This window comes from Aliiroseovarius crassostreae, from assembly GCF_001307765.1.
In the GTDB taxonomy this organism is placed as follows: Bacteria; Pseudomonadota; Alphaproteobacteria; order Rhodobacterales; family Rhodobacteraceae; genus Aliiroseovarius; species Aliiroseovarius crassostreae.
On record NZ_LKBA01000001.1, the window covers coordinates 278479 to 333988 of the forward strand.

A 55510-nucleotide genomic window follows, 5' to 3' on the forward strand; every position below is an offset into this window, starting at 1 on the left:
GCTCGGTGCCGCGCAGCACGATATTCGCACCATACACCCCTTCATGTATGAATGGGTAGGAGCCAATCGACAAATCGGAAAATTTCGCAGCGACCTCGGCAAGTGGTCCCGCCAGATCGCCTTCGCCGCGATTGATACGAAGGGTTTGCGATATAAGCGGCGCCCCGCCGGTGAGTTGTGGCAGCACGCTCGCCACCATCGCTTTGAAGACGCTGGGCACGCCCGCTAGGACATGCACATTTTCAAGCGTGAACCCCGGGGCGATGGATACCGGGTTGTCGATCAGCGTGGCGCGATCGGGGATCCGCGCCATGCGCTGGCGCGCGGCGTTGAATTCACGTCCCTCGCGCGCGTAATAGGCTGCCAGAAGATCATGGGCATCGGCGCGAATGTCGATATGGTCGTCAAATGCTTCGGCAATGCAATCGGCGGTGATGTCATCATGGGTCGGGCCGATCCCACCGGATGTGAACACATGGTCATAGGTGCTGGACAAAGCCCGCACCGCGCCAATGATGGTCGGCGCCTCGTCCGGCACCACCCGCACTTCCTTGAGGTCAATGCCGCGTTGGGTCAATTCACTTGCCAGATAATGCATGTTTGCATCGCGGGTGCGTCCCGACAGGATTTCATCGCCAATGACTAGCATGGCGGCGGTGGGATTTGCCATCACTTGCTCCTTTTCTGTCTTCGGTATAGGCCGGGGATATGCAATTTCCCACCCCCCTGATCCCCGCCCGCCTGGTCAAACGCTACAAACGCTTTCTGGCGGATGCAGTGCTTGAGGATGGAAGCGAGGTGACCGCGCATTGCGCAAATCCCGGTTCGATGATGGGGCTGGCGGTGCCCGGCAGCCGGATCTGGCTGGAGCCCAATGAGGACCCCAAGAAAAAGCTCAAATTCGGCTGGCGCCTGGTGGAGCACGAGAACGGGCATTTCACGGGGGTAGACACCTCTGTTCCAAACCGTGCGCTGAAAGCGGCGCTTGAGGCCCGCGCCTTTCCTGAACTGGGGGCGTATGATCAGGTGCGACCTGAGGTGAAATATGGCGAGAAGAGCCGGATAGATTTCCTGCTGCAAGGCGCTGCGCTGACATATGTCGAAGTGAAATCCGTCACCCTTTCGCGCGAGGCGGGGCTGGCCGAATTTCCCGACAGTGTGACCGCCCGCGGGGCCAAGCATCTGGCTGAACTGGAAAAAATGGTGGGGGAAGGGCATCGGGCGGTGATGTTCTATCTGGTTCAGCGCACGGATTGCGATCGTTTCGACCTTGCCCGGGATATCGACCCGACCTATGCCGCAGCTTTTGATCAGGCCCGTGCGGCAGGGGTTGAGGTGATCTGTTATGATACGGTGATCAGTCCGGAAGGTGTCGATATTGGCAAGCCTCTGGCGATTCTCGCCTGACTGGCCTATTTAAGGCGCAAAGGGGCCATGCGGCCCGGGATACGTTGAAGGATGACGTCGATGGATGACAAGATGCGCGTGACCAGGGAAGGGATCCGCCTCTATAACCCCGAGGATTTTGAAGGCATGCAGGCGGCGGGCCAACTGGCTGCTGAGATCCTCGACCGGATTGCACCGATGGTGGCGCCGGGGGTGACCACGGCTGAGCTTGATAAGGCGATCGAGGATATGGTGGACGAAGCGGGCGCCGTGTCCGCCACGATCGGTTACAAAGGGTATAAACACGCCTCGTGCATCTCGCTCAATCACGTGGTGTGTCACGGTATCCCCGGCTCGAAAGTGCCGAAAGGCAAGAACGAGAAATCTGCGCGCAAACATGATGAACTGATCGACGGTGATATTCTGAATGTCGACGTGACCGTGATTGTTGACGGCTGGTATGGCGACACGTCACGTATGTATAAAGTCGACAATATCAAACCCTTCGCGGACCGCCTGATCAATGTCACCCATCAGGCTCTGATGGAAGGGATTGCAGCGGTCAAGCCGGGCAACACCTTTGGTGACATCGGGCACGCGATCCAGAAATACGTGGAAGCGCAGAAAATGTCCGTGGTGCGTGACTTCTGCGGGCATGGTCTGGGACGGGTGTTCCACGCCCCCCCCAACGTGCTGCATTACGGTCGGCCAGGCTCCGGTCCGGTCCTGGAGGAAGGGATGTTTTTCACCATTGAACCGATGGTCAATCTGGGTCGCCCTGACACAAGGATCCTGGGTGATGACTGGACCGCGATCACCCGCGACAAATCCCTGTCAGCTCAGTTTGAGCACTCGGTTGGCGTGACCGCAGAAGGGTGTGAAATCTTCACCCTCTCCCCCGCAGGAAAGTTCCACCCAACCTGGGAGTGATACCGGAAGGCGGCGGTTTATTGCGCCGGCTCGCAGATCGAAATCACCGTGTCGCCATAGCGGCGGCTGTCCAGTAGCCGGATGCCCTCTGGCAGGGTGATCTCGGTGTTTTCTTCCCAGACGATCACCGCATCCGGCGCGATCCAGCCCCCGGCGATGGCTGAGGTCAGTGCCTTTTCTCCCAGACCTTTGCCATAAGGTGGGTCAAGGAAGATCAGGTTATGCGCCGTGCCTTCCGGCAGTCGGGTGGCATCCCGTTTGACCACTGTCACCTCGTCCTGACAGCGGCATTTGGCGATGTTTTCCCGGATGAGAGAAAGAGCCTTTCGCCCATCATCCACCAGCGTGACATGGGCGGCCCCGCGTGAAAGCGCCTCGAGCCCCAGCGCGCCGGTCCCCGCAAACAGGTCCAGCACGCGGGCCTCATTGATCGGGTCGCCAAACCGACCACCTGTCAGCATGGAAAAAAGGCTCTCGCGCACCCGGTCGGTGGTGGGGCGCAGATGGGCCCCCGCATCCCCTTTGCCAACGCTTGCCAGTGCGAGCCCGCGAAATCTGCCAGAAATAATCCGCATTACATCAACGACTTCAGTTCAATACCTGGGTCCGCTACGGCCTTCGGGGCTGGTGACTTTCCGGCTTCGATAAGCCGTTTTCCAATCATATAGGCGCGTGGATCATTGGCAGCATCCACCGCCAAAAGCGTGTCGCCCTGATAATACCAAAAGCTGACTGCGCCCTCTTTGTCGCCGGAGCGCGTGATCACCTGATCATATCCTGTGTTCAGACCCGCGATCTGGAGTTTTACGTCATATTGGTCGGACCAGAACCAGGGCCTGGCCAGATACTCCACGTCCTCCCCCATCATGTTGCGCGCGACCACTTCCGCCTGATCAATTGCGTTTGGCACACTTTCCAGCCGGATCCGCTCGCCCCGATACGGGAAGGAAGCACAGTCCCCGGCCGCCCAGATGTCGGGGGCTGATGTGCGCCCCTTTGCATCGGTCTTGATCCCGTTTTCGATCTCAATCCCGGCTGCTTCAGCGAGGGTGGTGTTTGCAGTGATCCCGACGCCAACAATGACAAAATCCACCTCAAGCGCGGTCCCATCGGAAAGCCGCGCGCCCGAGATGCGCCCCTCTCCGGTCAGGGTTTCCAGGCCGGCCCCCTCCAGGATCCTGACCCCATGGGTCGTGTGCAGTGTGCGGAAATAATCGGAGGTTTCCGGTGCCGCAACCCGTTGCAGGATCCGGTCTGCCATTTCCACCAGCGTGACCTGAAGCCCCTTTTTGGCGGCAACCGCTGCGGCCTCCAGCCCGATATAACCACCGCCGACAATCAACACCCGGCGCCCTTCGGAAAACTCGGGTTCCATCCTGTCGACGTCACCGAGCGTGCGGACCACATGCACGCCTGCCAAATCGCCGCCAATCGCGGCGGGCAGGTGACGCGGGGCGGACCCGGTGGTCAAAGCCAGCTGGTCATAGGCAAGGCGTTCATCACCGATCACCACCTGTTTTGCGGCAACGTCAATCGCGTCCACGCGGGTGCCGAGCCGCAACGTGATGTCCTGCTCTGCATAAAAACTTTCGGGCCGCAGGTAGAGCCGTTCAAGCGCCATGTCCCCCAAGAGATAGGCTTTGGACAGGGGCGGGCGTTGATAAGGGGGGGCACTCTCTTCACCAATCAGGGTCACTTGCCCGTCAAAGCCGGAATTGCGCAGCTTCGCCACAAGGGATGCGCCCGCCTGACCTGCACCGATCACAATGATATGGCTCATGTTCTTCTCCTGATCCGGGCCTTCTGGACCCGCCCTGTGTCTATCCCGAAATGCTTTAACGATTTCAGCAGAAAATCCTAGCCCGCAAGCGCATCAAGCTTTTGTGCAAGCTTCACATCGCGCAGGCTGAGCCCACCGACGTCGTGGGATGTAAGCGTTACATCCACAATATTGTAGATATTGGACCACTCCGGGTGGTGGTTCCATTTTTCGGCAAAAAACGCGGCGCGGGTCATGAAGCCAAATGCATCGACAAAGTCGGAGAACCGGAATGCCTTGTGGATGGCGTCACGATCATCGGTGATACGCCACCCATTGTTCAGAAGCGGCGGCAAGTGCGTGTTGCGTTCTTCCTCAGTCAGCTGTGTCATCTTTCGTCCTCTGCGGGTTTGCGAAACGGGCTCAGCTCCTGCAAGGCCTCCATGTCCTCACGAAGAAACGCGGCCTCCTCGCGCAGGAAACGGTCAATTGCCGCGCGCAAACCTTCATCGGCAATCCAGTGCAATGAATGGGTGCACGTGGGGATATAGCCGCGTGCGTGTTTGTGTTCGCCCTGTGCCCCGGCTTCGACCCGAGAAAGCCCGTGGCGCAGGGCGTATTCGATGGCCTGATAATAGCACAGTTCGAAATGCAGGCAGGGGTGATGCTCGGTTGCCCCCCAATAACGACCAAAAAGCGTGTCTCGACCGATGAAGTTCAACGCGCCCGCGACCGGTGCCCCATTTCGCTGGGCCAGAAGCAGCAACACATCATCGCGCATCTCTTCCTGGACAAGATCAAAGAACGCTCGGGTCAGGTAGGGGCTGCCCCATTTGCGCGCCCCGGTGTCTTGATAAAAGGACCAGAAGGCATCCCAGTGTTCCGGGCGCAGCTCCGCTCCGGTCAGGGATACAATCTCGCCGCCAAAACCCTGCGCGACCCTCCGTTCCTTACGGATCGCTTTGCGTTTGCGAGAGGTCAGGCTGTCCAGATAGCTGTCAAAATCCGCAAACCCGGAATTTGCGAAATGATATTGCACCCCGTCGCGTGGCAAAAGGCCCATCGCTTCACCCGCCTTGCGTTCCTCTTCGGTGCAAAAGGTGATGTGGAGCGATGAAAGCTCATTGTCAGCGGCGATCTGAACCGCCCCCTGCACCAGGGCTGCGCGCCCGATGCTGTCATATCCCGGCCGGGTCAGGAAGCGACGCCCGGTGACCGGGGTGAAGGGGACGGCGATTTGCAGTTTGGGGTAATATCGCCCACCTGCCCGGTCGAGAGCATTGGCCCAGCTGTGATCAAACACATATTCGCCCTGGCTGTGGGATTTTGCGTAAAGCGGCGCGCAGGCGATCAACTGCCCTTCCGTGTGAACCGTCAGGTAATGCGGCTGCCAGCCGCTTTGCCCCCCGACGCTGCCGGATTTTTCGAGGGCAGAGAGAAAGCGATAGGTGGTGAACGGGTCAAAGGCCCGCCCGTTTATGGCCTCGGGGCAGGCACAGGCATCCCAATCCGCAGCAGAAATGGCGGAAAGTGAAGCATGGGCGCGGATTTCGATCTGGCTGTCAGTCACCGGCCCATTGAGGCAGCCACCGCGCGGGGGGTCAAGCCTCGTACCCTTCGAAGGTCACGTTGTCTGCAATCTGTCGGGCAGTCTTTTCGACCTCTTGCGAACGCACCGTCCAGCACAGAACCGGCAATCCGCGATCCTTCAACCGACGCACCGCAGGGTTGGTCAGGTCATTGATGTCATGGCTGATGAAACTCGCCCCGACGCGGTCAAAATCCGGGATGTCGCGCAGTTGGCGACGGGTCGCGGCGGGCAGCAAGGGCCAGTCCTCCTGCAAATAGGCGCAGGTGACCAGTCCAAGCGGCAGATCGCGTCGGTGTTTTGCAAATTCGGCGATGGCATGGGGGTTGAAGGACATGATTGCCACATCCCCCTTGTAGTGTTCCAGGCACTGGGCCGCAGCCTGTTCCAGTTGGCCGGTGCGTGGCCCCATTGCCCCGTCCTGATCCTTGATCTCGACCAGAAGCGGAACCCGCCCCGCCACCAGCGCCAACACCTCGTCAAAGCTGGGGATCCCCTCATTCCCGCCGCGCAACCCAATGGCGCCAAGCTCATCCGCGCGGCGCTGCTGAATGGGTCCCGTTGCGTCAGCAAGGCGGGCGAGATCATAGTCGTGAAAAACCATTGCCTGCCGGTCCTTTGACAATTGCAGGTCAATCTCGATGCCGTAACCGCGCTCCACCGCCGCTTCGATCGCGGCGCGGGAATTTTCCGGCCGGCCATTTTTCACGTCATGAAAAGCGCGGTGTGCGATGGGAGCGGTGAAGAATGAGGGGGGAAGGGGCGTCATTTGACTTCGAAAATCCCTTCGATTTCCACGGCAACGCCGAAGGGCAGGCTGGCTGCCGAAACGGCGGAACGGGCATGACGACCGGCGTCTCCGAGAGCTTCGACCATAAAGTCGGACGCGCCGTTGATCACCTTGGGCTGATCTCCAAAATCAGCTGTCGAGTTTACAAAACCCACCAGTTTTACCACACGAACCAGACGATCGAGGTCTCCGCCGCAAGCGGCCTTGACCTGTGCCAACAGGGCAATGGCGCATTGGCGGGCGGCGGCGGCCCCGGCTTCTGCATCCAGGTCCTGCCCCAGTTTTCCGGCGATGAAAGCGCCATCCTTCATCGAGATCTGCCCGGAGACATGCACCAGGTTGCCGACCTGTGCATAAGGCACATAGTTGGCGGCGGGGGCAGGGGCGTCGGGCAGGGTGACGCCGATTTCGGCCAGTCGTTGTTCAAATCCGCTCATGTCGCGTCTCTCCTCATGTCATTTCCCCGGACGCTAGCCTGCTTCCGGGGTTGGGAAAAGGCGAAATGCGTCCATTAGCGATCCCGAAACGCCTTGGTGAAATAATCGGTGAACGGTTTCACCAGATAGGCGAATGGTGTCTGTTCCTGCGTTCGGGCAAAGCCTGTCACCGGCATGCCGGGCAGTAAGGTGGCCCCTTCGGGCAGTTTCTGTATTTCACCCTCCTTCAGCGCAATCTCGACGCGATAGAAGCTTTCCCCGGTGCTTTCATTGCGGAACGCATCAGGGGAAACGGTGACCACGGTTCCAAGCAGATCGGGGGGGGTACGGGTGGAAAAGGTTGAAAACTGCAGCCGCACTTCCTGTCCGACATGGACCTGATCTATGTGCAGCGGGCTGACCTGTGCGGCGATGCGCAGGGGGCGGTCCTGCGGTACCAGAAACAGCACCGTGTCGGCCGGTCGCAGCACCGAGCGTTCGGCAAAGATCTGCATCCCATGCACCACGCCGGACACGGGCGCGCGGATGTCGAGGCGACGCATCTGTTCACGTAGACTGATCCGTTGTTCGGCCAGTTCCAGCCGGGTGGTTTCCATGTCGCGGAGCGCGGAAATTGCCTCTTCGCGTCCTTGGGCCGCAAGCTGGGTAATCTGCAGCTCAATCTCGGTCATACGCCCGGCGGCCTGCGCACGCCCTGCAATAAGTTCTCCGATGCGGCCGGCCAGAGAGGCCTCCTCGCGTTGCAGTGCCAGAACCCGGCTGGCCTGAGTTAAGCCTTTTTCAAGTAACGATTTTTGACTGGCCAATTCTGCGCGGATCAATTCCAGCTGCCGGTTCAGCGCCGTTTCCTGTGCCTGCAGGCCGGAGATCTGGCTGTTGATCTGGCCTGCGCGTTTGCGCAGTTGTTCGGTCTGTGAGGCGCGTGTTGCGCGGCGGGAGACAAACAGGCGTTCCTGTCCTGCCACCAGCGCGGCGATGTCTGGATGGGTTTGTGCTGCATTCAGAAGTTCCGGCGCAAAGCTGAGCGTGTCCAGATTGTCCCTTTCCGCAACCAGCCGCGCGCTGCGCGCCAATAGTTCGAAATACTGGCCTTCGACCACATTTAGACGGGATTGCAGAAGGGTGGCATCCAGCCGGATCAGGACTTCGCCAGCCTCTACCAGATCCCCTTCTTTCACTTTGATATCCGCAACAACGCCGCCATCGGGATGCTGCACAATCTGCCGGTTCTGCTCGACTTCGATGGCGCCGGGAATGATCACCGCACCTGAGATACTGGCCAGGAGTGACCATGACCCGAACCCGCCAATCAGGAAGATCAGCGCCAGGATGCCAAGGGTCAGGGGGCGTCGGGCAGAGAAGGGGCTGGTGGGGGAGGGCTGTGTCATTGCACGCCTCCTTGCCCCTGTTGGGATCTGATCTGCTGGGCGTTTTTCACATGTCTGGCGAGAATTTCATCGCGCGGGCCGAAGCTGCGCACTGTCCCCGCTTCCAGCATCAAAAGCAGGTCGCATTCGGCAATGGCTGCGGGGCGGTGGGCCATGATGATGACACATCCCTGCCGGGATTTGATGTCTCGGATCGCCTTGTTCAGGGCGAGTGTCCCTTCATTATCAAGGTTCGAGTTCGGCTCATCCAACACCAAAACCACGGGTTCGCCGTAAAGCGCGCGGGCCAGGCCGATGCGCTGCATCTGCCCACCGGACAACATGCCGCCGGACCCGGAGATATGGGTGTCATAACCGTCAGGCAGGCGCAGGATCATGTCATGTGCATCAGCCCGGCGAGCGGCCTCAACCACCTTTTCATGGTCGGGCCGCAGGGCCAGCCCGGCGATGTTTTCCGCAATAGTGCCGTCAAACAGGGTGATGCGTTGCGGCAGATACCCGATATGCTGCCCCAAAACAGCGGGATCAAACTGTTCTAGTGCGGCACCATCCAGACGCATTTTCCCTCCTGCTGGTGACCAGGCGCCGGTGATGACCCGCGCAAGTGTTGACTTGCCGGACCCGGAAGGACCGATGACCCCGAGCGCCTGCCCTGGAGCGAGTGAAAAATTCACCATCCGCAGATTGGCCGCGTTCTGTCCCGGCGGCACCACGGTAACGTTTTCAGCGGTCAGTTCCGCGCGGGGGCGCGGCAGTTGCATCCGCTTGGGATCTTGCGGGATTTCCGCAAGGAGTTCCGACAGTCCCCGCCAGCCCGAACGCGCGCGTTGCACCACCTGCCACTGCCCAATGGCCAGATCCACCGGGGCAAGTGCGCGACCCAGCAGGATGGAGCCTGCGATCATGGCGCCGGGGGAGATCTCACCCTGAATGGCCAGGTATGCGCCCAGCCCCAGCATGGCAGATTGCAAAAACAGTCGGAATGTCTTGGACAGGGCCGAGAAGCGGCCCAATTGATCTGCGCTGGTCAGATTTTCGACAAGGGCGCGATGGCGGACCTGATACCAGCGATCAAAGGCGGCATCCTGCATTCCCAGCGCGCGGATCATCTCGGCCTCGGCCTGGAGCTGTGCCAGCATGTGTTCAGCTTGGGAACTTGCCGCCTGTGCCTGGGCGACAGGGGGCAGGGTGCGGATCTGGTTCAGGATCGCGATGACCACCAGAACCAGGCCACCGGCAACCGCCAGAGCCCCCAGCCATGGGTGGAAAATGGCAATTGCCAAAAGGAAAATTGGCGTCCAGGGAATATCGAACACAGCCGTAAAAACAGGGCTGGAGACAAAGCGCTGCACGGCTTCCAGATCCCGCAGGCTATTGCTGTGGCTGGCGGTGCCGGAGTGTTTGGCCAACCGCCGCAGAGAGGAGGAGAACACCCGTCGTTCCAGATCGGTCTGAAAGCCCGCGCCGATCCGACCAAGAACCCTGCCGCGGGTGTAATCAAGCACCCCCATAACAAGAAAAAGGAAGGCCATGACAAGTGTCAGCCCGACCAGTGTTTCAATGCTTTGTGATCCCAGCACCCGGTCATAGACCTGTAGCATGTAGATCGGACCGGTCAGCATGAGCAGATTGACGACAACAGAGAAAACTCCGGCAGCCACAAGTAATCCCCGGTAATTACGCCACACACGGCGCAGTTCCTCTTTGCCGTTTTCCAGAATGTCCTGTCGCATCGTACCTCGATTTCGTTCACCCAACATACTCAAATAACCTTCATAATGTACAAAAATATCACTCAGAGCGTGCTTGGCATTCTGTCGCCAAATAGTCACATCTCAGCCTTCAAAACCGTTGCCCTCTGGGCATTCACGTCCCAATCTCTATGTGTTTGTTGGGTATATATACCACTTAAAGGGGGCAGGCCACTGGGATTCGGACGTGGCTTGTCTGGCTGCTGACGATGAAAAAGACGCATGTTTTTGCCGCGATCATGCTGATTGTGCTGGGCGCCTGTGCCAAGGCGCCTGTGCCTGCCGGATATGATGACCCGCATGAGGCGCAGAACCGGCGCACTCATAAGGCGAATATCACTCTTGACCGGATGCTGGTCAGTCCGGCCGCGCAGGTCTATGGCCAGGTCCCGAAACCAACCCGCACGGCGGTTGCCAATTTCGCGGATAACGCCAGCCTTCCGGGAGCTGTGGTGAACAAGCTGCTGCAGGGGCAGATCGACGACGCGGTGCACAATACGGTGCGTTTCCTGTTCAACAGTGCCTTTGGTCTATTGGGATTGTTTGACGTGGCCAGCGATATCGGACTGGAAGAACGCGAGAGTGATTTTGGCGAAACCCTGCATGTCTGGGGCATGGCCGAAGGGGATTACGTGGTGCTGCCCTTCTTTGGGGCCTCTACCGAACGCGACACGCTTGGCATTGTCGGAGATTTCGTGATGAACCCGCTCGGCTATGTTTTGCCGACGGGCTGGACCAATGTGCCGAAAGGTGCTTGGGTGATGTCGAAATTCGGTGATCGCTATGATTTCGCCGATAGTGTTGACAGCATTCTTTACAGCGAGGGCGACGGCTACGCGACCTTGCAGCTCTATTATCTCGACAGCCGCCGGTATGAGTTGGGGCAGGTGGTCGAAGATGGTGAACTTGATGATTTGTATGAGGCGTATGATGGGTAAGATGACATTCATGAACCGACGCACGGTATTGGCTGGCATGGCCGCCATGGTTGCTTTGCCGGGGGCGGCGCTTGCAGCGATTTCCGCTGGTCAGGCTGAAAAGCTGATTGGCAAGGTGGTTGCGGATATCAACTCGATCATCAATTCCGGCATGTCGGAAAGCAAGATGATCAGTCGCTTTGAAGGGGTGTTCCGGCAATATGCGGATACCGACTTTATCGCACTGGCCGCACTGGGTGTTGACGGTCGCTCGGCCTCGGCATCGCAGAAAAGCGCGTTCACCAAGGCCTTCACCGGGTATATCGCAAATCGCTACGGCAGCCGTTTTCGTGAGTTCGAAGGGGGCAAGATCGAGGTGGTCAGCTCCAAACAGGTGAAAAGCCGTTTCGAAGTTCTGACCATGACCAAATTGCAGGGCAAGGCGCCCTTCGATGTGGTATTCATCGTGTCCTCGAAAAATGGCAAATTTATCGATATGCAGGTCGAAGGCATCTCGATCGTGAAATCCGAGCGCAAGGAAATCGGCGCCATGCTGGACAAGCGCAAGGGGGATCTGGATCTGTTGATCCGGGATCTGGCCAAATACTGATTGGCGTATCCGGTCAAAGAGTAAAACCTGGCCCCATCGTGGGTCGGGTTTTTTTGTGGGCGGGGCGGCTCAGCTCAGCAGCAGCGATGACATGCCAGCGGCAAAAACGATCATGAACCCTGCCAGCATCATTGCCCAATGCAGGAAACCGATCCGGGCCATGCGGATGTGGCTGGCGCGCAGCGGATCGCCGAACGGACGCTGATAGCCCGCGTAAAGGGTCGCAAGACGCAGGTCGAGCTTTTGCCCGCTGGCCCGCAGTGCTGCAAATTCCTGACGTCGGGACGTTATCCAGAACGACAGGAGGACCGCAGGAATGACCATCACGGCAGCGGCATCAATCAACCAGTTCATATGGGGCTCCGACCTTGATTCGCGTTGGGCGATTTGCGGGCCTCACATGTCATTGCTGAGGGGGATCTGCAACGCGATTTTGGGGTCGCAAGGTCGATCCCCCGATCCTTTCGGTCAGATCAATTCTCCGGGCCTCAATTGTCGACGCCTCAATTCCCCTGGCCAAAGATGCCGCGGATCACATTGATCAGCACATCCTCAACCACATCCCCCAGATTGGTGCCTTCCTGCGAGGGGGCACGCGGCGCCGTTCCGGTATCGGATGAAAACGTATCGCCTTCAAACTGAGGGGCTGCATTGGGGCGGATCATGGGAAGGGGGCGGGCGGGGAGGTCTGTATGGATTTTGGCCATGGCGTGTTGCCAGATTTCGGCGGGCAGGCCGCTGCCGGTGACGCCCTTCAGCGGGGTGTTGTCATCATATCCCATCCAGACCCCGGCCACGTAATCGGCCGTGAACCCGATAAACCATGCATCCTTGGCGCTTTGGGTGGTGCCGGTTTTCCCGGCCACTTCACGCCCCTTGATCTGTGCGCGAAAGCCCGAACCTTTTTCGACAACCTGGTTCATCATATAGACCAGCTGCTCGGCTGCGCGGGGGGTGATAACGCGCTCACCCATGCCGCCTGTCTGCGTCATCAACGGGTCCTTGTCGCCCACCAATGTCAGTTCGGTCAGCCCGTAAGGGGTGACCGATGACCCGCCATTGAGGATCCCGGCATAGGCCCCGGTGGTTTCCAGCAGCGAGCTTTCCGACACCCCCAATGCAAGAGCCGGCCCGGCGGCGAGGTCGCTTTCAATGCCAAAGCTCTCGGCCACGGTTCTGACGGCCTCTCGTCCCACGGTTTCAGAAATCTTCACGGCGGGGACGTTCAGGGATTTGCTCAGTGCCTCGGTCAGGCTGACATTGCCGTAATGCTTGCGGGTGTAGTTTTTCGGGCACCATTGGCCAGAGCCGGGAACGTTCAGGCAATAGGGCTCGTCCAGCACGAAATCATTCCAATTATAGCCCAGATCCAGGGCCGCCGCATAAACGAAAGGTTTGAACGAAGAGCCGGTCTGGCGCTTTGCCTGGGTGGCCCGGTTGAACGCCCCCACGACGCGTTTTTCGCGCCCCCCCACCATGGCACGCACGGCGCCGTCGGCGCTCATCACCACAATGGCGGCCTGGGCTTTTGATCCTTCGCGCACCTTGTTTTCGAACACCCAGTCGATAGCGTCTTCGGCGGCGGTCTGGATAGCCGGGTCGAGGGTGGATTTGATCACCACATCCTCGGTTGTTTTGCGGGTAAGGAAGGCGGGCAGGTCGCGCATGATCCAGTCGGCAAAATACCCCCCTGCCTGCGCCTTGGCTGCGGCGGACAAGGTGGCGGGATTGTCCTGATACTTCTTTTCGTCTGCGGTTGAGATATAGCCCTGTTCACGCATCAAACGTAGCACGGTGGCCGCACGATCCTGAGAGCGTTTCAGGTCGTTGGTCGGTGCATAAATCGACGGTTTGGGCAGCATACCAGCCAGCATCGCCGCTTGTGCCGGGGTCAGGTCGGATGCGGGAATGGCAAAATACCGGCGTGCGGCTGCGTCAAACCCGTGTGACCCCGCGCCCAGATAGGCGCGGTTCAGATAGATGGTCAGGATTTCATTCTTGGAGAACTTTGCCTCCAACGCCATCGCATAGACCGCTTCCTTGATCTTGCGCCACAGAGAGCCTCGGCGGCAATCTGCTTCGTAATCGGCCTCGCTCTCCCACTGGTCCGGGTCGTAGGGCACGCCAAGGCAAAGCAGCTTCGCCACCTGTTGGGTGAGGGTTGAGCCCCCGTGGCCAGACAAGGGCCCGCGCCCTTCACGCATATTGATACGAATGGCAGAGGCAACGCCGCGCGGGCTGACGCCCAAGTGGCGGTAAAAGCGTTTGTCTTCCGAGGCCACAACCGCATCGCGCAGATATGGGCTGACAGTTTCTGTGGTCACGGTGCCGCCACGCTGATCGCCGCGCCAGGCGTAAACCTGCCCGTATCGGTCCAGAATGGTCACCGACCCCTTGGCCCGCCCGTCCAGCATGGCGGTCAGTTCCGGCATGGTCGAGGCGAAATAGAACACGGCCAGACCGATAATCAGCGCCACAACAAGCGCCCCTTTCCAGATCAGCCTCCACGTCAACCGGATCAGCCATTGCACCATGCGGACCGGCCACATCAGGATGCCGCCGCCACCCTTATTGCCACCCCCGCCATTTGGTCTGGGGCTGCGTTTGGGGGATTTTGCCTTCGCCGGTTTCTTTGCAGCAGGCTTTTTGGCAGCTGCTGCGGGAGACGGGTAGCGTTTGTCCGCCACCAGAACGGGGCGTTTTCGGCCGGATTGGCTCATTATAGTCAGGTCCAGTTTTGGGGGCCGGTTTTGCGGTCCAGGTCTGCTCGTTGGGGCCAAGGTAACGAATCAACACCGATCTGTGTAGCCCGATCCTGTCCCCTGAGCGAGCTTTCCCACGGTGATTGCGCAAGGAACCGCACGCTTTCCCAATGGTGAAAAAATGGGCAAACCCGTTTTGCACGCGCAGCATTTTTTCGCAGCCTTCGTTTTCCGCCCAATAAATCCCGGCTTTCCCGACCGTCCCCCTGCCTATTTCCCGGCAAAGGCGCCCCGATAGGGGGGACGGCGTGATTTGGTTTTGCGCCACCTGGAATACGAAAAGGAGAAAGGCGTGAAACTGATCATTGCAGCGATCAAGCCATTCAAGCTCGACGAGGTGCGTGAGGCGCTCGTGGGGCTTGGAGTGAGCGGCATGATGGTGACGGAAATCAAAGGGTTCGGCATGCAGGCCGGACATACGGAAATCTATCGCGGGGCGGAATATGACGTGAATTTCCTGCCGAAGATGAAGCTGGAAATTGTGGTGGCGGATGATCTGGCGGACGCGGTGGTCGCCACCATCGCCAGGTCAGCCCAGACTGGCAAGATCGGGGATGGCAAGATTTTCACTCTGGATGTCGCCAGTGCCATGCGGGTGCGCACGGGCGAAACGGATATGGATGCAATCTGAGGAGATGGACATGAAAAAAGCACTACTTGCAGTGGGGATCGGGATGCTCCCCGGGGTGGCGCTGGCAGATGGTGAGGCGATGGCCCACAGCCAGTTCATTTTCACGACACTTCTGTTTCTGATCGGCGGCTTTCTTGTTTTCTGGATGGCAGCGGGCTTTGCGATGCTTGAGGCCGGTCTTGTTCGGTCAAAGAATGTGACCATGCAGTTGATCAAGAATGTGGCGCTCTTTTCCTTGGCGGCGATCCTGTATTGGCTGGTCGGCTACGGGCTGATGTATCCGGGCGATGCGTGGATCATTCCGGGATTTCTGGGGGCAATTGCGCCCGCTGCGCTTGAACCAGTAGGGGGCGGGGCCGATGTGGCGGATGTGAGCTATGCCTCGGTCGGGTCGGATTTCTTCTTCCAGCTCATGTTCTGTGCCACCACTGCGTCGATCGTGTCGGGTACGCTGGCGGAACGCATCAAACTGTGGCCGTTCCTGTTTTTCGTGGTGGTCCTGACCGGGGTGATCTATCCGATCGAAGCCTCGTGGAAATGGGGTGGTGGCTGGTTGGATGGCCTGGGGTTCCAGGATTTTGCAGGCTCAACGCTTGTGCATGCGGCGGGTGGGTTCGCAGCCCTTGCCGGGGTGCTGGTGCTGGGGCCGCGTCTGGGCAAATACAAAGATGGCCGCGTGATCGCCATGCCCGGTTCGAACCTTGCTTTGGCCACGCTGGGGACGTTCATCCTGTGGCTCGGCTGGTTCGGTTTCAATGGCGGCTCGCAGCTGGCGATGGGCACCATTGGCGATGTGAGTGACGTGAGCCGGATCTTTGCCAACACCAATATGGCTGCCGCGGCCGGGGCTGTTGTCGCGCTGATCCTCACGCAGGTGAGCTTTGGCAAGCCGGATCTGACCATGGTTTTGAACGGTGCGCTGGCGGGTCTTGTGTCGATCACCGCGCAGCCGCTTGAACCCTCGCTGTTTCAGGCGCTGATCATTGGCGGCGTTGGTGGCGCGATTGTGGTCTATGCGGTGCCGATGCTGGACAAGCTGAAGATCGACGACGTTGTCGGTGCCATCCCGGTCCACCTGATTGCGGGTTTCTGGGGCACCTTCATTGTGGCCTGGACAAATGCTGATGCGAGCTTTGTGACCCAGATCATTGGCTTTGCGGCCATCGGTGGCTTCACCTTTGTGGTCAGCTACATCCTCTTCACCCTGATCAAAGCTGTGGTTGGTCTGCGGGTGGACGCAGATGATGAGATGCGCGGGTTGGATGTGGCCGAGCTTGGCATGGAAGCCTATCCAGAGTTCACCAACAGCTAAGGAAGAGGTTGCCACGCCTTTGGCGCGGCAATGCCTTCGGCGAGAGTATTTGGTCCAAGAAGAAAACCAAGGCGCATGCCGAAGGGGACGCAAGTCCGACAGGGAAGAAGAAAGGGGGGCGCGGTTTACGCCCCCTTTTGATTTCTGTTGCTGTGGAAGGGGTGGCTTACACGCCAGCCGCCACAATCGCTTCGGCGAGAATTGGCACGGTGTCTGCGTTGAGGCCCGCGATGTTGAGGCGCGAATCGCCGACCATGTAGATACCGTGGTCCACGCGCATTTTCTCGACCTGCTCGGGCGTGGCACCCAGGCGTGAGAACATGCCGCGGTGCTCGGCGACAAAGCCGAAGCGGTCGGAGTTGGTGCGCGTGCGCAGCTCGTCCGCCAGTTGCTGGCGCAGGCCAAGCATGCCAAGGCGCACTTCTTCCAGCTCTGCCATCCAGTCCGCTTTCAGGCCGTCATCTTCCAGGATCATCGTTACAAGGCGTGCACCGTGGTCGGGCGGGAAGCTGAAGTTCTGGCGGTTCAGGTGGGTCAGGTTCTGCTGGGTCACACCCGCCTGATCGGCGTTGGCGGACAGGGTCATCAGCAGCCCGGTGCGCTCGCGGTAAATCCCGAAGTTTTTCGAGCAGCTGGCGGCGATCATCACTTCAGGCACGGATTGAGCAATCAGGCGCACACCGGCGGCGTCTTCTTCCAGCCCGTCGCCAAAGCCCTGATAGGCGATGTCGATGAAGGGAATGGCACCTTTGGCTTCGAGAAGGGTTGCGACCTCTTTCCATTGCTCAAGGTTCAGGTTGGCACCGGTCGGGTTGTGGCAGCAGCCGTGCAAGAGCACCGCGTCACCGGCTTTCACGCCCTTCAGGTCATCCATCATCCCGTCGAAATCCACTGCGCGGGTTTCATTGTCGAAATAGCGGTATTCGGCCATGGTCATGCCGAGATGCTTGATGATCGAGGGGTGGTTTGGCCAGGTGGGGGCGGACAGCCAGATGGTAGCATCGGCGTTGGCCATTTTAATCAGCTCCACCGCCTGGTGGATGGCGCCGGTCCCGCCGGGTTGCGCGGCCATCGACAGGCGAGAGCCATCCTTGGCACTGCCCAGGACCAGATCGGACAACGCGTTGCCATAGGCGGGATCTCCGGCCAGACCGGTGTAGGATTTGGTGCCTTCCACGTCCCACAGCACCTTTTCGGCGGCCTTCACGGCGCGCATGACCGGGGTCACACCCTGGGCGTTCTTGTAAACGCCGACACCGAGGTCGATTTTGTTTTCACGAGGGTCCTCGCGATACATTTGCATCAGCGCCATGATCTTATCGACGGGCTGTGCCTTGAGGGTGTTGAACATCGCGTTATTCTCCGGTTGCGACTTTCAGATCGTTATACATGCCCCATTCCGACCAGCTTCCGTCATAGACGGCGTGGCGGTCATGGCCGATGCGTTCCAGTGCCAAGGCCAGAATGCAGGCGGTCACGCCGGACCCGCAGGACAGGATGGCGGGTTTGGCAAGGTCCACGTTGGCTGCGTCAAAGGCGGCGCGAATGCCGGCCTCGTCCTTCATGGTGCCGTCGGCATTGAACAGCTTGCCAAAGGGCAGGTTTTTCGAGTTGGGGATATGGCCTGAGCGCAGACCTTCGCGCGGTTCAGTCACCTCGCCACGGAAGCGATCCGGGCTGCGCGCGTCGATGATTTCGTAATCCCCCAGCTTGGAGGCTGCTGCGACCTGGGTGACGTCCTTGATCATATGGGCCTGGCGGCTGACGCTCATATGCCGGTCCCGGATCACCGGGGACAGGTCCTCGACCGGGCGCCCCTCGGCTTGCCATTTCGGGAAACCGCCGTCCAGCACCGCGATATCCATTTTGCCCATCAGGCGGAACATCCACCAGACGCGCGCGGCCGAAAACATGCCCAGCGCGTCATAGACCACCACCTGATGCCCATCGCCAATGCCCATCGCGCGCATCCGCGACATGAACTTTTCAACCGGCGGGACCATATGTGGCAGGTCTGACCGCAGGTCAGAAATTTCATCGATGTCGAAATAGCGTGCGCCCGGGATATGCGCGGCGTCATATTCCGCCTTTGCGTCCCGCTCCATGTCGGGCATGAACCAGCTGGCGTCAATCACCCGCAGGTCGGGATCTTTCAGGTGGGTTTCAAGCCAATTGGTTGAAACAAGGGTTTTCGGGTCGCTATGCGGCATGAGAAGGCCCTCTTTGATGCGTCGTTTCATGCCTACAAAGCGACGCGTGGTTAAGCAAGGGAAGAGGCGACGAATTCGGCTAAAAAGCGTGTCATTTGCCTTGTCTGCTTGATCGGCAGCCCCTAAAACGTTTCGGGACAAACTTGACGCACATGGTTATTCCGAAACGCCCACGACATTGATCTCTCTTGCAGCGTTTCGACTTTTTCCTGTCTCATGTGAACATCGAAACGCTTTAGGGTCCTGCGGGATCTGGACTGAGGAGCCGTCCGTTGGAGAGTATCACCCCCCTGTTGACCTATGCTCTTGCCCTGTCGATTGCGGCGGTAATTCCGGGGCCCGGTATTGCTGCACTTGTGGGGCAATCTCTGGGGGGAGGATTTCGGGTGGCGATGGTCATGCTGGTGGGAATCGCCATCGGGGACATCATTTATCTGAGCGTTGCAATTGCCGGGTTGGCTGCGGTGGCCCGGGTGTTTGCCGATGCCTTTATCGCGGTCAAGATCCTGGGCGGGCTGTATCTGTTTTATCTGGCCTACAAGTTCTGGCGCAGTGAGGCGGGGCTGACGCAGGTGCACAGGGAAAAGGGGCACGGGGCCGCGCGGGCCTTTTTTGCTGGGATTGCGGTGACGCTGTCCAATCCCAAGCCCATTGTCTTTTACCTCGCCTTGCTGCCCACCTTGGTTGACCTTGAAACTATTGGCCTTTTGACCTGGGCGAAGCTGTCGGTTCTGACCTTTTTGGTTCTGTTCGCCACGCTCACGCCCTATGCATTTCTTGCGGCCAAGGCGCGGGGAATGATGAAAAGCCCCACGGCCTTGCAGCGTCTCAACCGTGTTGCGGGTGGGGTGATCGGCGCGGCGGGGGCGGTCATTCTGGGGCAGACAGTGACCGAAATCGCCCGGCGGACCTAACCCGGTTCGGGATAAACTTGAAACGCGTGACAGCGCAATGAAAATGGGGAGGCATGACGCCCCCCCCTGCACTCATAAAACAAACCTGAAATAGCCTGTGTCAAATACCCTGCTCGGTTTGACCGCAAAGCATTATTTTGCAATGGCATTCCGGATCAGGCTGACAATGGCCAGCACAACACCGCCACCGACGCCACCCGAGGCGAGTTGGCCGATGATCCCCACGAGGTCCATGCCGCCCCCGGCAAGGCCACCGGCCCCCACCATGGTCAGCAACTGCCCGCCAAGGCCGCCGCCCAAGATACCGGCGATCGAATTGATCAGGGTTCCCTGATTGATAGACCCGATGGTTTTACCCGCAACGTTGCCGCCCACGGCTCCTGCGATAAGGCTGATCAGAAGTTCCATCTTTCCCTCACTCACTGTCGGGTATGCACCCTGTTGCCTCTGATAAAACCGAATGGTGAGCTTTGATTAAGGGGAAAAATGGGTGGCTTTGCCCCATTCCCCTACGGAAAGATATCTGTGCTCAGAGGCGTTTGGCGGCCTGCACGGCGCGTTCCAGCGCATCGCGAAAGCGCGAGCGGTCCGCCTTGGAAAACGGTTTGCCGCCGCCCTGGCGGAATGGATCTGCCGCACGCAGGTCAGCCATCAGGTCTCGGGTGGCAAGTGTCTGGCCGATATTGCGCGGGGTCAGAGCTTCGCCATTTGGGCGCAACACCTGCGCACCGGCCTCTACGCATTTGGCAGCAAGTGGAATGTCGCCCGTCACCACCACGTCACCTTTGCCCACCCGTTCGGCGATCCACATATCTGCCACGTCAGGCCCGTCGGCGACATAGATCATCTCGACCAGCGGGTTTTGCGAAGGGCGCAACCCGCCATTTGAGACGAAATAGATCATGAGGTGATGGCGGGTGGCCACCGCTTCGGCTTCGGCTTTGACCGGGCAGGCATCGGCATCGACATAGATCATCGCTGTTTCCTTTCCCGCCCGGCTGCGCTGGCGTTAAGCGTAGAGGGCTTCGGCATGGAAGCTGACATGGTCTTCCATGAAGCTTGAGACGAAGAAATAGCTGTGATCATAGCCGGGCTGCATGCGGAACACTGCCTGCTGGCGACGGGTGGCAATGGCCTGGGCCAGGGCTTCGGGCTTCAGGAGGTCGATGAACTGATCCTTGGTGCCGGTGTCAATCAGCATGGGGCCTTCGAACCCATTGTTCTTCATCAGGAGGCTGGCATCATGTGCCACCCATTTGGTGCTGTCACTGCCCAGATAGGCGCCCAGTTGCTTGGTGCCCCAATCCGATGCGGTCGGATTACAGATCGGTGCAAAGGCCGAGACGGAGCGGAAGCGTTCAGGCAGGGTCATGGCAATGGTCAGCGCCCCGTGCCCGCCCATCGAATGGCCGGTGATGCCTTGTCGATCCGCGTCGAGCGCAAATTGGTTGAAGACCAGCTCGGGCAGGTCTTCGGTGATATAGTCCCACATGTTGAAATGCGGAGCCCAGGGGGCTTCGGTGGCGTTTACATAAAAGCCGGCCCCCTGACCAAGGTCATAGGCGTCATCATCGGCCACACCGTCACCGCGCGGCGACGTGTCGGGGAAGATCAGGGCAATTCCTTCATTCGCGGCCCAGGCCTGTGCTCCGGCCTTGGTCATGGCGTTTTCATGGGTGCAGGTCAGGCCGGACAGATACCACAGCACCGGTACCGGCCCATCCTGCGCCTCGGCGGGCAGGAACAGACCAAAGGTCATATCGGTGCCGGTGGCATCGGATTTGTGGCGATAAACGCCCTGAACGCCCCCGAAACAGGCGTTTTGAGAGAGAGTTTCCATCTGTGCAGTCCTCTGAAAGATTATGGTCCTGGCGCGGCGTGCGTGTGTGTAAGTCGAACCGTAGCGTAAAATCTGCGGCCGTGGATCCCCATTCGCGACCGGTTATGAACTGGAAAGTGCCTCAGCTTTGCAGGCGCGGTGTGAGCGCAATGGGGATGATACGGATTGCAAACAGGATCATGCCAAGCGCCCAGAATGTGCCACCTGCGTGGATGAACCCGATGGGGGTGCCAAACCAATCCGCCATGACACGGATCGCCGCGCCCAAGTGAATGCACAGAAGCAAAGCCACGTCCAGCTTGCTGCCCACCAGCGGGCGCCCGGAATGGCCCAGCATTGCGCGCAGCATCACGATCACTGTCATTGAACCGATGGCCCCTGCGCCAATCGCGTGGCGCAGCTGGCTTGCGGTGGCCATTTCACCCAGCCCGTGCAGCGCCAGCAGGGCCATGGAGATCACCAACCAGCCATAGGCTGCATGTTGCGCGAACAAAAGCGGCTCGGACAGGACAGACAGGCCGCACCAGCGCGACAGGCGCAGCGCCAGCGCAACCGCAGTGGCGGCGGCGAGCATGCCCACCAAAGGTGTCGCCCCGATAAACACCCAACCCAGCGCGGTGGCCGCGGTCAGGGTGATGGCCACCTGATCCACCCGGCCGAAGGGGGCCGGAACACGCGGCGCCTTGCGCTGACGCAGCCAGTTGCGGCTGAATGCCGGGGTGACGCGTCCCCCAATATGCACCATCAGGACAAAGGCCATGGCAAAGCCAGCGGTCAGTCCAAGATCGGCATCGGTCCACAAAAACATTGCCTGCGCCAGCCCAAGCGCAAAGACCACCGCTGCGACAATGTAATTCCGGCTGTTTTGGGAGAGGATCAGGTTTCCAAGTGCGAGCCCGGCTACCACCGGCAGGAAGGCCACGGCAAGCTGATGGGTCCAGGCCGCTTCGGGCGCCAAAAACATCGCCACCCGTGCAGAGGCCCAAAGGGTGAATAAAAGCGCAAGTGCTACCGGCCCCAGCGGCGGGCGTCCGGTCCAGTTCGGGATGGCGGTGAACAAAAAACCAGCAATGGCAGCAGGCAGATAGCCAAACAGCATCTCGTGCTGGTGCCACAGGTAGGGGTCACTCATCACATCCGAAGCCCCCATGAACATCATCAGCCAAAGCGGAATGGCCAGTCCGGCAAACAGGGCGGCGGCGGGGAAGAAAAGGCGATAGGCACCGGTGAGAAGGATCATGAGCTTACCCAGGCTAGAATGGCGGAAACCGTCAGGATCGACAGGAGTGTAGAGATAAGGATCGCAGCCGAGGCGCGATGGGGGGCAACATTGTAATGCTGCGCAAGGATATAGACATTGCCCGCAACCGGAAGCCCTGCGGCGGCAATCATGACCCCTGCCGGATAGGCGGCGACATCAAAGACAACCAAGGCAAAGAACGCAACCGCTGCGGGGTGCAGCACCAGCTTGGCAAAGCTCAGCCAGCTCGCCACCGACAGGCGTTCAGCTGATTTCACCGCCAGCGACGCGCCAATGGCAAACAGGGCGCCGGGGGTGGAGGCCCCCGACAGGATTTCGAGAAAGCGGCTTGCCGGCACAGGCAATGCCCATCCGGTGGAAGACCAGGCAAAGCCCAGGGCGATGGACACGATCATCGGGTTGGTCGCAAGCCCTTTGGCCACGCTGATCAGCACGGCCGGGCTGACCCTGCCATCCCGGTGGCCGGTGATCAAAATCACGATCAGGCTGCCAAACAGGAACAGATCCACGGCGAGGACCAGCATGACCGGGCCAATTGCGGCCTCTCCCAACAGAAGTGCGAGCATCGGCACGCCCAGAAAGCCGGTATTGCCGATCACCGCGCATTGCGCCTCGACCGCGGCTTCCTCCACCCCAACCCGGCGGATCAAAGCGACGATTGTCGCCAGTGCATAGACCACGGCCCCTCCTGCTGCATAGGCCCAGATGAACGGCCAGTTCAGGACCTCGGACAGGGTCAGGTTGGCGGCAAAGCGAAACAGCATGGCCGACAGGGCGAAATAGAACACGAAACGGGTCAGATAGGCGGTGGCCTCAGGGGGGAAAAAACCACGGGCGGCCGCTGCAAAGCCCAGGCCAATCAGGGCGAAAAACGGCAGGGTCTGAAGCAGCACATCAATCATGAAAACTGGCTATCGCACCTTGCGGGGTAATTGAACTGCAAAAGTCAAGTCGGGTCAGATTGGGCAGCAAAAAGTGGTCCCCCTGTGCAGGCGCATTCAAAGTCATTGTCGCTGATCACGTTATGCTCGGTGTCGATGTCGCGTGCATAGGGTGCGCCGTGGCGCAGTTCAGGATCATCTCCTCTCCGCCGGGAAGTTCAATCCGCAGCTGGCCATTGAAAAGCGGCACCACGACATAGTCGTACGCGTGGCGATGCCAGCCGGTTTGCGCCCCTTTATGAGGAAAGCGCCGCTCGGTCACGCGCAGGCGGGGGGCGATCTGAACTGTGGGAGTAGCGGTGGTTTTGTCACTTGTGTCGCACATGTCGGACCCTCTTTTGAAGGCCCTCATTCAGCATGAAGCCATGCCTTGTGACAATGGAATTTGACCCCGAAAGACCAAATGCCTCATCCGCCACCGATCAGAACGCCGGCTGCAAAGACCAAGGCGCCCCCCATGATCACCTGTATGGTGGCGCGGCCAAACGGGGTTTGCATGTATTTGTTCTGGATCCAGACAATTGCCCACAGCTCAATAAAGACGACGATGATTGCAATCGTGGTGGCGGTCCAGAAATCGGTGATCAGATAGGGCAGGGCGTGGCCCAACCCACCCAACGTGGTCATGATGCCTGAGGCAAAGCCGCGTTTGACCGGGCTGCCCCGGCCCGATAGCTCGCCATCATCCGAAGCTGCTTCGGTAAAGCCCATGGAAATCCCCGCCCCGACAGAGGCTGCAAGCCCGACAAGAAACGTCGTGTGCGTGTCATGGGTGGCAAAGGCGGTGGCAAAGATCGGGGCGAGGGTCGAAACCGACCCATCCATAAGCCCGGCGAGGCCCGGTTGCACCCAGGTCAGGATGAACTGACGCCGCGCGTCGGCATCTTCCTCTTCGCGGGCGTGATCCGCCAGGTGCTCTGCCTCAAGCTGGCCAGCTACATTGCCGTGATCCGCTTCAGCGGCCGCCAGATCCCCCAGGAGTTTGCGCGTGTTGGCATCCGTGGTCCGGTCAGCCGCTTTGCGATAGAACTGCTCGGCCTGTCGCTCCATCTCCCGCGCCTCTGCCCGAATGGTTTCAAGTCCGAGGTTTTCCACCAGCCAGACCGGTCGCCGGGCGTAAAATCCGGCAACATGTTCGCGGCGAATTAGCGGGATCACGTCCCCGAAGCGGGCCTTGTGGGCGTCAATCAGCAGGCGGCGATGCTCATCCTCCTCCTCGGCCATCCCATCAAACACTTTGGCCGAAGCGGGAAAGCTCTCGCGCAGGGATTCAGCGTATTGGCGATAAATCCGCGCATCGTCTTCCTCGTTGGAAATCGCCAAAGCAAGGACTTCCTGATCGGACAGATCGGAAAAACGGCGACGATTGAGGGTGCCAGACAGCATGGGGAAGCTCCTATTTAAAGCGTTTCGAGATTAACTTGAGACACAAGTTGATTTCGAAACGCCCGCAACATCAGTAGGTTTTGAACGTTTCGCCTCATTATTGAGGCTGAATAATGAGGCGAAACATTTTAGAACAATTCTAACATACTCAGAGTTGCCGTATTGGCAAGATCTCTCATGGGGGGATGCTTTTTTCTTGCACTAAATATCTCGGGGTGAGGCCGCAGGCCGAGGGGCAGCGCCCCTCAGGCTCATCGAAGATGAGCCATGCCCAAGGGCTGCGCGGGAGAGACAACGAAAAAGGGGAGCCAAGCGGCTCCCCCAATCCTCGCATTTCAGCCGGGATCAGAACTCGATCACGGCCCGGATGCTTTCACCCTTGTGCATCAGCTCAAACCCTTCGTTGATCTGGTCGAGGGAAAGCTTGTGGGTGATCATCGGGTCGATCTCGATCTTGCCGTCCATGTACCAATCGACGATTTTCGGCACATCGGTGCGGCCCGAAGCGCCGCCGAAAGCGGTGCCGCGCCAGACCCGGCCGGTGACCAGTTGGAACGGACGGGTCGAGATCTCGGCACCTGCAGGGGCAACACCGATGATGATCGATTCTCCCCAGCCCTTGTGGGCGCATTCCAGTGCCTGACGCATGACGTTCACATTGCCGGTCGCATCGAAAGAATAATCCGCCCCGCCGCCGGTCAGCTCGACCAGGTGGGCCACGATGTCGCCGTCCACTTTCGAGGGGTTCACGAAATCGGTCATGCCGAAGTGGCGGCCCATTTCTTCTTTGCTGTCGTTCAGGTCAACGCCGACAATCTGGTCGGCGCCAGCCATGCGCAGGCCCTGAATGACGTTCAGGCCAATACCACCAAGGCCGAACACCACTGCGGTCGATCCGATTTCTACCTTGGCGGTGTTGATCACGGCGCCGATACCGGTGGTCACGCCACAGCCGATATAGCAGATCTTGTCAAACGGCGCGTCCTTGCGCACTTTTGCCAACGCGATCTCGGGCACAACGGTGTGCTGGGCAAAGGTCGAGCAGCCCATGTAGTGGTGGATCGGCGTGCCATCCAGCATCGAAAAACGGGTGGTGCCGTCGGGCAGCAACCCCTGACCCTGGGTGGAACGGATCGACTGGCACAGGTTGGTTTTCGGGTTCAGGCAGTAGTCGCATTCGCGACATTCGGGGGTGTAAAGCGGGATCACGTGGTCCCCTACTTCCAGTGAAGTCACCCCTTCGCCCACTTCGATCACCACGCCAGCACCCTCATGACCCAGAATGGCCGGGAAAATACCTTCCGGGTCATCCCCCGAGCGGGTAAATTCATCCGTGTGGCAAAGACCGGTGGCCTTCATTTCAACCAGAACCTCACCGGCGCGGGGGCCTTCAAGATTCACCTCCATCACTTCAAGCGGTTTGCCGGGGGCAACGGCAACGGCGGCACGGGTGCGCATGGGTATCCTCCAATAAGTCAAAGCGTCTTTCGGTTTTCCTTGCGGGCAATCCCGCAGAAGAGAAAGCGAAAAACGCCTAGGTGGGTTTGGCAATGGGGTGGGAAAACCGGACCATTGCGGATTGTCTCAAGGTGAGCGAAACTCGGGGGGAAATCAATACGAGAGGCGACGCGAGATGTGCCTATGGCGACATCCGCATTGAAAAAGTGATATGAAGCAACGAATTGGCAGTAAATCTTCGAGTGTTCTTGTGGTGGTGAGCGCGTTGGGGCTGGCGGCCTGCCAGGCGACTGGCCCGGTCGAACAGGAGGGCGAAGCGGGCTTTGCTTCAAACAGTGCAGATTGTGGTGCGATAGACCTTCAATACCTGATCGGCCAGCCACTTTCGGTATTTGAGGCTATGGGTCACAAGGGGACGACGCGGATCATCCGACCGGGGGATGCGGTGACGATGGATTACCGACCAGAGCGCCTGAATGTGAAAGTGAATGACCGGGGCCGGATTACCAGCTTTCAATGCAATTGATCAGGTGGTGCAAGGCGGGTGGAGGGTCCCGCCTTGATCTTGGTTGTGGACCCAAAGTGTTTCGAGAGCGTGTTGTGATCCAACCGGATCCCGAAATGGGTTACTTTTTGCGATAATCGCTGTGGCATGCTTTGCAGGTGCCGCCGACCTTGCCCAGGGACCCTTGCAACGTGGCAAGATCCGGTAGGGCCGCATTGGCCTTTGCGGCCATGACCATCGCTTCGGATTTTGCGGTAAAGTCGGCCCAGTTTTCCCAGATCACGGGGAGGGCTTCACTTTTCGGGTCGGTTTCATTGGCCTCGAACCGGGCAGGGGCTTTCATGCCTTCACTAGCAATCGTCGCCATTGCAGCTTCCGCCTTGGCGCTGTCAAACGCCATTTCGCCCTTGGCCATACCGGCAAGTGTTTTCATGCTGCCTCCAATGGCTTTCATGACTTCCATCCGCGCCATGACCGCTGGATTTTCAGCGCCGTCATGGGCCAGGGCGGGCGCCATAGACAGGGCAAGCACGGTTGCGGAAAGAGGCAAGGCGGCAAGGGGCAGGGTGAATTTGTTCATGGGGACCTCATTTGTGGAACGGTATTGGTTTCGCTCTGACCTTAAAGTGTTTCGAGATTAACTTGAGACACAAGTTGATTTCGAAACGCCCGCAACATCAGTAGGTTTCGAGCGTTTCGACTTATTATTGTGTCTCAATAATAAGTCGAAACACTTTAGGCATGAGAACGAAAATGGGAACTGACGAAATTGTGATCAGCGCATTTCACAGCGCATTCAGCCCACCCAAAAGCATGTCTGTGACCAGATCGGCATATTCCTCGCGGCTCAGCCCCTGGCCGGGGCGATTCCACATGTAATACCAGTTGAGAATACCAAAGACCGACATGGTGACAGGGCGGAGTTTGGCGCCATTGGCCAGAGAGTCGGGGGCTGCGGCCTTGAGGGCGTCCCCCATCATGTCGATCAGGCGTCGCTGCAGGTCAAAAAGCTTGTTTTGCAGTTCCGGCTCCAGCACGGACAAGGCGTCAAGCTGCAGCTTGTGTTCGGCATCCGCCCCCTTATAGGCCACGAGAATGGCCCGCACGAGACCACGCAGCCCATCGGTTTCCGGGGCGGCTTCCACCTCTTCGACCAGTGTCGACAGGTGGGTGTCGAGAATATCGAACAGAAGCGCCTCTTTGCTGTCGTAATAGTGGTAAATCAGCGCCTTTGAGACACCGCAATGTTTGGCGGCCCCGGTCATTGATGCCCGATCGAATCCGTGTTCAGCGAAATAGTCGGCTGCCCCCTTGCGGATGGCAGCGCGTTTTTCTTCGTGGTCGCGGGCAATCCCTCGCGGCATCTCTTACTCCTTCGGACGGTTATCAACGATCCTTACAGCTTTCCCCTCGCTGCGCGCAACTGCCCCGGCGTCACGGACATGGACTTTTGCCGAAACTCCCACATTGGATTTGATTTTTCCAGACAGGGTGCGGGCCGCGGCTTCGGCGCCCTCCGAGGGCTGCCCGTCGGCCATTTCAACGTAAATATGCATCTCGTCCATCCGGCCCGGGCGGATCAGCTCGATCTGGAAATGAGGGCTGAGGGCCGGCACGTCCATCAACTGCTCTTCGATCTGGGTCGGGAACACGTTCACACCCCGCAGAATGATCATGTCGTCAGAGCGCCCGGTGATCTTTTCCATCCGGCGCATGGAGCGGGCGGAGCCCGGCAGCAGGCGGGTCAGGTCGCGGGTGCGATAGCGGATGATTGGAAAGCCTTCCTTGGTGAGCGAGGTAAAGACCAGTTCCCCCAGCTCGCCATCCTCGGCAACTTCGCCGGTATCGGGGTTGATGATCTCGGGATAGAAATGGTCTTCCCAGATGTGCAGCCCATCTTTTGTTTCCACACATTCATTGGCCACGCCCGGCCCGATCACTTCCGAGAGGCCGTAGATATCCACCGCATGCATGTCGAAGGCCTCTTCGATTTCGCCGCGCATCGCGTTGGTCCAGGGTTCGGCGCCAAAAATCCCGACCTTGAGCGGGCTTTTGCGCGGGTCCAGCCCCTGCTTGCTATACTCATCCAGAATGGACAGCGCATAAGAAGGGGTGACGGTGATGCCCGTGGCGCCGAAATCCTCGATCACGCGGACCTGGCGCTGTGTCATGCCGCCTGAGACCGGCACGACGGTAAGGCCATATTGTTCCGCCCCGCCATGCACGCCCAGCCCGCCGGTGAAAAGCCCGTAGCCATAGGCGTTGTGCAACACGTCACCTGGCCGCAGCCCAGAGGCCCGCAGGCAGCGGGCCACGACAGAGCCCCACATGGTCAGGTCGTTTTTGGTATACCCCACAACGGTGGGCTGTCCGGTGGTGCCGGAACTGGCATGCACGCGGGCAATCTGTTCGCGTGGTACGGCAAACAGGCCAAACGGATAATTGTCGCGCAGGTCCTGCTTTACGGTGAAAGGGAATTTTGCCAGATTCGACAGGGATTTAAGGTCATCCGGATGCACCCCCGCCGCATCGAACTGTTGCCGGTAAAAGGGCACATTGTCATAGGCGTGGCGCAGCGACCATTTCATCCGCTCCAGCTGCAACGCCTGAATTTCATCGCGCGAAGCAATCTCGATCGGGGCCAGATCTTCGCGGCGTGGTGTCAAATCTTCCATGTGGTCCTCCCTGACGCGCGGCACCTTCTCCTCTTGGGTGCATCAATGATTGTCGGCTCCGTTCCAAAGGCGGTGGCGTCCCTTCCCCCGCCGGGCCGGATGGCTATTCTTCGAAATGTGTTCCCTTGATCTGGCGGGAATGACCGCGAAAAAGTGCGACCTGTCGCCCATCCCCTCCCGTGACCACCACATCATAGATGCCCGAGCGCCCGGTCCGGCTGGTTTCCGTGGCGGTTGCCGTCAGGCATTCCCCCAACTGGCCCGGGGCAAGATAGGTAATTGAGTTATGTTGCGCGACAACGCGCTGGTTGTAGCTGTTGCAGGCAAAGGCAAAGGCGCTGTCGGCGAGGGTGAAGATGAACCCGCCGTGGCAGATGCCGTGCCCGTTTGACATGTCTGCGCGCACTGGCATGGTGATGACCGCCCGACCCGGCGCGATGTCCGTCAGTGTCATGCCGAGGGCCTGACTGGCTGGATCATCCGCCCACATGGCCTCGGCCGAGCGTCGAGCGCGTGTTTCGGGTGTCATCATGCCTCCCAGCGTCGCATTGGCCCCTGTGCCGGGGCTTTTCTGTTGCTTTGCGGGAAGGATGCACAAAGCCGACCGTTCGGTCAATAGTGTTGTTTCGCAAAACCCACTTCGCAGTCAGGCGTGACAAAAACAACAAACCCTGCTCGCTAAAGCGTTTCGGGATAAACTTGTGACACATGGTTATTCTGAAACGCCCACGGCATTGATAGCACTTACCGCGTTTCGACTTTTCCCTGTCTCAGGTTAAAGTCGAAACATTTTAGCGAGCGGCAGGGTTTTGTCAGGTAGCTCCGGTGCCGCAGACTGGGTGGGGGCTGTAAATTTGCGGCACCGGATGAGCATTCGCTCGCTACAGGGCCAGTTTTCTTTCACAACCACGGCGGCAAAAGGGAGGGAACGCGATTATTCGCGGTTCTTTTCAGGGCAAAAATGGGGCAATTCCCCCTTTTTGCATGGGACCTGTAGCAGCGTGCGGAGCAGGGGATTGATTTGATCGGTGCGGCAAGGCAAGCTGAACTTATGAATATCCAAAACTCCAATCCCAATGTGTCGGGTGGTTTGCCGCCGGAGCAGGTGGTGTTTGACCGGCTGGAACTTGGTGTGATCATGGGGCTTTACGGGCGGATGGTGGCGGCAGGCGAGTGGCGTGACTACGCGATGAGCTTCCTGCGGGAACTCGCCGTGTTTTCCGTCTTTCGCCGCAGCGCTGAACATCCTTTGTACCGGATTGAAAAACGCCCCCGGCTGCGGATGCGCCAGGGGCAGTATTCGGTGCTGGGAATGGACGGGCGGGTGCTGAAGCGCGGGGATGACCTGCGACAGGTGCTTCGGGTGCTGGAGCGCAAACTGATCCGCGTGGTTGAGTAAGGCTGGACAGTTGGGCACCGTCTGAGCTGGTGCGGGTGGTTATGGCGTGCGGGAAATGCCTTGCACCACAGGCAGATACTCACCACGAAGAGCTGTTCGTTACAGGCACCCGTTTACCACAGGCGCCTGCGCGCCGTGACATCGCCATCCCCCTGGGCCTTGATACGGGCGGTTGCCTCGTTGATCCCTTCCAAAACCACGGCCATGTGGTGGGCGTTGGCGTGGATCAAGCGTTCGTGGTCAAACACCATGGCAACATGACCTTTCCAAAACAGCAGATCTCCACGGGCCAGAGGGGCGGCATCGGGGATGGCGCGGCCGATCTTTTCTTGCATGTCGCTATCGGCAGGGCAGTCAAGCCCGGCCGCGATCAATGCCGCCTGAACAAGGCCGGAACAGTCGATCCCCGCGCGGGAATTGCCGCCCCACAAATACGGCGTGCCCAGAAAAAGCGCCGCTGTGCTGGCGGGATCGTTCAGCTTTTCCCCCCGGTTTGACAAATGGGCGCTGGGCACAAAAAGCCCCTCTGCGGTTTCGCAAAACCGTCCGTGATCTGCGACGATGGCCAGCCGCGCGCCAAAAGATAGGCCCATGTGTTCGATTGTCTTGAAATCGGGCGTCGCATATAGGTGCGTGGCGGCGGCACTGACCCAGTGGGTGGACGCGACTGCCGGGCCGAGGCAGCGCCTGTCGACATAGCCCACATACCCGTCCCGCTCGGCCTGCACAAACGCGTGGCCCTCATGCTCTTCCAGAGCCAGAAGCTGTTCGCCGTAGAGCGCCTGACGGTCGCGCGGGCCATTGGGGGAACGCAGGATATCGGCAACCGGCGTCACAACCCGCATCAACAGGCCCGGTGAATAGCGTTCCGAGCTGACCAATCCGCGCAGGCTGTCATGGGCGACGCGCGGGTTGGCCGGGGTCAGTCGGCGATCTGGCGTTTTCGGCATGCTCATAGGGGCAGAAGCTCCGGCAGGGCGGCAAGGATGGCGCGCGCGCCCATGCCAACGCCGCCTTTCGGGCGGGCAGGGGCGGCGGTGGGGTTCCAGCCGTAGATATCGAAATGAAGATAGCGCGGGGTGTCGGTGACAAAACGGTTGAGGAAAAGGGCCGCCGTGATCGACCCGGCGAAACCGCCGCCAGGTGCGTTGTCCAGATCTGCTATTCCCGGTTCGATCATGGTCTCATAGGGGCGCCAGAGCGGCAGTTCCCATACCGGGTCGGCCGCGCGGCTTGCCCCGGTGCGGATTGCATCGGCATCCTTGGAAGAGGTGGCATAGAACGGGGACAGATCGGGGCCGACGGCCACGCGGGCCGCCCCTGTCAGGGTGGCCATCGAGATGATCAGGTCGGGCGTTTCTTCATCGGCCAGCGCAAGCGCATCCGCCAGCACCAGACGTCCTTCTGCGTCCGTGTTGTTGACCTCGACGGTCAGCCCCTTGCGGCTGGTCAGGATGTCACCGGGGCGAAATGCATCCCCCGAGACAGCGTTTTCAACAGCAGGGATCAACACCCGCAGGCGCAGTTTCAGGCCAAGCGCCATGATCATCTGCGCCAGTCCCAGAACCGTTGCCGCCCCGCCCATGTCCTTTTTCATCAAAGCCATGGAATTGCCGGGCTTCAGGTTCAGGCCCCCGGTATCAAAGCAGACCCCTTTGCCCACAAGGGTGAGTTGCGGCCCGTCTGTTCCCCAGCGCATGTCGATCAGGCGGGGGGCGCGTGCGGGCAGGGCGGCGGCGCGCCCAACGGCGTGAATCATCGGGTAATTCTGTTCAAGCAGCGCGGATCCTTCGGTGGCGTGGATTTCGGCACCGAATGTCTTTGCCATGTTCCGGGCTGCCTGCTCCAGGTCGGCTGGGCCCATGTCCTGCGTGGGGGTGTTGATCAGATCGCGGGTCAGGGCTTCCCCTGCCGCGATCGCCTCAAGACGCGCCGCATCTATGCCCTCCGGGGCGACAAGGTCTGCTTTCGGGGCAGTCTGAGAGGTGTAACGGTTGAAACGATACCCCGCCAGAAGCCATCCCAGCGCGGCCTCGTCGAGCGTGTCTCCGCTGAGATCACTTTTCAGTTCATAAACGCCCTCAGGAAGGGCGGCGCGGGCAGAGGCCAGGCCAAACCGCTTGCGCGCGCGATCCTTAGCGGTGCCGCCTCCGACCAGCGCCATGGACAGATTGCCCTGCGGATCCGGAACACACAGCACCGCCCCAAGCGCCGGCGTGAAGTTGTTTGCCTTTGCCCAGTTGCGGGCAAGCTCTGGCAGCGCGTCGAGCTGGGTCGGCGTGTCCTTGTCGATGACGTATAGTGGCAGGGCGTCGGGGGTGGGGCGGGCAAAGCGCATGGGCAATCTGACCTATCTGGTTGTTTTGCCCAAGATGGCGTGAGCCCGCTTTGCCTGCAACCCCGGAACGTCGGCGTGATGACAACCTGGCGGCTTTGTGGTCCGCCTTTCTAGACGGACATGTCCTGCAGATCCCAGACCGCGATCAGCGACCCTTCCCCTATGCGGTTGAGGCGGGCCAGAACGGCGGCGCATCCTGCAATATCCGGGCTGCCCACCAGGTCCCGTGCGTCACGACAGATCCGGGCAAGGGTGGTCATGCCGAGTTTCTGGGCAATTGCCTTCAGGGCACGAATCTGCTCGCGTGTTTCCTGAACCTGCCCGGCGGCATGGTGTTTCTTGATCTGCGCCAACCCGATTGCCAGATCCTCCAGCGCCTGATTGACAAGCTTGTCGGCGGATGTGGGCCCAAGCTGCAACAGCAGGATTTCGAGTTGATCCCGATCGAGACGAACGGCTTCCTTGTGATACAAATGACTGATCTCGCGCACGGCGGCACCCCTTGAACTTTCCCTCATGCGAAAAATATAGGGCGGAGTTCCTCAAAAAAGCGTATATCTACCTTATAGAAATCGCTCGAATTCCTAGCGAATTGTCACTAAAACCGTTCGAAATTCGGAGGAGATGAAGATGGAAAATGCGAAACCCCTTCCCGCCTATCTGGTGCAGCGTTACCAGGGATGGAAAGCCACAGGATATGCCGAGAACAAAGCATGGTATCGTCGCCTGGCGGATGAAGGGCAGCGCCCACGTGCCATGATCGTTTCGTGTTGTGATTCCCGCGTTCACGTGACGTCGATTTTCGGTGCGGATCAGGGTGAGTTTTTCTTGCATCGCAATATTGCCAATCTGGTCCCGCCGTTTGAACCTGCTGGCGACTATCACGGGACGTCAGCGGCGGTGGAATATGCGGTCACTGCGCTTAAGGTCACCCATCTGATTGTGCTGGGTCATTCGAGCTGTGGCGGGGTCAAAGGGTTCCATGACATGTGCAAAGGGCATGCCCCCGAGCTGTCCAACGAAAGCAGTTTTGTCGGCAAATGGATCAGCCTGCTGAAGCCGGGCTATGAAGCCTTGGAAGCGAAAGAGGGCGAAATCACGGATCGGGATCTGGAAAAACAGGCCGTTGTCGTGTCGCTCGACAACCTGATGACGTTCCCATTCGTGCGTGATGCGGTGGAAAAGGGCGAGTTGTCGCTGCACGGGCTTTGGACCGATATCGGGGAAGGCGGGCTCGAATTTTACGACGCGGGAACGGACAGTTTCCTGCCAGTCTGATTTCTGCCAGCCTGAAAACTGTCCGATACGGGCGGGGTGTTTATCTCTCGTTAATCACCCTGTCGCACACTTGGGACATGACTGATGTGACGCTGAGATTGGAAATGCCGCTGCAGATGCTGGTCGACTTGAAACGATCCGCAGATGTGACGGGTATATCGGTGGAGCAATATATCCGCGATCTGATCCGGTCCCGCAGTTTCTTAGAGTGCACAGGCGGTTCTGATACCTCAGAACCGCCTTTTTCACGCCCGCTGGCCCGCCCGAAGACAGGTCGGGTCAAGGCCGCCAGTTAAGCGTCCATCCTTCGGGCCAGCTCAGACGCGTGTTGATCGTCACCTCGGTTTCCTCACCCGGGGCAAGCGACAGGTTCCAGACAGACAGGCCGCGTTTGTCATCGTGGTTGCTTTCATCCGGGCGCGGGGTGGCGGTGACCCTTACCTCCAGGTCTTCCTGTTCGGAGTAGGTCAGGGGGTAGAAGGTTTTCACCTCATGTGGTTTGTCCGTCAGGTTCGTGACGCGGAAAAGCGTGTCCTGTTCACGGGTGTTGGTGGTGGTGATGATACCACGATCCCCAGTTTCATTGTCCGCGACGACGTGTTCAAGACGAATGCCTTCGATGGGGCCGAACGGCAGGGTCGCGTCGTCCCCCGCGGCCAGGAAGGGCATCTGGGTGTGTCCGACCAAGCTGTCACCGCGATAGACACGTGCGGTACCGTCAAGCAGCGGCTCTTTTGTGTTGTTGGTGATCTGACCGACCAGAAAGGCGGTGTCATCCCGGCGGGGGACCGCATAGATTTCGGGGGTGACGGGTAAGGTCAGGCTATCCAGATCAAGAACCTGCTCCTCTCCCGCAAGGGCTGAAACCTTTTGGGTATAGTGATAGGTGACAGCCACCCCGTTGGTGTCGACGGTCAGGCCTGAATACTCTTCACCGACAACAAGTTCAGGTTCAACCATGGGGGGCGCGGCCATTTCCATCAGGTCCGAGGCTGTTTGTACCTTGCGTGATGAAAGGATCGGTTTGTGAATGCTGGCCGGGTTTGCGTATGGGGTGGAAGGTTCCACCTGGCCTGATGGCTGCTGCGTTGACAGGGTCAGGTTCACATCGTTCCAGACAGTTTCAGATGGTAATTGGATCGTAAATTTCCGGTTGAGTGTCAGATTCGGGTCGCTCCCTTCGGTCAGATGTAATTCGTATATCGGGATCCATCCTCCGCTCTCTGAGATGCTGGTGATTGCGATAGAGATGGTTTGCGCAGAGGTGAGGCGAACTGGAATGGACAGGAGATCCGGGTTGTCCTTCGGGGGGAAAAGCCGTTCAAATTCACGTTCAGCATTGCCAAGAACGGCCTGCAACTCGGCCTCGCGTTCTTTCCCATCTGCAAGTTCGCGGCTTTTGGTCGAAATCTTCTTGCGGATATCTTGAGACTGATCTCCGATCAGAACCAGCATCGCGGACAGGTCGTCAACAGAGGTGGCGTCCTGCGGGGCGCGGATGGTTGAGAGAAACTCCAACTGGCGCTTCAACGCAGCAATCTCATCACGCAGAATGGTGAGGGTTTCCTGATATGCCGCGACGGTGTCTTTTGCAGCATCGACCGCATTTTGGGCTTTGGTTTGCGATGGGGTGTAGAGGGTTTCCGGATCTACAGATGTATCAGGCGAATATCCTAGGGCCCCCAGTTGTCCCTTCCCCGTCAGAAGGGCGATGTCGGGCAGGCCAAGCCGTGTGTCAGAAGGGATGAATGGTACAAGGATGCGATGCTGACCGGCTGGCAGTTCAACCGTGATCTGGCGGGTCTGGGTTGCCCCCTCCGGGTAAAGGATGGCCGAAACCACCGGGGCGGAGCTGTAGAAATCGCCAGCCCAGAGCGGCAGGGGCAGGGTTGTGAGGGCGGATAAGAGCAAGGCGCGGCGCATCAAAATGTCCTTTTGGGTTTAATCTTATAGCGAGAGGACCATGTTGTGCTGCGCTTGGGAAGGGGGAGTTTTGGGACGGGCGGAGCTTTGCCGTGAGCGGCTGTGCTCCCACCCCCAGTAGCTGCGCACCCTTGGTGCTTGCCCGGGGTTGGGCCTGGGGTTGGGGATGGCCTCGCTTCGCTCGGTGGCCTCCGGCGGAGGTATTTTCAGCAAGAAAAAGCAGGCGGCGCGTATGAAAAAAGCCCCACCATTTGGCGGGGCTTTCCTGAATTGGATTGTGAAAAGGGTCAGCCCTTTTTCAGAACCTCACGGCCCAGAAGCTCGGCAATTTGCACGGCGTTGAGGGCGGCGCCTTTGCGCAGGTTGTCCGAGACACACCACAGGTTCAGGCCGTTTTCCACGGTCACGTCCTGACGGATGCGTGAGATGAATGTGGCGTAGTCGCCCACGCATTCCACCGGGGTGACATAGCCACCGTTTTCGCGTTTATCGACCACCAGGATCCCCGGAGCTTCGCGCAGGATGTCGCGGGCTTCGTCTTCATCAAGGAAGTCTTCGAATTCGATATTCACCGATTCCGAGTGGCCCACGAAGACCGGTACACGCACGCAGGTGGCGGTGACTTTGATCGACGGGTCGACGATTTTCTTCGTCTCGACGATCATCTTCCATTCTTCTTTCGTGTCACCCGAATCCATGAAGATGTCGATATGTGGGATCACGTTGAAGGCGATCTGTTTCGGGTAGACCTTCGGCTCGACTTCCTGGCCGGGGACATACATGCCCTTGGTCTGGTTCCACAGCTCGTCAATCGCGTCTTTGCCCGAGCCCGACACCGACTGGTAGGTCGACACGACAACGCGCTTGATCTTGGCGCGGTCATGCAGGGGCTTCAGCGCCACAACCATCTGCGCGGTCGAGCAGTTGGGGTTCGCGATGATGTTCTTGTTTTTATAGCCGTGGATTGCGTCGGGGTTCACCTCGGGCACGATCAGCGGGATGTCGGGGTCGTAGCGGTACAGCGACGAGTTGTCGATCACCACACAGCCAGCCGCAGCCGCTTTCGGCGCATAGGTCTTGGTGGCGTCCGAACCCACGGCGAACAGCGCCATGTCCCAGCCGGTGAAGTCAAAGGTGTCCAGATCCTGGGTGGTCAGGGTCTTGTCACCAAAGCTGACTTCAGTACCGAGCGAACGGCGCGATGCAAGCGCTGCGATCTCGTCTACAGGAAACTGGCGTTCAGCCAGGATGTTCAGCATTTCGCGGCCCACGTTGCCCGTGGCGCCTACGACGGCGACTTTATAGCCCATTACGGCCTCCTATAATGAATCTGTCTTTGAACCACCCAAAGACGCAGGGTGCTTAGACCAAAATTGTCTTGTGGGGAAGGGGCATCCCGACGATCTGCCATGATTTCTCGTTGACTTGTCACCAAATTGCTGTGATACGGGCGCAATCTGTCCGGCTGACGCGTGAGCAGCCCGCCCAAATCTGAGGCAGACAGAGAGACGCACCTTGATTTCATGAAGGTGCAATCCAAGAGTTCCCAAATCACGCGGGGTGCTGACGGCCGGATCGGCGGGCAGGATACTGCACGGGGATATGCCCCACCGCGAGCGCTGGTCGCAACCGATGCGATGGGCTTGCGCGTGGCGTGGCCCCACTCCCGTGTGAAACGGTGCGCCCGTGTGCGTGCCAGAAAGATGATTATGACCAAATTTGCAGAGCTCGGGCTGGACCCGAAGCTGGTGGCCTCAGTTTCTGAGGCTGGATATGACACCCCGACTCCCATTCAAACCCAAGCCATCCCGCTTGTCCTGTCGGGCCGCGACGTGATGGGGCTGGCGCAGACCGGCACCGGTAAGACGGCCGCCTTTGGCCTGCCGCTGATCCATCAGTTGCTGGGCAACCATGACAAGCGCCAGCCGAAGTCGATCAAGGCGCTGGTGCTGGCCCCAACCCGCGAGTTGGTGAACCAGATTGCCGTGAACCTGCGCGACTATGTAAAGGGCACCCACCTGAAGGTGATGACCGTGGTGGGCGGTGTGTCGATCAACCGCCAGATTGAGCAGTTGAACCGCGGCACCGATATTCTGGTGGCCACTCCCGGTCGCCTGATTGACCTGATGGACCGCCGCGCCATTCGTTTGGATACGGCCACCTTCCTGGTGCTGGATGAAGCGGACCAGATGCTCGACATGGGGTTCATCCATGCCCTGCGCCGGATTGCGCCTGAACTGGGCACACCGCGCCAGACCATGCTGTTTTCCGCAACCATGCCCAAGCAGATGGAAGAGCTGTCGCGCGCTTACCTGACCGATCCCGCCAAAGTGCAGGTGACCCCTCCGGGCAAGGCCGCCGATAAGATCACCCAATGCGTCTATTATGCGCAGGACAAAGAAGACAAGGCGCGCCTGCTGATTAAGCATCTGCGGGGCGAACCCGACGGGTTGTCGCTGGTCTTTTCGCGCACGAAACATGGTGCTGAACGGTTGATGAAAAAGCTGGTGGCCGAAGGGTTCAAAGCGGTGTCGATCCACGGCAATAAATCGCAAGGCCAGCGTGACCGCGCCCTCGCCGCGTTCCGTGCAGGTGAGGCGCGCGTGCTTGTCGCGACCGATGTCGCCGCGCGCGGGATCGACATTCCGGGCGTGAGCCATGTGTTCAATTTCGACCTGCCGGAAGTGGCTGACAACTATGTACACCGCATCGGCCGCACAGCACGCGCAGGCGCTGATGGGGATGCGATCAGCTTTGTGTCCGGGGTTGAGCTGGGCCTGCTGCGTGACATTGAAAAACTGATGAAAATCTCGATCCCGGTGCTGGGCGGGGAACGCCCGCAAGAGGAAAAACGCCCGACCCGTCAAGGTCGTGGCGGCGGCGGTGGCGGCGGTCGTGGTCGTTCCGGTGGTGGCCATCGCGGTCAGGGTGGCAATCAGGGCGGCGGTACACCCTCTGGCGGCAAATCCGATCAACGCCGTTCGGCTGGCGGCAAATCCCGCTCCGGCGCGCCCTCTGGTGGTCGACCGGGGGCCAGTCGCCGCCGTAAGAAAGCCTCATAAACAATACGCAAAAGGGCGCCGTTTTGAGCGCCCTTTTCGTTTCTCTCAGTGTGATGCAGGCTTAAAGCGTTTTGGGATAAACTTGAAACACCTGTTTCTTTCGAAACGCTTTAGTCCATGCGGTCCTGACTGAACAGATACAGCAGACAGCCAACCAACATCGGCACCGCGAAATACAATAGCACGGCCTGATAGGGGGCAGCGGCACTGCCCCCCCCGAATATCTGCGCCGATTTGAACACCGTGGCTGAGCTGAACTGGAAAAAGCCCACGCCACCGATCCCGACCATATTCATCAAGGTCACACCTCGTCCGACCAGATGCGGTGGATAAAAGCTGCGCCCATGGGCCATGATCAACGGGAAGCTCGAGGCAAACAACCCAATGCCCGCCATCAGAAGGGCCACTGTCCAAACCCCAGATGCGGGCAGTGCCCATAAGGCAAAGACGAAACTGACCGCAATCATGTTGCCGATGAAAATCACCCATTTGCGCGTGCCGAACAGGCGATCCAGCGGGCCGTAGGCGAAATTTCCCAGAACCATTGCAAAGGCGATCCCCATGGTGACCCACCCAATCCCCGTGGCATCCAGACCGTAAAGATCGCGCATGAACGGCCCGGCCCAGCTTCCCCGCAGACCCGCCGCCGCCGCGTAATTCACGAACATGATCGGAAAAATTGCCCAAAGCGCAGGCAGTTTCAGCAGGTCCAGAACGGACCCTTTCTGCCCATCCTGATGCGAGATTTTCGGGGGATCCTGCACCGTTACCATGATGATCAGGGCAACAAGGAACGTAACAGCGGCCAATGCCCAAAGGCAGCCCCGCCACCCAAAGCTCTCGACCGCCAGCGCAAGCGGCAGTGCCCCCGCGATATTTCCAAGGGCTCCGAAACCGATCACCATGCCCGCCATGGTGCCGAACACGCGAGGGGAATACATTCGTGCAAAGATAAAATATGACGCCATCAGCACCGGTGAACACCCCACACCAATCATCATCATGGCGTAAAGGATGTGATCAGGATGGGTGGCATTGGCAAATAAAAGCGCGCCCCCACCTCCGCCGATTGCCAGCAGGCCTGCCGCAAGCCGCCGGGGCCCGATATTGTCCAGTGCCCAGCCCACCGGCAACTGCATCAGGGCAAAGATCAGGAACCACGCGCCAGATGCCCGTGCCAAGTCTTCGGGTGTTGCCCCGAGATCAAGCTTCAGCGCAGGGGTCATCACCGCCAGAAAAGCCCGATAGAACTGGCTCAGAACATAGGCGATGATCAGCGAAAAAATCCCAACCCGCATAAGGCGCTCCTCCCAAACACAACCGGGCCACAAGACACGGGATAGGCGCATATGGCAAGCCCGTAGAACCACGCGTCAAAAAAGGCGCGACATAAGATCCGCGCCCTTTTTCTTGCTGAAAATACCTCGGGGTGAGCCTTGAAAAGGCGAGGGGCAGAGCCCCTTTCCCAATTATCCGTTGCGGATCGTGTCGATCATCAGTTGGACGTTCTCCGGGTCGGCATCAGGGGTGATGCCGTGACCCAGGTTGAAGATATGCGGACCGTTCTTGAAGGCCTCGACAATGGCGCGGGTCTCATCAATCAACGCCTGACCACCGGTGACCATGTGGCTCGACTTCAGGTTGCCCTGAACGCAGCTGTCGACTTGCACGTTTTCCACCGCCCATTCGGGGCTGACCGAATTGTCCAGTGCAACGCAGTCCACGCCGGTGGCCTTGGCAAACCCGATATAGCCCTCGCCCGCTTCACGCGGGAAGCCGATCACCGGAATGCCCGGATGGCGGCGTTTCAGTTCCTGAGTGATGACGCGGGCTGGTTCTACCGCGTATTTCTGGAAATCCTCGCCCTTGAGCGATCCTGCCCAGCTGTCGAACAATTTCACCACTTCGGCGCCAGCCTCGATCTGTTTCGACAGATACTCGATGGTGCCTTCGGTCAGGCGATCCATCACCGCTTCAAACAGGGCGCGGTTCTCGGCCTTCAACGCATGCGCCGGGCCCTGATCCTTAGTGCCTTGACCCGCAATCATATAGGTCGCCACGGTCCAGGGCATCCCGGCAAACCCGATCAGAGTGGTCTCGCTGGGCAGTTCGCGGCGCAGAATGCGCACGGTTTCATAAACCGGAGCGAGGTGATCATGGATGTCATCCTTGCCCACCAGCTTGTCAAAATCGCCCTGGCTGGTGATGGTCGACAGACGCGGCCCTTCGCCGGTCACAAACCACAGATCCGCGCCAAGGGCCTGGGGCAGCAGCAAAATATCGGCAAACAGGATCGCTGCATCAAACCCGTAACGGCGAATGGGCTGCAGGGTCACTTCGGCGGCCAGCTCGGAATTGTAACACAGCGACAGGAAATCCCCGGCTTCGGCGCGCGTGGCGCGATATTCCGGCAGGTAACGCCCGGCCTGACGCATCATCCAGATCGGAGGGGTCGGCAGCGTCTCGCCCGCAAGGGCCCGCAGGATGGTCTTTTGCTCGCTCATGTCTTACGCCTTTCCTGTCAGTTCAATCACGGCACTCGCCCGTTCGGCCCGCGATGTCAAGCATAGTCTCGGTCGCATGTGTTTGACCTATGTTATGGACATGTTGATTCTGCATGTTAAATGAGGCCCATGACACACAATAATCTCACCCCCGTTCCCACCGCCGAAGCCCCCTTCAAGATCGGCACCCGTGGCAGCCCACTTGCGCTGGCGCAGGCTTATGAAACCCGGTCCCGCCTGATGACTGCGTTCGACCTGCTGGAAGAGGCGTTCGAAATTGTGGTCATCCACACAACCGGCGACAACCGCTCGATGATCGATGCGGATAAACCGTTGAAAGAGATTGGCAACAAGGGGCTCTTCACCAAGGAAATCGAAGAGGCGATGCTGGACGGTCGCATCGACATTGCGGTGCATAGCTGCAAAGACATGCCGGTGGAGCAGCCCGAAGGGCTGGTGCTGGACTGTTACCTGCCGCGTGAAGATACGCGTGATGCCTTTGTGTCGTTCAAATATAAATCCATCGCGGACCTGCCGCAGGGGGCAGTGGTGGGCACCTCCTCGTTGCGCCGCAAGGCCCAGTTGCTGAACAAACGGCCGGACCTGAATGTGGTGGAGTTTCGTGGCAATGTGCAGACCCGCCTGAAAAAGCTTGAGACAGGTGTGGCCGAGGCAACGTTCCTGGCGATGGCAGGGCTCAACCGTCTGGGGATGGATGAGGTGCCGAAAACCGCTATCCCGACCGAAGATATGCTGAATGCCGTGGCGCAAGGGGCGATTGTGATCGAACGCCGCATTGCAGACGAGCGCGCCAAGACCATGCTGGCCGCGATCCATGACACCACCACCGGGCAACGGCTCGATTGCGAGCGTGCTTTCCTTGGTGCGCTGGACGGATCCTGTGAAACCCCGATTGGGGCGCTGGCCACGCTGGATGGTGACCAGATCACGCTGAAGGGCGAAATCTTGCGGGTGGATGGATCTGAGGCTGTTTCGGATCAGATTACCGGCGCGATTGCCGATGGTCCTGAACTGGGCCGCAAACTGGCCGCCGACCTGCTGTCGCGCGTGGATGACGATTTCTTTGACTGGAAGTGAGGCGATCTCAGGGACGATTGCGCCTTGACGCCTGTCGCTGGTAACCACTTTTTAAGAAAACTAGAAAACTAGAAAACTAGAAAACTAGAAAACTAGAAAACTAGAAAACTAGAAAACTAGAAAACTCGTATTCTGGTTTTGTAACGGAAAAGGGCGCCAGTTTGGGCGCCCTTTTTGTTTCAGTTAGCCTGCTGGATGCCCCGTGTGGGGCGAAACGCTTAGAGCCGCTCAATGGCGATGGCGATGCCCTGTCCACCGCCGATGCACATGGTAATCAGGGCTTTTGAACCGCCGATGCGCTCCAGCTCATAAAGCGCTTTCAGCGTGATGATCGCGCCGGTTGCGCCAACCGGATGACCAAGGGCAATGCCCCCCCCGTTCGGGTTCACTTTCGCCGGATCCAGGCCCAGCCCCTTGTTGACCGCAAGTGCCTGGGCGGCAAAGGCTTCGTTCGACTCGATGACGTCGAAATCCGCTACCGAAAGCCCGGTTTTCGCCAACAGGTTCTCGACCGCTGGGACCGGGCCGATGCCCATCAGCTCGGGGCGCACCCCGGCATGGGCATAGCCCAGGATACGGGCGCGGGGCGTAAGCCCTGCGGCCTCGGCGGCCTCGGCGCGGGCCAGTACCATGGCGGCGGCCCCGTCATTGATGCCAGACGCATTTCCGGCGGTGACGGACCCGTCTTTCCTGAAGGCCGGGCGCAATCCTGACAGCGCCTCCAGCGTGGTCACTTTGGGGTGTTCATCGCGTTTGAACGCAACCTGTTCGCGGCGCTGTTTGACCTCAATGGGCACGATCTGATCGTCGAAATATCCGGCGTCGATGGCTTTGGCGGCGCGGGATTGGCTTTCCAGTGCAAAGGCGTCCTGATCGGCGCGGCTCACGTCGTGTTCTGCAGCAACATTTTCAGCCGTGATGCCCATATGGCCGGTGCCAAAGGGGCAGTTGAGCGCGCCCAGCATCATGTCCTGCGCGTCTGCGTCCCCCATTTTCTGCCCCCAGCGGGTGGCGGGCAGGATATAGGGGGCGCGGCTCATGCTTTCAGCACCACCGGCAATGGCAAATTCAGCATCCCCCAGCATCAGCGCCTGCGTGGCCGACACCACCGCCTGCGCGCCGGAGCCGCAAAGGCGGTTCACGTTCATGGCCGGGGTTGTGTCGGGGATATCGGCCTCCATCGCGGCAATGCGCGACAGATACATGTCGCGGGGTTCGGTATTGATCACATGGCCAAAGACTACGGTGCCAATCTGCCCGGGTTCGACCCCGGCGCGGGCCATGGCTTCGCGGGTCACATGCGCGCCCAGGGCGCTGGGGGCGATGCCGGACAGACTGCCGCCAAAGGTGCCGATGGCGGTGCGGGCGCCGCCCAGAATTACGATATCGGTCATGGTGATCCCCTTACGTTTCGAACCGTTCACACCAGACTGTGCCACGGCGGGTAGGAGCTGTCTTTTGTGACGCCCCGTCAGAAAGGGAAAGTGGGATCAGGTCGCGGCGTCATCTTTGCCCGGACCCGTGTTCAGGCCCCGAAGTAGCGCGTTGATCTGGTGGTGAAAACCGTCCGGGTCTTGCAAAAGTGCTTCCAACTCCGCCTGATAAGCGCCTGCAATCGGGGTCAGGGCGGTCATCATTTCGCGGCCTTTTTCGGTCAGGCTCAGCTCTACCAACCGTCGGTCGTTCGGGTTCACGGTCTTGGTAACATAGCCCGCGCTTTCCAGCCGAGAGGCCGCCCGGCTGACTTTGGGCTTGTCCATATCCACGCGTTTGTGGATCTCGCGCACGCTGACGCTGTCGGCCTGGGAAAGATGCGCAACCACGCGCCATTCCGACACGGAAATGCCATAGGCCTTGCGGTAATGGCGTTCAAATCCGGCACTGATCCGGCTGGACAGGACGGCGATCTGATAGGGTAGAAAATTGTCGAGCTTGAAGGTGGTCACGTCCGGGCCTTTCATTTCCTTTAGAACAATCTGCCCGGTTGCGTGGTGCAAAGCAAGCTGCCTCGCCCTCAGATCAACGGATCATAGGCCCATTGCAACAGGGCCTGACGTTGGCGCGGGCGGCAAAAGACATCCCCCGGATCGCAATTGGCCCGGATTTGGCCCGCATGCCGGGAAAAGGCCCGCCAGCGTTTGATCTGGGCTGCGTCGGTGTCGGGCAGGCGGCGGCCCAAATAGTAGCGGCAATACCACTGAAACCATCCACGTGGATCAGGCCCGAAGATCCACCCCTTTTCACGCCAGACCGACAGGGGTTGGCGGCTTTTCACGCCAAAGAAGTTTACCGTCTCATCCGGGCGGTCCGACAATTTGGCCCCATCAAACCAGGTTTGCGGAAACTCGTCACGGCAATCATTGAGGTATTTGCCCTCAAACACCCCCATGGCGAGCATCTCGGCCGGGCTGTGATGCGGGGTGAAGCCGGGGGCAAATTCCGCGCCCATAGGGGCCTCCAGATGATAGGAATACCCCGATTGCATTTTGTCGTTTACGTGGATTTCATCCCCGATCTGCGCCATCCTTCCCCCCGGTCAGATCCATTTCGCCATAGGCGGCAGGCTCATGAGCACCGCATTGGCGTCATGCCCCGTCGCCAGGCCAAACTTGGTTCCGCGGTCATAGACCAGATTATATTCGGCATAGAGGCCGCGATGGACCAGCTGGGTATCCTTGTCCGCCTCGCTCCAGGGTGTGTTGCGGCGCTTTTCGGTGACGGGAACAAAGGCAGGCAGAAAGGCCCGGCCAATATCCTGGGTCAGGGCAAAATCCGCCTCCCAGTCGCCCGAGTTGCGATCATCCATAAATATGCCGCCCACGCCCCGTGCGCGCCCGCGATGTGGCACATAGAAATACTCGTCCGCCCAGGCCTTCAATTCCGGATAGAGCGTCTTGTCATGCGGGTCGAGATGCTGCTTTTGCACGTCATGGAAATGGGCTGTGTCCTCGTCATATTCGATGCAGGGATTGAGGTCGGATCCGCCGCCGAACCACCAGGCGTTCGGGGTCCAGAACATGCGGGTGTTCATGTGCACGGCCGGGCAATGGGGGTTTTGCATATGCGCGACCAGCGAAATGCCCGAGGCCCAGAAACGTGGATCTTCCTTGATGCCCGGCACGCCGCGGGCCGCCATCGCGCCCTGCGCGGCTTCGCCCAGCGTGCCGTGGACGGTGGAAATGTTCACGCCGACTTTCTCAAACACGCGCCCTCCGCGCAGGACGGACATCAGCCCCCCGCCGGCATCCGCGCCATCGTCGCTCTGACGCTTGGTTTTGGTCACTTCGAACCGTCCGGCGGGTGCGTCGGCAAAGGGGCCGGTGGTCTGGCTGTCCTCAAGGGCTTCAAATCGGGCAACGATCTGGTCGCGCAACTCGTGAAACCACGCGCTTGCCCGCGCCTTCTGATCCTGCATCATGTCCATTGTTTTGATCCTTTACCTGATTGCGCGGTTTTCTTGGACCCGAGCTATCAGGTTTTGACGGCACAGGCCAACCCGCGTGTTGCCGCAGAGAGGCGCGCGCCGAGTGGGGGGATGTCAGTGCGAGGGGTTGGAGACCACATCCAGCAAGCTCCGCCCGCCATCGACCTGCAGGATATGGCCGGTCATGAAACTCGACCCGTCCGAGCAGAGGAACTGGGCCGCCTCGGCAATTTCCGTGGCACTGGCAATCCGCCCCAAAGGCGTGCCTTCGATAATGTCGGCACGTGTGGATTTATCGGCCTTGATGGTTTCGCGCAGGCTTGCGCTCATCAGGGATCCAAAGCTGATCGCGTTGACACGGATCCGGCTGGGTGCCAGCGCCACCGCCAAGGAGCGGGTCATCTGATCCACCGCCGCAGAGGCCACCGAATAGGCCAGGAGGCCCGGCTGGGTGCGGCAGGCGGCAATCGAGGAAAGGTTCACGATGGCGCCCAGTGGCGCGTCCTGGTCATCCTCGCTCAGGTCCAGTCCCTGCTGGATCATCCGCTTTGCGACCAGTTGGCTTAACCGCAGACTGGTCATCAGGTTCTGGTCCAGAAGGGTGCGCATCGCGGTATTGTCCGCATCCAGCGGATCCGAGATCAACACCTGGCGCGAGGCGTTGATCAGGATGTCGACCTGCTCAAACGCGTCAATTGTTGCCGACAGGAGATTGGCGATGGTCAGCTTTTCACGCAGATCACCGGCAAATATCCGGGTGTTGGAGCTGCTGCCCTCGTCATCCTCGGGGTTGTCCCCCCATTCTTTCAAAAGGCCCTCTTCGTCCATGTCCGCACAGACCACATTCGCGCCGTGATCGGCAAAGTGGCGGGCGATGGCCAGGCCAATCCCGTTGGCGGCCCCGGTGACGATGGCAGTTTTGCCTGCGATGGAAAAAGACATGCGGTTCTCCTGATTCCCCAGCCCGACCCTAAGCGATCTTACCGGGTCGTGCGAAGTGACTTTGTGTCCGGCCGGGCGGCACGGATGACCTTGAAGCCCGAGGTCCCGCCGATTTCGGACACGTCGCGGAAATATTGCGCCAGCGTGTCTTCATAGGGCAGGTGGCGGTTGGCGACCATGATGAACTGGCCCGCCCCCTTGAGGATCTTTGCTGCGGTCTGGATGAATGCGCGGCCCAGATCCGGGTCGCCCTTGCGTCCGGTGTGAAAGGGTGGGTTGGAGACCACTACGTCATAGGGCGCTTTGGCCAGATAGGTCGTGGCGTCCCCCCACAGGAAATGAGCACGCGGATCGGTGATATTGCGACGCGCGCAGTCCAGCGCCGTGGCATTGGCTTCAATCAGGTCGAGGTGCTCTACTGCGTCTTGCGCCAGAATATGCCGTGACAGATATCCCCAGCCCGCGCCGAGATCCGCCACGCGCCCGCTGAGCGTTTGCGGCAGCGCATCGATCAGAGCAGCGGATCCCTTGTCGATCCCATCTGCGGAAAAGACGCCGGGACGGGTGATGAAATCCCCTGCAATCACCGTGTCCTTTGCCGCCCAGTCGGACAGGTAGGCACCGTGCAGCCAGGCAATCTTGCCATGGGCCTTGGATATCACCCCGTCAAGTGAGGCGCGCTTTTTGAGCAGTTTCAGCAGGCTGTCGATACCATCGGTTTTCTGCCCATCCAGAACGATCAGCCCGCCCTGCGTGGCCTTGCTGGCCTCCGCGGCCCAGGCCTGTGCCAGGGCTTTGGCGCGTGGAACACATATGATTGCGGCGGCGATGTCTTGCGCGGGCAGGGTGGGGGACACAGACCAGCCCTTTGCCTGCCAGGTCACATGGACCGGGAAATCCGGCGCGATGATCACGGTGCGTTCACGGGGAAGTCCGGACAGGTCCATGTCGGGCGTCGGGCCAAAGATCGCAATCTGTCCGTCTTCGGGCAGGGTAAGGCCAGCCTCGCCAGATGCGAGGGCAAAACGGGTGTGAAACATGTTCAGCCTCCGCTCAGAGGGTTGATGGGATTATTCTCGTTCCATGGTGCATTGCAGCGGGTGTTGATGCTCGCGCGCCAGCTGCATGACCTGGGTGACTTTGGTTTCGGCGATTTCAAAGGAAAAGACGCCCACAACGGCCAGACCCTTTTTATGAACGGTCAACATCAGTTCGAACGCCTGCGCATGGTTCATGCCGAAGAAACGTTCCAGGATCATCACCACGAATTCCATCGGGGTGAAGTCATCGTTCAGGATCATGACCTTGTACATCGGCGGTCGCTTGGTCTTGGGTTTGGTGGCCAGCGCCACACCCAGATCGCCATCATCGTCGCTTCCGCCGTTGCGCTGCGCGGTGGTCATGAGGATGGGGTCAAAACGCACGGGGGCTTCTCCGAAGATCTGTCATGTTTGCAGCTGGGCCCGGTTGGGCCAGTCTGGTGCTTTGCCGAGTATATAGGGACGGCGCGGAAGTTTCAAAAGGGCCGGTTCCCCCTGTCCGGGGCCGAATATCATGAGGCTCTTAACAGACTGCGCATAAAAGTCACAACAATTGGTTTCGTTGCAGCGGGCGCGGGTGGGGTGAGAGTATGGCGGGATTTCGGGCGGAGGTCTGATGTCGTGCTCTGGGGCGTTTGGGTTGCAGCCATATTGTCGGAATTCGAACAGGTTGGATGATGGGTCGATCCTGCGGGGGTAAAGGGCAGAAGTTGTGGTCTGCCCATGCAGGAATACTTAAGATTGTGGCGTGGTCAGAAGGTCACGGCGCGGAACCTCTCGCAAAACAAGGGAAAATTGACTTTCCATGATTGGAATTCTTGTGTTACGCTGAAGAAAATAAATGAACGGGCGTCAGACCCGATTTCAGACGCAGACCCGAACAGGGCATGTCTGATTTGAGGCAGAAAAGGTAAGCGACGTGCAGACACGTCTTGGGCAGTGGGCCAGTTTTTGGCTATTTCTCGCAGTATTTTGCGTTATGTCGGCGGTTTCGGTCCGGCAGGTGGTGGCTGCGCCGTATGCGGCCATGGTGATGGACGCGCGCTCGGGTAAAATTCTTCATGCCCGCAATGCCGATACGCGGCTGCACCCGGCGTCACTCACCAAGATGATGACACTTTATATTGCATTTGAAGCAATATCTCGTGGGGAAATTTCTCTGGATACGGTGGTTACGATCACCCAAAAGGCGGCCGCTGAGCCGCCCTCGAAGCTGGGGTTGCGGGCCGGGCAGAAGATCAAGCTGCGCTATCTGATTCGTGCCGCCGCCATCAAATCCGCCAATGATGCCGCCACCGCGATCGGGATTGCGATTTCGGGGTCAGAGGCAGCTTTTGCACGCAGGATGAACCGGACCGCCAAGGCGATGGGGATGACCCGGACGCATTTCAAGAATGCCAATGGCCTGACGGAAAGCGGCCACCTGTCCACGGCGCGGGACATGACGACCCTGGGGCGGCATGTTTTTTATGATTACCCGGATTATTACAACCTGTTCTCGCGCCGGACGGCGGATGCCGGAATGCGGCAGGTGAACAACACCAACACGCGGTTTCTAAACAGCTATCGCGGTGCGGACGGGATTAAGACCGGGTATACCCGCGCGGCCGGTTTCAATCTGGTTGCCTCTGCGCAGCGTGGGAGCGAGCGGATTATCACCACCGTGTTTGGCGGGCGGTCCACCGCGTCGCGCAATGCAAAGGTGGCGGAGCTGATGGATCTTGGGTTCCGTCGCGCCCCCAGTCGTTTGGCGGTGCGCAAACCGTCCAAGCCGACCTATCAGGGCAATGGCACGCCGCAAGGGGCGGGCAAGACCATTCGTCTGGTGGGGGCGGTGAAAACCAGTCCGCGCCCAATGCTGCGCCCCGCTTCGGGAACGCCTGAGACCACAGCGGAACCTGTTACCTCCGCGCAATTGGCGGCGCTGAGTGAGGGGATCGCCGAGGCGGTCGAAGACGTGAACCGGGAAGTTGTGGTTGCCGCCGCAACTCCGGTTGCGCCTGTTCCCGCCCCTGTTCCCGCACCGTCGCCGGTTGTGGCGCAGAAATCTGCGACGCGCCCGGTCACCAGCAGCCTTCTGGCTCCGGCGTCTGTCACGGCCCCGCGCCCGCGCCCTGCGGGGATCGTGCTTGCGGCTCGTGCCAAAACGCCCACCGATCCTGTGCCGCAGGAAGTGGTGACGCGGATGTCCACGTCCGGTGGACGTCATTGGGGCATCAATGTCGGTATTCTCGGGTCGCGCTATCAGGCGGAGCGCCTGTTGCTGAAAACCGCGTTGAAAGAGATCGACACGCTGGATGATGCGCTGCGCAAAGTGGTGAAGCGTCCGAAGGGGTGGTATGCGAATTTTGTCGGAATGACAGAGGAGCAGGCCGATCTTGCCTGTCGCCGCCTGAGCGCCCGGAACACGGAGTGCAAGGTGTTGGGGCCGAGCTGATCCCACCAACTTGCATTGCAGGTAAAGTTCGAAACAAGACAAAAGGCACGGATTTCCGGCGCCCTTTGCTGTTTTGTCAGACTTGTGATCAGGCTTTATTGCGACACCGCGTCCGAGGCTTTCATGTTAAAGGCTGCGGCCATCAGCGCGCGGGTGTAATCGGTGCCCGGCGCGTCGAAAATCTGATCTGCGGAACCGCTTTCGACAATGTCGCCCGCGCGCATCACCAGCACTTTGTGGCTAAGGGCGCGGACCACGCGCAGGTCATGGCTGATGAACAGATAGGCAAGGCCGTATTTTTTCTGCAACCCGCGCAGAAGCTCTACGATCTGCACTTGCACGGTCATGTCGAGGGCCGAGGTGGGTTCGTCGAGCACCACCAGTTTCGGGCGCAGGATCATCGCGCGGGCGATGGCGATGCGCTGGCGCTGCCCCCCTGAAAACTCGTGCGGGTAGCGGTCCATCGTGGTGGGATCAAGGCCGACCTCTTCCATGATTTCAGCCACCATTTCGCGTCTGTTGCGGCCCGGCTGCACCCCATGCACGGTCAGCCCTTCGGCGATGATCTCTTCGCAGGTCATGCGGGGTGACAAGGAGCCATAGGGGTCTTGGAACACGATCTGCATGTCGCGGCGCAGCGGTTGCAGCTGGCGTGATTTTCGCCCCTGAATGTCTTCGCCCAGAAAGACGACCGGCCCGTCCGATCGGATCAGCCGCATAACCGCCAGCGCCAGCGTGGTCTTGCCCGACCCACTTTCACCCACGATGCCCACGGTTTCACCGGCCCGGACCGTGAAGGAGGCAGCATTGACCGCTTTGACATGGCCCACGGTGCGGCGCATGAGCCCGCGCTGAATGGGGAACCAGATGCGCAGGTCCTTGGTTTCAGCGATGACCGGTGCCTCGGCATCCACCGGTTCCGGGCGGCCCGCTGCTTCGGCGTTGATCAGCGCTTTGGTATAGTCGTTTTGCGGATTGGCAAAGATCTCGGCGGTTGGGCCCGTCTCGACGATCTCACCCCCTTTCATCACGCAGACCCGGTCGGCGATCCGGCGCACGATGCCAAGGTCATGGGTGATGAAAAGCAGGCTCATGCCTTCGCTCTCTTTCAGCTCCATCAACAGGTCGAGGATCTGTGCCTGAATGGTGACGTCCAGTGCGGTGGTGGGTTCATCCGCGACCAGCAGGTCCGGCCCATTTGCAAGCGCCATGGCGATCATCACCCGTTGACGCTGACCGCCGGACAACTGATGCGGATAGTCGGACAGGCGCCGTTCGGCATCGCGGATCCCCACCTTGTTCAGCAGGTCGAGGATGCGCACACGCGCGTCCTCTCCGCGCAGCCCCTGATGCAGTTCCAGGCTTTCCGCCAGCTGTTTTTCGATTGTGTGCAGCGGATTGAGCGAGGTCATCGGCTCTTGAAAAATGAAACTGATATCGTTGCCGCGCACATCCCTGAGATCGGCCAGCGAGGCGCCGATCATCTCACGCCCTTCATAGGTGACGGAGCCTGCGATCTGCGCGCTGTCAGGCAACAGTCCCACGGTGGACAGGGCGGTCACCGATTTGCCCGATCCGCTTTCGCCGACCAGCGCCACGGTTTCCCCCTGCCCGACCTCGAAACTCACCCCGCGCACTGCGGGGTGAAGCTGCCCGTCCTGACGGAAGGAAATCTGCAGGTTGTCAACTTTCAGAACGCGGGCATCCGTCATTGGAACGTCTTTCGCGGGTCAAAGGCGTCGCGCACCCCTTCGAAGATGAAGACAAGCAGCGACAGCAGGATCGAGAAGGTCAGGAAGGCGGTGAAGGCAAGCCAGGGCGCCTGCAGGTTGGCCTTGGCCTGACGGGTCAGCTCCCCCAGCGATGGCGCAGAGGAGGGCAGCCCGAAACCGAGGAAATCCAGCGTTGCCAAGGTTGAGATCGTGCCGGTGATAATGAACGGCAGGAGCGTGAGCGTGGCCACCATCGCGTTGGGCAGAACATGGCGATACATGATGACCCGGTTCGAGACGCCAAGGGCGCGCGCGGCGCGGACATATTCGAAATTGCGCGCGCGCAGGAACTCGGCCCGCACAACGCCGACCAGCGCTGGCCAGCCGAACAGGACAGTCACAAAGACCAAAAGCCAGAAGCTGCGTCCGAGAATGGCAAACAGGATGATGATGACGTAAAGCGATGGGGTAGAGCCCCAGATCTCCAGAAGGCGTTGGAAAATCAGGTCGGTCTTGCCGCCGAAATAGCCCTGGATCGCCCCCGCAGCGATGCCGATGACCGAGGTCAGCAGGGTCACGACAATGGTGAAAACCACCGACAGCCGAAAGCCATAGATCACCCGCGCCAGCACATCGCGCGACGTGTCATCGGTGCCCAGCCAGTTTTGCGCACTGGGGGCTGAGGGCACGGCCCCGCCCGTGTCGACAATGGTGGTGTAGCTATAGGGGATCGGGGGCCATAACAGCCACCCGGCTTCGACAGGCGCACCTTCGAACTGACCGGTTGCGGCCTCGGCGATCACCTCGTCGGGGGCGTCCCAGCATGCTTCCAGCCCGCCGGTTTTGATCAGGCACTGCACCTCGATATCCCCATAGGGGGCTTCGGTCCTGAAATCGCCGCCAAAGGTGGTTTCGGGATAGAATTTCATGATCGGCACATAAAACTCGCCGCGATAGCTCACCAAAATCGGTTTGTCATTGGCCAGAAGTTCCGCGATCAGCGACAGGCCAAACAGCAGGCAGAAGATAATCAGCGACCAGAAAGCGCGCCCGTTGCGGCGGAAATTGCGCCAGCGGCGCTGGTTGAGGGGGGAGAGCGTCATGGATCAGCCCTCCCGCGCTTCAAAGTCGATGCGCGGATCGACAAAGACATACATGAGGTCAGAGAGGATACCGATCACCAGCCCCATCAGGCCAAAGACGAACAGGGTGCCGAAAATCACCGGGTAATCGCGTTGCAGCGCGGCTTCGAACCCCAGCCGGCCAAGCCCGTCCAGCGAGAACAGCGTCTCGATAATGACCGAGCTGCCGAAGAAAACGCCCAGGAAGACCGAGGGGAAACCTGCGATCACGATCAACATCGCATTGCGGAACACATGGCCATAAAGCACCCGGTTCTCAGCCAGGCCCTTTGCGCGGGCGGTGACCACATATTGCTTTTTGATCTCGTCGAGAAAGCTGTTTTTGGTCAGCAGCGTGAGCGTGGCAAAACTGGCGATTGTGGTGGCCAGGACCGGCAGGGTGATGTGCCAGAAATAGTCGATGATCTTGCCCCAGAGGCTCAGTTCTTCGAAATTGTCCGAGGTCAGGCCGCGCAGTGGGAACCATTGCAGATAGGATCCGCCCGCAAACACGACCAGAAGCAGGATCGCAAACAGAAAGCCGGGGATGGCATAGGCGATGATGATCATGCCCGAGGTCCAGGTGTCAAAGCGTGATCCGTCCTGCACGGCTTTCTTGATCCCCAGCGGGATCGACACGATATAGGCGATCAGCGTGGACCACAGGCCAAGGGTGATCGACACGGGCAGCTTCTCGGCCACCAGTTCGAACACGCCGATGGACCGGAAATAGCTTTCGCCAAAATCCAGCCGCATATAATTCCACAGCATCAGGAAAAACCGTTCCACCGGCGGCTTGTCGAGGCCAAACTCCCGTTCCAGCTCTTCGATGAACTCCTTGGGAAGGCCGCGCGCCCCAATGTATTCGCTGTCGGACCCAAAGGTTTCCTCTCCCACATCATTGGCATTGCCGATGATCTGCTGGGTCACATCCCCTTCGCCCTGAAGCTTGGCCAGCACCTGTTCAACAGGGCCACCCGGCACAAACTGGGTCAGCGTGAAGTTGATGATCATGATGCCCAGAAGGGTTGGGATGATCAGCAGAAGACGTCGTAAAATATAAGCGCCCACAGGGGATTACCTCAGCACACCTTTGGATTTCAAAGCGGCGTATTTATCTTCGTTGATCCACCAGAAATCAAGAAAGCCCGTTGCATAGGGCGGCAGGTTTTCGGGGTGTTCAAAAAAGTCGTAATAGGCCAGCCATGTATCGGGAACATACCCGGCGTGGATCATGATGCGTTCATGGCGCAGCGCACGGTCCAATGCGGTGAGGGTGGTGATTTCGTCTTCACGGGTTGTGGTGTCCAGAGCTGCGGTAATGATGGCGTCAACCAGGGGGCTGCGCAGCGTGGCCGGGTTGTAAGAGGAGACTTCGGCTGTTTCAGAGCCAAACATCTGCCGAAGACCGGTGCTGGCCTGGATAAAGGTATTATATTGCGTGAACAGCATCTGGTAATCCTTGTCCAGATACCGTTTCTGCATCTGGGCCGAGTCGACCTTTTCCGCTTTCGCGTCGATCCCCAGATCCTGAAGCGCCTTTACATAGGCGGTGATGATCGCCGAGGCAGTGTTGGAGGTTGCCGATGACAGCAGGAATTCCAGCGTCATCTGGTTGCCGGCTGCATCGCGCAATACGCCTGCGTCATCCACACGCCATCCGGCCTGTTCCAGCAGCTTCAGGGCCTTGCGCTTGTTCTTGCGGTCTGATGGTTTATCGGGGTTTGAGCTGTGCGCCATCACCGCCGGTTCCGTCAGCATCTCTTCCGGCACCAAATCCC

Annotated in this window: 57 protein-coding genes (2 of these 57 running past the window's edge); 14 read left to right on the forward strand and 43 right to left on the reverse strand. The window is 59.5% G+C overall.

Annotated features, from left to right (window positions below; genetic code table 11):
• A protein-coding gene (locus tag AKJ29_RS01540) for a competence/damage-inducible protein A (RefSeq protein ID WP_055187410.1) crosses the window boundary here: on the reverse strand, positions 1-670 show its 5' portion. The gene continues 59 nt to the left of window position 1, outside the view; only the first 670 of its 729 coding nucleotides appear in the window; the start codon lies at positions 668-670; its stop codon lies off the left edge, out of view.
• A 38-nt stretch (positions 671-708) separates the two neighbouring features.
• Between AKJ29_RS01540 and sfsA the strand changes: the two genes are divergently transcribed.
• Together sfsA and map are read left to right on the forward strand one after the other, a co-directional pair.
• Positions 709-1407, forward strand: coding sequence for a DNA/RNA nuclease SfsA (gene sfsA / locus AKJ29_RS01545; protein WP_055187411.1), 699 nt, complete (start codon positions 709-711; stop codon positions 1405-1407).
• Between the two features lie 60 nt (positions 1408-1467).
• Positions 1468-2316 (forward strand): type I methionyl aminopeptidase, encoded by an 849-nt coding sequence (gene map / locus AKJ29_RS01550; RefSeq protein ID WP_055187500.1) that lies wholly within the window; start codon positions 1468-1470, stop codon positions 2314-2316.
• Between the two features lie 17 nt (positions 2317-2333).
• Here map and rsmD read toward each other — a convergent pair whose 3' ends face one another.
• The 8 genes from rsmD to AKJ29_RS01590 all read right to left on the reverse strand — a co-directional run bounded on the left by rsmD (position 2334) and on the right by AKJ29_RS01590 (position 10011).
• A complete protein-coding gene (rsmD, locus tag AKJ29_RS01555) occupies positions 2334-2891 on the reverse strand; it encodes a 16S rRNA (guanine(966)-N(2))-methyltransferase RsmD (RefSeq protein ID WP_055187412.1) in 558 nt (185 codons plus the stop codon).
• Positions 2891-4096: an NAD(P)/FAD-dependent oxidoreductase gene (locus AKJ29_RS01560; RefSeq protein WP_055187413.1), complete on the reverse strand. Its 1206-nt coding sequence runs from the start codon at positions 4094-4096 to the stop codon at positions 2891-2893. The genes rsmD and AKJ29_RS01560 overlap by 1 nt, the downstream gene beginning before the upstream one ends.
• A gap of 77 nt (positions 4097-4173) precedes the next feature.
• The gene (locus AKJ29_RS01565) at positions 4174-4467 is read right to left on the reverse strand and encodes a 4a-hydroxytetrahydrobiopterin dehydratase (protein ID WP_055187414.1); all 294 of its coding nucleotides are present in this window, start codon (positions 4465-4467) and stop codon (positions 4174-4176) included.
• The gene (locus tag AKJ29_RS01570; protein WP_055187415.1) at positions 4464-5645 is read right to left on the reverse strand and encodes a GNAT family N-acetyltransferase; all 1182 of its coding nucleotides are present in this window, start codon (positions 5643-5645) and stop codon (positions 4464-4466) included. Before AKJ29_RS01570 ends, AKJ29_RS01565 begins: the two co-directional genes overlap by 4 nt.
• A gap of 31 nt (positions 5646-5676) precedes the next feature.
• On the reverse strand, positions 5677-6432 hold the full coding sequence (locus tag AKJ29_RS01575) for a glycerophosphodiester phosphodiesterase family protein (RefSeq protein WP_055187416.1): 756 nt from the start codon (positions 6430-6432) through the stop codon (positions 5677-5679).
• Positions 6429-6890, reverse strand: a complete 462-nt coding sequence (locus AKJ29_RS01580; protein WP_055187417.1) for a RidA family protein — start codon at positions 6888-6890, stop codon at positions 6429-6431. The genes AKJ29_RS01575 and AKJ29_RS01580 overlap by 4 nt, the downstream gene beginning before the upstream one ends.
• Before the next feature lie 74 nt (positions 6891-6964).
• Complete coding sequence (locus tag AKJ29_RS01585) at positions 6965-8278, reverse strand: HlyD family type I secretion periplasmic adaptor subunit (protein WP_055187418.1); 1314 nt, start codon at positions 8276-8278, stop codon at positions 6965-6967.
• Positions 8275-10011: a type I secretion system permease/ATPase gene (locus AKJ29_RS01590; protein ID WP_055187419.1), complete on the reverse strand. Its 1737-nt coding sequence runs from the start codon at positions 10009-10011 to the stop codon at positions 8275-8277. Before AKJ29_RS01590 ends, AKJ29_RS01585 begins: the two co-directional genes overlap by 4 nt.
• 227 nt (positions 10012-10238) lie before the next feature.
• On the opposite strand from AKJ29_RS01590, the gene AKJ29_RS01595 reads away from it, so the two are divergent.
• A complete protein-coding gene (locus AKJ29_RS01595) occupies positions 10239-10967 on the forward strand; it encodes an MlaA family lipoprotein (RefSeq protein WP_055187420.1) in 729 nt (242 codons plus the stop codon).
• Positions 10960-11556: an MlaC/ttg2D family ABC transporter substrate-binding protein gene (locus AKJ29_RS01600; RefSeq protein WP_235477219.1), complete on the forward strand. Its 597-nt coding sequence runs from the start codon at positions 10960-10962 to the stop codon at positions 11554-11556. Before AKJ29_RS01595 ends, AKJ29_RS01600 begins: the two co-directional genes overlap by 8 nt.
• A gap of 69 nt (positions 11557-11625) precedes the next feature.
• On the opposite strand, the gene AKJ29_RS01605 is transcribed toward AKJ29_RS01600, so the two are convergent.
• Both AKJ29_RS01605 and AKJ29_RS01610 read right to left on the reverse strand, forming a co-directional pair.
• Positions 11626-11910 (reverse strand): hypothetical protein, encoded by a 285-nt coding sequence (locus AKJ29_RS01605; RefSeq protein WP_055187422.1) that lies wholly within the window; start codon positions 11908-11910, stop codon positions 11626-11628.
• 149 nt (positions 11911-12059) lie between these two features.
• Positions 12060-14276 (reverse strand): transglycosylase domain-containing protein, encoded by a 2217-nt coding sequence (locus AKJ29_RS01610; protein WP_055187423.1) that lies wholly within the window; start codon positions 14274-14276, stop codon positions 12060-12062.
• A gap of 334 nt (positions 14277-14610) precedes the next feature.
• Between AKJ29_RS01610 and AKJ29_RS01615 the strand changes: the two genes are divergently transcribed.
• Together AKJ29_RS01615 and amt are read left to right on the forward strand one after the other, a co-directional pair.
• Complete coding sequence (locus AKJ29_RS01615; protein WP_055187501.1) at positions 14611-14949, forward strand: P-II family nitrogen regulator; 339 nt, start codon at positions 14611-14613, stop codon at positions 14947-14949.
• Positions 14950-14953: 4 nt separating this feature from the next.
• Positions 14954-16261: an ammonium transporter gene (gene amt / locus AKJ29_RS01620; RefSeq protein ID WP_055187502.1), complete on the forward strand. Its 1308-nt coding sequence runs from the start codon at positions 14954-14956 to the stop codon at positions 16259-16261.
• Between the two features lie 166 nt (positions 16262-16427).
• On the opposite strand, the gene AKJ29_RS01625 is transcribed toward amt, so the two are convergent.
• Entirely contained in the window at positions 16428-17612 is a 1185-nt protein-coding gene (locus AKJ29_RS01625; protein WP_055187424.1) for an amino acid aminotransferase, read from the reverse strand.
• 4 nt (positions 17613-17616) lie between these two features.
• Positions 17617-18471: a 3-mercaptopyruvate sulfurtransferase gene (gene sseA / locus AKJ29_RS01630; RefSeq protein WP_055187425.1), complete on the reverse strand. Its 855-nt coding sequence runs from the start codon at positions 18469-18471 to the stop codon at positions 17617-17619.
• 272 nt (positions 18472-18743) lie between these two features.
• Between sseA and AKJ29_RS01635 the strand changes: the two genes are divergently transcribed.
• The gene (locus AKJ29_RS01635; protein WP_055187426.1) at positions 18744-19385 is read left to right on the forward strand and encodes a LysE family translocator; all 642 of its coding nucleotides are present in this window, start codon (positions 18744-18746) and stop codon (positions 19383-19385) included.
• 132 nt (positions 19386-19517) lie between these two features.
• On the opposite strand, the gene AKJ29_RS01640 is transcribed toward AKJ29_RS01635, so the two are convergent.
• The 8 genes from AKJ29_RS01640 to AKJ29_RS01675 form a co-directional block, all read right to left on the reverse strand.
• Positions 19518-19793 (reverse strand): hypothetical protein, encoded by a 276-nt coding sequence (locus AKJ29_RS01640; RefSeq protein WP_055187427.1) that lies wholly within the window; start codon positions 19791-19793, stop codon positions 19518-19520.
• 121 nt (positions 19794-19914) lie between these two features.
• The gene (locus AKJ29_RS01645) at positions 19915-20361 is read right to left on the reverse strand and encodes a YaiI/YqxD family protein (protein WP_055187428.1); all 447 of its coding nucleotides are present in this window, start codon (positions 20359-20361) and stop codon (positions 19915-19917) included.
• Positions 20362-20394: 33 nt separating this feature from the next.
• Positions 20395-21225, reverse strand: coding sequence for an S-formylglutathione hydrolase (fghA, locus tag AKJ29_RS01650; protein ID WP_055187429.1), 831 nt, complete (start codon positions 21223-21225; stop codon positions 20395-20397).
• Between the two features lie 121 nt (positions 21226-21346).
• Positions 21347-22465 (reverse strand): NnrS family protein, encoded by a 1119-nt coding sequence (locus AKJ29_RS01655; protein WP_055187430.1) that lies wholly within the window; start codon positions 22463-22465, stop codon positions 21347-21349.
• Positions 22462-23388 (reverse strand): AEC family transporter, encoded by a 927-nt coding sequence (locus AKJ29_RS01660; RefSeq protein WP_055187431.1) that lies wholly within the window; start codon positions 23386-23388, stop codon positions 22462-22464. The genes AKJ29_RS01655 and AKJ29_RS01660 overlap by 4 nt, the downstream gene beginning before the upstream one ends.
• A 115-nt stretch (positions 23389-23503) precedes the next feature.
• A complete protein-coding gene (locus tag AKJ29_RS01665) occupies positions 23504-23752 on the reverse strand; it encodes a cupin domain-containing protein (RefSeq protein WP_217642112.1) in 249 nt (82 codons plus the stop codon).
• 83 nt (positions 23753-23835) lie between these two features.
• Positions 23836-24813: an iron exporter MbfA gene (mbfA, locus tag AKJ29_RS01670; protein WP_055187432.1), complete on the reverse strand. Its 978-nt coding sequence runs from the start codon at positions 24811-24813 to the stop codon at positions 23836-23838.
• Between the two features lie 345 nt (positions 24814-25158).
• Complete coding sequence (locus tag AKJ29_RS01675; protein WP_055187433.1) at positions 25159-26271, reverse strand: S-(hydroxymethyl)glutathione dehydrogenase/class III alcohol dehydrogenase; 1113 nt, start codon at positions 26269-26271, stop codon at positions 25159-25161.
• A gap of 211 nt (positions 26272-26482) precedes the next feature.
• On the opposite strand from AKJ29_RS01675, the gene AKJ29_RS01680 reads away from it, so the two are divergent.
• Positions 26483-26797, forward strand: a complete 315-nt coding sequence (locus AKJ29_RS01680) for an I78 family peptidase inhibitor (RefSeq protein WP_055187434.1) — start codon at positions 26483-26485, stop codon at positions 26795-26797.
• A gap of 100 nt (positions 26798-26897) precedes the next feature.
• Here the strand turns inward: AKJ29_RS01680 and AKJ29_RS01685 are convergent, their stop codons facing one another.
• The 4 genes from AKJ29_RS01685 to paaI form a co-directional block, all read right to left on the reverse strand.
• The gene (locus AKJ29_RS01685) at positions 26898-27356 is read right to left on the reverse strand and encodes a c-type cytochrome (protein WP_055187435.1); all 459 of its coding nucleotides are present in this window, start codon (positions 27354-27356) and stop codon (positions 26898-26900) included.
• A gap of 205 nt (positions 27357-27561) precedes the next feature.
• Positions 27562-28140 (reverse strand): TetR/AcrR family transcriptional regulator, encoded by a 579-nt coding sequence (locus tag AKJ29_RS01690; protein ID WP_055187436.1) that lies wholly within the window; start codon positions 28138-28140, stop codon positions 27562-27564.
• 3 nt (positions 28141-28143) lie between these two features.
• Positions 28144-29451, reverse strand: coding sequence for a phenylacetate--CoA ligase PaaK (paaK, locus tag AKJ29_RS01695; RefSeq protein ID WP_055187437.1), 1308 nt, complete (start codon positions 29449-29451; stop codon positions 28144-28146).
• A 103-nt stretch (positions 29452-29554) separates the two neighbouring features.
• On the reverse strand, positions 29555-29980 hold the full coding sequence (paaI, locus tag AKJ29_RS01700) for a hydroxyphenylacetyl-CoA thioesterase PaaI (RefSeq protein WP_055187503.1): 426 nt from the start codon (positions 29978-29980) through the stop codon (positions 29555-29557).
• A gap of 522 nt (positions 29981-30502) precedes the next feature.
• On the opposite strand from paaI, the gene AKJ29_RS01705 reads away from it, so the two are divergent.
• On the forward strand, positions 30503-30850 hold the full coding sequence (locus AKJ29_RS01705) for a DUF2794 domain-containing protein (protein WP_055187438.1): 348 nt from the start codon (positions 30503-30505) through the stop codon (positions 30848-30850).
• Between the two features lie 113 nt (positions 30851-30963).
• Here AKJ29_RS01705 and AKJ29_RS01710 read toward each other — a convergent pair whose 3' ends face one another.
• The 3 genes from AKJ29_RS01710 to AKJ29_RS01720 all read right to left on the reverse strand — a co-directional run bounded on the left by AKJ29_RS01710 (position 30964) and on the right by AKJ29_RS01720 (position 33679).
• Positions 30964-31800 (reverse strand): C40 family peptidase, encoded by an 837-nt coding sequence (locus AKJ29_RS01710; protein WP_055187504.1) that lies wholly within the window; start codon positions 31798-31800, stop codon positions 30964-30966.
• A 2-nt stretch (positions 31801-31802) separates the two neighbouring features.
• Entirely contained in the window at positions 31803-33194 is a 1392-nt protein-coding gene (locus AKJ29_RS01715) for a leucyl aminopeptidase family protein (RefSeq protein WP_055187439.1), read from the reverse strand.
• Positions 33195-33298: 104 nt separating this feature from the next.
• Positions 33299-33679 carry a hypothetical protein gene (locus AKJ29_RS01720; RefSeq protein ID WP_055187440.1) on the reverse strand — a complete coding sequence of 127 codons (381 nt, stop codon included), beginning with the start codon at positions 33677-33679 and terminating at the stop codon, positions 33299-33301.
• Between the two features lie 139 nt (positions 33680-33818).
• On the opposite strand from AKJ29_RS01720, the gene AKJ29_RS01725 reads away from it, so the two are divergent.
• Complete coding sequence (locus AKJ29_RS01725) at positions 33819-34466, forward strand: carbonic anhydrase (RefSeq protein WP_055187505.1); 648 nt, start codon at positions 33819-33821, stop codon at positions 34464-34466.
• 77 nt (positions 34467-34543) lie between these two features.
• On the forward strand, positions 34544-34762 hold the full coding sequence (locus AKJ29_RS01730; protein WP_139231377.1) for a hypothetical protein: 219 nt from the start codon (positions 34544-34546) through the stop codon (positions 34760-34762).
• On the opposite strand, the gene AKJ29_RS01735 is transcribed toward AKJ29_RS01730, so the two are convergent.
• The gene (locus AKJ29_RS01735) at positions 34746-36389 is read right to left on the reverse strand and encodes a DUF4139 domain-containing protein (RefSeq protein ID WP_055187442.1); all 1644 of its coding nucleotides are present in this window, start codon (positions 36387-36389) and stop codon (positions 34746-34748) included. The two genes, AKJ29_RS01730 and AKJ29_RS01735, sit on opposite strands and share 17 nt — an antisense overlap.
• Before the next feature lie 287 nt (positions 36390-36676).
• The gene (locus tag AKJ29_RS01740; RefSeq protein ID WP_055187443.1) at positions 36677-37699 is read right to left on the reverse strand and encodes an aspartate-semialdehyde dehydrogenase; all 1023 of its coding nucleotides are present in this window, start codon (positions 37697-37699) and stop codon (positions 36677-36679) included.
• Positions 37700-38098: 399 nt separating this feature from the next.
• Between AKJ29_RS01740 and AKJ29_RS01745 the strand changes: the two genes are divergently transcribed.
• The gene (locus AKJ29_RS01745; RefSeq protein WP_055187506.1) at positions 38099-39451 is read left to right on the forward strand and encodes a DEAD/DEAH box helicase; all 1353 of its coding nucleotides are present in this window, start codon (positions 38099-38101) and stop codon (positions 39449-39451) included.
• Positions 39452-39561: 110 nt separating this feature from the next.
• Here the strand turns inward: AKJ29_RS01745 and AKJ29_RS01750 are convergent, their stop codons facing one another.
• Complete coding sequence (locus tag AKJ29_RS01750) at positions 39562-40749, reverse strand: MFS transporter (RefSeq protein ID WP_055187444.1); 1188 nt, start codon at positions 40747-40749, stop codon at positions 39562-39564.
• A gap of 171 nt (positions 40750-40920) precedes the next feature.
• Positions 40921-41955 (reverse strand): uroporphyrinogen decarboxylase, encoded by a 1035-nt coding sequence (gene hemE / locus AKJ29_RS01755; RefSeq protein WP_055187445.1) that lies wholly within the window; start codon positions 41953-41955, stop codon positions 40921-40923.
• 129 nt (positions 41956-42084) lie between these two features.
• Between hemE and hemC the strand changes: the two genes are divergently transcribed.
• Positions 42085-43053 carry a hydroxymethylbilane synthase gene (hemC, locus tag AKJ29_RS01760; protein ID WP_055187446.1) on the forward strand — a complete coding sequence of 323 codons (969 nt, stop codon included), beginning with the start codon at positions 42085-42087 and terminating at the stop codon, positions 43051-43053.
• A 218-nt stretch (positions 43054-43271) separates the two neighbouring features.
• Here hemC and AKJ29_RS01765 read toward each other — a convergent pair whose 3' ends face one another.
• The 7 genes from AKJ29_RS01765 to clpS all read right to left on the reverse strand — a co-directional run bounded on the left by AKJ29_RS01765 (position 43272) and on the right by clpS (position 48822).
• A complete protein-coding gene (locus AKJ29_RS01765; RefSeq protein WP_055187447.1) occupies positions 43272-44447 on the reverse strand; it encodes an acetyl-CoA C-acyltransferase family protein in 1176 nt (391 codons plus the stop codon).
• A 96-nt stretch (positions 44448-44543) separates the two neighbouring features.
• Positions 44544-45014 (reverse strand): MarR family winged helix-turn-helix transcriptional regulator, encoded by a 471-nt coding sequence (locus AKJ29_RS01770; RefSeq protein ID WP_055187448.1) that lies wholly within the window; start codon positions 45012-45014, stop codon positions 44544-44546.
• A gap of 53 nt (positions 45015-45067) precedes the next feature.
• Complete coding sequence (locus AKJ29_RS01775) at positions 45068-45577, reverse strand: hypothetical protein (RefSeq protein WP_055187449.1); 510 nt, start codon at positions 45575-45577, stop codon at positions 45068-45070.
• 12 nt (positions 45578-45589) lie between these two features.
• On the reverse strand, positions 45590-46471 hold the full coding sequence (gene hemF, locus AKJ29_RS01780) for an oxygen-dependent coproporphyrinogen oxidase (protein WP_055187507.1): 882 nt from the start codon (positions 46469-46471) through the stop codon (positions 45590-45592).
• Positions 46472-46591: 120 nt separating this feature from the next.
• Positions 46592-47419: an SDR family NAD(P)-dependent oxidoreductase gene (locus tag AKJ29_RS01785; protein WP_055187450.1), complete on the reverse strand. Its 828-nt coding sequence runs from the start codon at positions 47417-47419 to the stop codon at positions 46592-46594.
• Positions 47420-47457: 38 nt separating this feature from the next.
• The gene (locus AKJ29_RS01790; RefSeq protein WP_055187451.1) at positions 47458-48459 is read right to left on the reverse strand and encodes a class I SAM-dependent methyltransferase; all 1002 of its coding nucleotides are present in this window, start codon (positions 48457-48459) and stop codon (positions 47458-47460) included.
• 30 nt (positions 48460-48489) lie between these two features.
• Positions 48490-48822 carry an ATP-dependent Clp protease adapter ClpS gene (clpS, locus tag AKJ29_RS01795; RefSeq protein WP_055187452.1) on the reverse strand — a complete coding sequence of 111 codons (333 nt, stop codon included), beginning with the start codon at positions 48820-48822 and terminating at the stop codon, positions 48490-48492.
• 616 nt (positions 48823-49438) lie between these two features.
• Here clpS and AKJ29_RS01805 point away from each other — a divergent pair.
• Positions 49439-50896: a D-alanyl-D-alanine carboxypeptidase family protein gene (locus AKJ29_RS01805; RefSeq protein WP_082392475.1), complete on the forward strand. Its 1458-nt coding sequence runs from the start codon at positions 49439-49441 to the stop codon at positions 50894-50896.
• Positions 50897-50991: 95 nt separating this feature from the next.
• On the opposite strand, the gene AKJ29_RS01810 is transcribed toward AKJ29_RS01805, so the two are convergent.
• The 4 genes in view from AKJ29_RS01810 to AKJ29_RS01825 are tightly spaced (at most 6 nt apart) and all read right to left on the reverse strand, a layout consistent with a single transcriptional unit that may run on beyond the window.
• Positions 50992-52608, reverse strand: a complete 1617-nt coding sequence (locus AKJ29_RS01810) for an ABC transporter ATP-binding protein (RefSeq protein ID WP_055187455.1) — start codon at positions 52606-52608, stop codon at positions 50992-50994.
• Positions 52605-53711 carry an ABC transporter permease gene (locus AKJ29_RS01815; RefSeq protein ID WP_055187456.1) on the reverse strand — a complete coding sequence of 369 codons (1107 nt, stop codon included), beginning with the start codon at positions 53709-53711 and terminating at the stop codon, positions 52605-52607. The genes AKJ29_RS01810 and AKJ29_RS01815 overlap by 4 nt, the downstream gene beginning before the upstream one ends.
• A gap of 3 nt (positions 53712-53714) precedes the next feature.
• On the reverse strand, positions 53715-54800 hold the full coding sequence (locus tag AKJ29_RS01820) for a microcin C ABC transporter permease YejB (RefSeq protein ID WP_055187457.1): 1086 nt from the start codon (positions 54798-54800) through the stop codon (positions 53715-53717).
• Positions 54801-54806: 6 nt separating this feature from the next.
• Positions 54807-55510: the final stretch of an extracellular solute-binding protein gene (locus tag AKJ29_RS01825; RefSeq protein ID WP_055187458.1), read on the reverse strand. 1237 nt of this gene lie beyond the right edge of the window; 704 of the gene's 1941 nt are visible here — the last part of the coding sequence; its start codon lies off the right edge, out of view; it ends in the stop codon at positions 54807-54809.

Excerpts from the sequence above, each read along its gene's own strand:
- AKJ29_RS01575 (WP_055187416.1), bottom strand. The coding sequence starts at position 6,432 with ATGACGCCCCTTCCCCCCTCATTCTTCACCGCTCCCATCGCACACCGC.
- rsmD (WP_055187412.1), bottom strand. The coding sequence starts at position 2,891 with ATGCGGATTATTTCTGGCAGATTTCGCGGGCTCGCACTGGCAAGCGTT.
- AKJ29_RS01810 (WP_055187455.1), bottom strand. The coding sequence starts at position 52,608 with ATGACGGATGCCCGCGTTCTGAAAGTTGACAACCTGCAGATTTCCTTC.
- AKJ29_RS01585 (WP_055187418.1), bottom strand. The coding sequence starts at position 8,278 with ATGACACAGCCCTCCCCCACCAGCCCCTTCTCTGCCCGACGCCCCCTG.
- AKJ29_RS01815 (WP_055187456.1), bottom strand. The coding sequence starts at position 53,711 with ATGACGCTCTCCCCCCTCAACCAGCGCCGCTGGCGCAATTTCCGCCGC.
- AKJ29_RS01610 (WP_055187423.1), bottom strand. The coding sequence starts at position 14,276 with ATGAGCCAATCCGGCCGAAAACGCCCCGTTCTGGTGGCGGACAAACGC.
- AKJ29_RS01730 (WP_139231377.1), top strand. The coding sequence starts at position 34,544 with ATGACTGATGTGACGCTGAGATTGGAAATGCCGCTGCAGATGCTGGTC.
- AKJ29_RS01675 (WP_055187433.1), bottom strand. The coding sequence starts at position 26,271 with ATGCGCACCCGTGCCGCCGTTGCCGTTGCCCCCGGCAAACCGCTTGAA.
- AKJ29_RS01690 (WP_055187436.1), bottom strand. The coding sequence starts at position 28,140 with ATGCCGCGAGGGATTGCCCGCGACCACGAAGAAAAACGCGCTGCCATC.
- AKJ29_RS01750 (WP_055187444.1), bottom strand. The coding sequence starts at position 40,749 with ATGCGGGTTGGGATTTTTTCGCTGATCATCGCCTATGTTCTGAGCCAG.
- AKJ29_RS01565 (WP_055187414.1), bottom strand. The coding sequence starts at position 4,467 with ATGACACAGCTGACTGAGGAAGAACGCAACACGCACTTGCCGCCGCTT.
- sseA (WP_055187425.1), bottom strand. The coding sequence starts at position 18,471 with ATGCCGCATAGCGACCCGAAAACCCTTGTTTCAACCAATTGGCTTGAA.
- AKJ29_RS01600 (WP_235477219.1), top strand. The coding sequence starts at position 10,960 with ATGGGTAAGATGACATTCATGAACCGACGCACGGTATTGGCTGGCATG.
- paaI (WP_055187503.1), bottom strand. The coding sequence starts at position 29,980 with ATGACACCCGAAACACGCGCTCGACGCTCGGCCGAGGCCATGTGGGCG.
- AKJ29_RS01625 (WP_055187424.1), bottom strand. The coding sequence starts at position 17,612 with ATGTTCAACACCCTCAAGGCACAGCCCGTCGATAAGATCATGGCGCTG.
- AKJ29_RS01735 (WP_055187442.1), bottom strand. The coding sequence starts at position 36,389 with ATGCGCCGCGCCTTGCTCTTATCCGCCCTCACAACCCTGCCCCTGCCG.
- AKJ29_RS01770 (WP_055187448.1), bottom strand. The coding sequence starts at position 45,014 with ATGAAAGGCCCGGACGTGACCACCTTCAAGCTCGACAATTTTCTACCC.
- AKJ29_RS01655 (WP_055187430.1), bottom strand. The coding sequence starts at position 22,465 with ATGATCCTTCTCACCGGTGCCTATCGCCTTTTCTTCCCCGCCGCCGCC.
- AKJ29_RS01740 (WP_055187443.1), bottom strand. The coding sequence starts at position 37,699 with ATGGGCTATAAAGTCGCCGTCGTAGGCGCCACGGGCAACGTGGGCCGC.
- AKJ29_RS01605 (WP_055187422.1), bottom strand. The coding sequence starts at position 11,910 with ATGAACTGGTTGATTGATGCCGCTGCCGTGATGGTCATTCCTGCGGTC.
- AKJ29_RS01640 (WP_055187427.1), bottom strand. The coding sequence starts at position 19,793 with ATGGAACTTCTGATCAGCCTTATCGCAGGAGCCGTGGGCGGCAACGTT.
- paaK (WP_055187437.1), bottom strand. The coding sequence starts at position 29,451 with ATGGAAGATTTGACACCACGCCGCGAAGATCTGGCCCCGATCGAGATT.
- AKJ29_RS01645 (WP_055187428.1), bottom strand. The coding sequence starts at position 20,361 with ATGATCTATGTCGATGCCGATGCCTGCCCGGTCAAAGCCGAAGCCGAA.
- AKJ29_RS01660 (WP_055187431.1), bottom strand. The coding sequence starts at position 23,388 with ATGATTGATGTGCTGCTTCAGACCCTGCCGTTTTTCGCCCTGATTGGC.
- AKJ29_RS01705 (WP_055187438.1), top strand. The coding sequence starts at position 30,503 with ATGAATATCCAAAACTCCAATCCCAATGTGTCGGGTGGTTTGCCGCCG.
- clpS (WP_055187452.1), bottom strand. The coding sequence starts at position 48,822 with ATGACCACCGCGCAGCGCAACGGCGGAAGCGACGATGATGGCGATCTG.
- AKJ29_RS01595 (WP_055187420.1), top strand. The coding sequence starts at position 10,239 with ATGAAAAAGACGCATGTTTTTGCCGCGATCATGCTGATTGTGCTGGGC.
- AKJ29_RS01790 (WP_055187451.1), bottom strand. The coding sequence starts at position 48,459 with ATGTTTCACACCCGTTTTGCCCTCGCATCTGGCGAGGCTGGCCTTACC.
- AKJ29_RS01560 (WP_055187413.1), bottom strand. The coding sequence starts at position 4,096 with ATGAGCCATATCATTGTGATCGGTGCAGGTCAGGCGGGCGCATCCCTT.
- AKJ29_RS01590 (WP_055187419.1), bottom strand. The coding sequence starts at position 10,011 with ATGCGACAGGACATTCTGGAAAACGGCAAAGAGGAACTGCGCCGTGTG.
- AKJ29_RS01580 (WP_055187417.1), bottom strand. The coding sequence starts at position 6,890 with ATGAGCGGATTTGAACAACGACTGGCCGAAATCGGCGTCACCCTGCCC.
- hemF (WP_055187507.1), bottom strand. The coding sequence starts at position 46,471 with ATGATGCAGGATCAGAAGGCGCGGGCAAGCGCGTGGTTTCACGAGTTG.
- sfsA (WP_055187411.1), top strand. The coding sequence starts at position 709 with ATGCAATTTCCCACCCCCCTGATCCCCGCCCGCCTGGTCAAACGCTAC.
- hemE (WP_055187445.1), bottom strand. The coding sequence starts at position 41,955 with ATGAGCGAGCAAAAGACCATCCTGCGGGCCCTTGCGGGCGAGACGCTG.
- mbfA (WP_055187432.1), bottom strand. The coding sequence starts at position 24,813 with ATGCTGTCTGGCACCCTCAATCGTCGCCGTTTTTCCGATCTGTCCGAT.
- AKJ29_RS01680 (WP_055187434.1), top strand. The coding sequence starts at position 26,483 with ATGAAGCAACGAATTGGCAGTAAATCTTCGAGTGTTCTTGTGGTGGTG.
- AKJ29_RS01745 (WP_055187506.1), top strand. The coding sequence starts at position 38,099 with ATGACCAAATTTGCAGAGCTCGGGCTGGACCCGAAGCTGGTGGCCTCA.
- AKJ29_RS01805 (WP_082392475.1), top strand. The coding sequence starts at position 49,439 with ATGTCGGCGGTTTCGGTCCGGCAGGTGGTGGCTGCGCCGTATGCGGCC.
- AKJ29_RS01765 (WP_055187447.1), bottom strand. The coding sequence starts at position 44,447 with ATGACCGATATCGTAATTCTGGGCGGCGCCCGCACCGCCATCGGCACC.
- AKJ29_RS01775 (WP_055187449.1), bottom strand. The coding sequence starts at position 45,577 with ATGGCGCAGATCGGGGATGAAATCCACGTAAACGACAAAATGCAATCG.
- AKJ29_RS01710 (WP_055187504.1), bottom strand. The coding sequence starts at position 31,800 with ATGCCGAAAACGCCAGATCGCCGACTGACCCCGGCCAACCCGCGCGTC.
- AKJ29_RS01665 (WP_217642112.1), bottom strand. The coding sequence starts at position 23,752 with ATGTGCGACACAAGTGACAAAACCACCGCTACTCCCACAGTTCAGATC.
- hemC (WP_055187446.1), top strand. The coding sequence starts at position 42,085 with ATGACACACAATAATCTCACCCCCGTTCCCACCGCCGAAGCCCCCTTC.
- AKJ29_RS01725 (WP_055187505.1), top strand. The coding sequence starts at position 33,819 with ATGGAAAATGCGAAACCCCTTCCCGCCTATCTGGTGCAGCGTTACCAG.
- AKJ29_RS01685 (WP_055187435.1), bottom strand. The coding sequence starts at position 27,356 with ATGAACAAATTCACCCTGCCCCTTGCCGCCTTGCCTCTTTCCGCAACC.
- amt (WP_055187502.1), top strand. The coding sequence starts at position 14,954 with ATGGACATGAAAAAAGCACTACTTGCAGTGGGGATCGGGATGCTCCCC.
- fghA (WP_055187429.1), bottom strand. The coding sequence starts at position 21,225 with ATGGAAACTCTCTCTCAAAACGCCTGTTTCGGGGGCGTTCAGGGCGTT.
- AKJ29_RS01785 (WP_055187450.1), bottom strand. The coding sequence starts at position 47,419 with ATGTCTTTTTCCATCGCAGGCAAAACTGCCATCGTCACCGGGGCCGCC.
- map (WP_055187500.1), top strand. The coding sequence starts at position 1,468 with ATGGATGACAAGATGCGCGTGACCAGGGAAGGGATCCGCCTCTATAAC.